Genomic DNA, 57,671 nt, shown 5'->3' on the forward strand with positions numbered 1-57,671 from the left:
TGGGGCTTTCCCCCTCACCTCTCCCCCCAAGCCCCCCCCCCCCCTCCCCTCCCTTCCCCCCCCCCCCCCCCCCCCCCCCTCCTCTCCCCCCCCCCCCCCCCCCCCCCCCCCGGGGCGTCCTAGCGGAAGACGCCGGTGTGGCCGAGGGAGTAGCGGCCGGGCTGCGGGTAGACGGCCAGGCCGTGCGGGCCGCCGCCGACCGGGATCCGGGCGAGCTGCTTGCCGGTGACCGTGTCGATCGCGTAGACCACGCCGTCGTAACGGCCCGACAGCCACAGCACCTTGCCGTCGGCGGAGACGCCGCCCATGTCGGGGCTGCCGCCGCCCGGCAGCACCCACTTCTTGGTGAGCCTGTTCTGCCGGAAGTCGAAGACCGAGATGCTGCCCTCACCGCGGTTGGAGACGTACATCTCGCGGGAGTCGCGGCTGATGTACAGGCCGTGGCAGCCCTTGCCGGTGGGCAGCAGCTTGGGGGTGTCGAACGCCTCGCCGCTGAACACCCAGATGCCGTGCGCCATCATGTCGGCGACGTAGAACGTCCTGCCGTCCGGGGAAATCTTGACGTCCTGCGGCATGGCGCCCTCGAAGGGCAGCTTCTGCTGGGCGACGACCTCCATCTTCTCGGTGTCGACCTTGATGAGTTCGCCGGAGAACTCGCAGCTGACGATGAAGTAGCGGCCGTCCGCGGAGAAGTCCGCGTGGTTGACGCCGAGGCAGGTCACCGGAACGCTCTTGACCCGGCTCATGGTGCGCGGGTCGCGGAAGACGAGCTCCCTGTCCATCGAGGCCATGACCACCGCGTACTTGCCGTTCGGCGTGAAGTACAGGTTGTACGGGTCGTGCACGTCGACGGGCGCGCCGACCTCGCCGGTGGCGGGGTTGATGGGGGTGAGGGTGTGGCCGCGGTTGTTGTTGACCCACAGGGTCCTCAGGTCCCAGGACGGGACCACGTGCTGGGGCTGGACCCCGACCGGGATGGTGTCGATGACCTTGTACGTCGCGGGGTCGATGACGGACACCGTGTTGGAGGCGGTGTTCGGCACGTAGACCCGCGACGGGAAGTCCTTGACCACCGGGGAGAGCTGGTTCGGCCGGTCGGCCGCGTACACGTCCTTCGGATCGAGGAGCGGCGGCATGCCGGCGAGGCCGGGCGGGACCGCCGGGACGGCCTTGACGGGCGGCTGGGCCGCGGCTTCGGAGCCGAGCGCCTCGGTGGGGCGCTTGCCGCCGGCCGATCCGCAGCCGGCCAGGGCGGCGAGGACCAGACCGGCCAGGAGCACGGTGGCCTTCCGGGGAAGGCGGGTGGTCGTCATGGGGTCAGCAGCTCCGTGGTGGTCACCGCGCGCAGTGTGCGGCGCGCGAGTTCTTCGAGGAGGGGCGGCATCGCGTCGACCGTGTCCGCGTAGCCGAAGTGCAGGCTCACCACCGATCCGCTGCGGATCGTCCCGGTGACGGTGCGGATGACGGCCGCCGCGCCGGGCGAGGTGAAGTCGAGGGAGTCCACGTCGTACGAGAGGACGTGCGGGTAGCCCGCCCGCCGGGCCAGCTTCGCGACGAGCGGGGTGGCGTGCTGCGTCCGCGAGGGGCGGAACCAGGTGCCGATGGAGCCGGTGAGGCGCTTCAGCCGCTGGGCGCAGCCGGTGATCTCGGCGTAGGCCTCGGTCTCGGCCATGTCGTTGACGGCGAGGTGGCGCTGGGTGTGGTTGCCGAGTTCGTGGCCGCCGTCCAGGACCCGGCGGGCCATGTCCGGGTACGCCTCGAGCCAGGTGCCGATGGCCAGGACGGTGACCCGCGCGCCCGCGCGTTCGGCCTCGGCGAGCACGGCCCGGGCGGTGGCGGGGTCCCCGCTGCCGTGGAAGGTGAGGGCGACCCGGGGGCGGTCGCGGGGGCCGTGCGCGATCTCCTCGGGCTGTCCGGGGAAACGGCGCGGGGCCGGGGCCGCGGCGGGGCCGGGCGGGTGTCCGGGGTCGGCGGGCGCGGGCTCTGCCTTCGGCGGGTGCGGGGCGGGGGCCGGGCCGCCCGGCGCTGCCCCGCAGCCGGTGACGAGGGCGGCGGTGGCGGCCGCCGCGCCGGCGCGGAGGGCGGATCGGCGGTCCGGGTAGCAGGGCACCCGCCCATTTAAGGGGGACATCCCGCCAAAGGTAACGATTGACCCAATTCGGGAGCCCGGTCGAAGTGAACCGGCATGGCGGCTCACCCATCCGGGATCAAGGGAATCACACGGAGCGGTGGATACTCATTCACCAATTACGAGGCAGGTGGCTGACCCCACCTAGGATTTAGGTGGAAACTCTTAGGATTTGCACACTTATGTCCAAGTTGGGTCTTTTGGCATTCGGCCCCCCGTCTGCCATAGTCGGAAGCACGGCTTCCCCATTGACCCGAGCGAAGTCGCCTCCGCCGAGGATCACACCCCCTTCGATCCTCGGCGCACCCATGAAGCCCCCATGCGCCGCACTACGGCGAACGGGGGCTTCAGGCGTTTCCGGACCGGTTCAGCGGTCGGCCACCCGCATCTCGAACCAGGTGATCTTGCCGCGGGGCAGGAGGTCGGCACCCCAGCGGTCGGAGAGCTTGTCGACGAGGAACAGGCCGCGGCCGGTGGTGTCCAGCTCGTGGACCGGCATCAGGCAGGGCAGCCCGCGCGAGGGGTCGCGCACCTCGACCCGGATCCAGCCGCGCCGCCGGTCCATCCGTAATCCGAAGGAGCGGGCGCCGGTGTGCCGCACCGCGTTCCCGACCAGCTCGGAGACGAGCAGCACGGTGTGCTCGGACACCTGCGGCGAGAAGCCCCAGAAGCGGATGACCACGTACTGGGCGAGCCGGCGGGCGGTGCCGGCCGACTCCGGCATGGACGGCAGCGTCACCTCCCCCTCGGCCGGATTCCCGTACAACTCCAGCGCCCTGAGGCCCTGTTCGTCCTCCATAGCCGCCGTCGGCCGCACGGCGGAAGCGCTGCTGCGCTGCCGCGGCTGTTCCACACCCTCCAGGCCCGCCATGAACCCATCATGGACGGCCGGTGCGCGCGTCCGGGCCGTTCCGCAGGAAAACACCCCCCTCGGCGACGGCGCCCAAGGGGGCGCCCCGGCATATGCGTTGGGCAATCGGACACCGGCACAGCCATCCTGATCTGCGGTGACACACCGCGCGGTGGCGATCACCCGGCGTGGAACACCGGCCCTCCTTAACCCTGCTTTAAGGCCTGGCTAATCCACCCCCACGGAGGACCGGCGAGAACCGGCCACACCTCAGAGGAACTTGGCCTTGCCCGGGCCCTCATCCACGAAGCTGCGCATGCCGCGCTCGCGGTCCTCGGTGGCGAACAGGCCCGCGAACCAGTTGCGTTCGATGGTCAGACCGGTGTCGATGTCCGCCTCCAGGCCCGCGTCCACGCACTCCTTGGCGGCGCGCAGCGCGATGGCCGGCCCCTGGGCGAGCTTCGCGGCCCAGGCGTGCGCCTGCTCGTACACCTCGGCGGCGGGCACGACGCGGTCCACGAGGCCGAGGGCCAGCGCTTCGTCGGCCTTGACCATGCGGCCGGTGAAGATGAGGTCCTTGGCCTTGGAGGGGCCGATGAGCCGGGACAGCCGCTGGGTGCCGCCGGCGCCCGGGATCAGGCCGAGCAGGATCTCGGGCTGGCCGAGCTTCGCGTTGTCGGCGGCGATGCGGTAGTCGGCGCACAGGGCCAGCTCGCAGCCGCCGCCCAGGGCGTAGCCGGTGACGGCCGCGACGACCGGCTTGGGGATCCGGGCCACGGCGGTGAAGGCGTCCTGGAGCGCGCGGGACCGGGCGACCATCGCCGCGTGGTCCATCGTCTGCATCTCCTTGATGTCCGCGCCCGCGGCGAACACCTTCTCACCGCCGTAGATGACGACGGCGCGGACGTCGGACCGGTCGGTGGCCTCCGCCGCCAGTTCGCGCAGCCGGTCCTGGGTGGCGATGTCCAGGGCGTTCATGGGCGGCCGGGCCAGGCGGATGGTGCCGACGCCTTCGGAGACTTCGAGAGAGAGGGTCATACGGGGAAGGTTAGCCCCGGTTAACAGAAGTGGCCCGATGCTGTGGGTCACAGCACCGGGCCGCTTCGGGGCCGGTCCGCTACGCGGCGGCGGGGACTACTTGATCCACTCCGCCCAGTCCATGTTCCAGCCGTTGAGGCCGTTGTCCGGGGCGATCTGCTTGTCCTTGGAGTTCTTCACGACGACCACGTCGCCGATCAGCGACTCGTTGAAGAACCAGGCGGCGGGCTGGTTGCCGTCGCCGGCGCCGCGGACGTCCTTCAGGCCGATGCAGCCGTGGCTGACGTTCTGCGAGCCGAAGGTGCTCGACGAGGCCCAGTAGTTGCCGTGGACGAAGGTGCCCGAGTTCGACAGGCGCATCGCGTGCGGGACGTCGGAGATGTCGTACTCGCCGCCGAAGCCGACGGTGGCGCCGTTCATGCGGGTCACCTTGTACTTCTCGCTGATGACCATCTGCCCGTTGTAGGTGGTCGTCGCCGGGGCGCCCGCGGTGATCGGGATGTTCTTGATGACCTGGCCGTCGCGGACGACCTGCATGGTGTGCTCGCTCGCGTCGACCGTGGAGACCTGCGAGCGGCCGATGGTGAAGGTGACCGTACGGGTCTGCTTGCCGTAGACGCCGGGGCGGCCCTCCACGCCGTCGAGGGCGATCTTCACGGTGACCTTGGTGCCCGCGGCCCAGTACTTCTCCGGGCGGAAGTCGAGGCGGTCGTTGCCGAACCAGTGGCCCTCGATCGGGACGGAGGGCTCGGCCGTGACGGTGATGGCCTTCTCGACGGCCTCGGTGTTGGTGATGCCTCGGGTGAAGTTGAACGACACCGGCATGCCCACGCCGACGGTCTGGCCGTCCTCCGGCGTGTAGTGGCCGACGAAGGTGTTCTTCGGGGTGAGCGTGGTGAACGTGGTGTCCTTGGCGGACTCCCGGCCCGACTCGTCCTTGGCGACGGCGTGCACCTTGTACTCGGTGGCCGCCGCCAGGTGGCGCACGGGCTCCCAGCTCGCCCCGTCGGCGGCGAGCTTGCCCTCCACCGCATTGCCCTTGGTGTCGGCGACCGTCACCGTCGTGAGCTTGCCGCCCGTGCTCGTGATCTTCAGGACGCCGCTGGTCTCGACTTCCTTGGAGCCGTCGTCCGGCTTGACGCTGACGACGGCCTTCGACGCCTCGTTGCCGGCCTTGCCTCCCCCGGCGGCGCCGCCGTTGCCGGCCCCCGAACCGCCGCCCGAGCCGCCGCCGCTGCACGCACTGGTGAACAGCAGTGCCGCTCCCAGCAGGAGGGCCGGCAGGCCGGTGCGGCGGGCGCGGCCGCGTATCGGCTGCAGGTTCACTTTCTCTTCTCCCCATGTCCCCCGCGCGCGGACGGTCGCGCGCATGCCGACAGGAAATCACATGCAGGTATCACGAAGAGAAACGGTCATGTCACCGTTCCGTCCCAAGAAGTGAGAGACGGCGGGTCGGGGGGCAGGCGGGCGGGGGCGTTTCCGGTACGGCGGGCGGAGGCGGGTCCGGTACGGCGGGCGGAGCCGGGTCCGGGTCAGGCGATGGCGGAGGCGGGTCCGGGTCAGGCGATGGCGGAGCCGGCCACCCAGTCGGCCCAGGACAGGTTCCAGCCGCCCAGCCCGTTGTTCGGGGCCACCGTCTTGTCCGTCGAGTTGACGACCTCCACCACGTCCCCGATCAGGGTCCGTTCGAAGAACCAGCCGGCGGGGGTGTCCGAGCCGCCACCCTTGTCGTCGCGGAGTCCGATGCAGCCGTGGCTGACGTTGGTGGACCCGAAGGTGTCGGGGCTGGCCCAGTAGTTGCCGTGCAGGAAGGTCCCGGAGGTGGTCAGCCGCATGGCGTGCGGGACGTCGGGGATGTCGTACTCGCCGCCGAAGCCGACGGTCTGGCCGTTCATGCGGGTGACGTCGAACATCTCCGTCACCACCATCTTCCCGTTGTAGGTGGTGTTCCCGGGCGCGCCGGCGGTGATCGGGACGGTGGAGAGGACCTGTCCGTCGCGGCGGACCACCATGGTGTGCGCGGCCGCGTCCACCGTGGAGACCTGGGCGCGGCCGACGGTGAACCTGACGGTCTTGTCCTGGATGCCGTACGCGCCGGGGGCGCCCTGGACGTCGCGCAGCCGCATCCTGACGGAGACCACGGTGCCCGGCTTCCAGTACTGCTTGGGCCGGAAGTCGAGGCGGTCGCGGCCGAACCAGTGGCCGGCGACCTCGACGGCCGGCTCGGCGGCGACGGTGATGGCCCGCTCCACCTCGGCCCGGTTCTCGATGGGCCGGCTGAAGTGGAACGAGACGATCATGCCGACGCCGACGGTGGAGCGGTTCTCGGGCTTGAAGTAGCCGATGAACCGCTCCCCGGGCACGTAGGTGGTGAACGTGGTGTGCCGGGCCTGGCGGCGGTCGTGGCCGTCGCGGGCGACCGCGTCGACGGTGTACTTGGCGGCGAGGGCGAGCTTCCCGGCCGCCGGGTCGGGGCTCCAGCTCAGGCCGTCGGGGGCGATGCTGCCGGGCACGCGCTCCTCCTGGGCGTCCTCCACCTTGGTGACCACGACCCGCTCCAGGCGCCCCTCGGGCACACGGACGGTCAGCGGGCCGTCGGCCGGGACCCCCTTGGCGTTGTCCTCGGGAGTGATCCGAATGGCTTCCTCGGGCGACCGGGGTTTGCCCGGCAGCTGGATCTCGACCGGTGAGCGGCCGTCCTCGGTGCATCCGGCCAGGCCGCCCAGCAGGCACGCCCATACCGTCACAGCGGCCCAGCCCGCTCCTGCCCGCCTCGTCACAAGTCTCACGAGCCGTCCAACGACCGGGCACCCCCGGGGGAAACGTGGCCGCGGGCCACGTTCCGGGGGGAACTGTCCGGGCAGAACAGTGAGAAGGACCAGACGGGGGCGGGACCGGGCCGGGACAGCCCGGACCGCACAGCCCTGCCCCCGCCGGTACCCAGGAGCCGTGGAGGCGGGCAGTGTCGAGCGCAGCCGAGCAAGAGGCGGTGGATGCCGCCGCCGTGGGGGCCGTCGAGACCCCGGGCGTTGTCGCGCAGGGCCGGGAGCCGGTGCGGCGGGCCGCGCCGCCCGAGGGGCCCCCGGTGTGGCCGGGGTCCTCGCACCCGCTGGGGGCGCGGTTCAGGGCCGGGCCGGACGGGACGGCGGGCACCAACTTCGCCCTGTGGGCGCAGGGAGCGGAGGCCGTGGAGGTCTGCCTGTTCGACGCGGACGGCACCGAGACCCGGTGCGCGCTGACCGAGCTGACGCACGAAATCTGGCACGGCTTCCTGCCGGGCGTGCGGCCCGGCCGGCGGTACGGGTTCCGGGTGCACGGCCGCTGGGACCCGTGGACGGGCGCCCGGTTCAATCCGGCGAAGCTGCTGCTGGACCCGTACGCGCGGGCCGTCGACGGCGACTTCGTGCTGCCGCCGGAGGTGTACGGGCACGTCCGGGACTGGCCGCAGCAGTACATCGCGGACACGGTGCGCGACGGCCGGGACTCGGCGCCGTTCGTGCCCAAGGGCGTGGTGGTCCACGATGACGACGACTGGGCGGACGACGTCCGGCCGAAGACCCCCTGGGCCGACTCGGTCATCTACGAGCTGCACGTGCGCGGGTTCACCATGCGCCACCCGGGGATCCCGGAGGAGCTGCGCGGCACGTACGCGGGCCTGGCCCACCCGGCGGCGATCGAGCACCTGACCCGGCTGGGGGTGACCGCGGTCGAGCTGCTGCCGGTGCACCAGTTCGCGCACGAGGACCACCTGCTGCGCCGGGGGCTGCGCAACTACTGGGGCTACAACTCGATCGGCTACTTCGCCCCGCACGCCGGGTACTCCTCGTCCGGTACGGCCGGGCAGCAGGTCGGCGAGTTCAAGCGGATGGTGAGGGCGCTGCACGCGGCGGGGATCGAGGTCATCCTCGACGTGGTCTACAACCACACGGCGGAGGCGGGCGAGCTGGGCCCGACCCTGTCGCTGCGCGGCATCGACAACCGGGGCTACTACCGGCTCCAGTCCGACCAGCGCCGCTACGCCGACTACACCGGCTGCGGGAACACCCTGCACGCGGGCCGCCCCCATGTCCTCCGCCTGATCACGGACTCCCTGCGCTACTGGGTCACGGAGATGGGCGTGGACGGCTTCCGCTTCGATCTGGCGGCGGCGCTGGCCCGGTCGATGCACGACGTGGACATGCTCTCGCCGTTCCTCGCGGTGATCGCCCAGGACCCGGTCCTGAGGAGGGTGAAGCTGATCGCGGAGCCGTGGGACGTCGGCTCGGGCGGCTACCAGGTGGGGGCGTTCCCACCGCTGTGGACGGAGTGGAACGACCGCTACCGGGATGCGGTGCGGGACTTCTGGCGGGGCGCGCTGCCGGACGTGCGGGACCTGGGGTACCGGCTGTCGGGGTCGAGCGACCTGTACGCGTGGGGCGGGCGACGGCCGTACGCCTCGGTGAACTTCGTGACCGCCCACGACGGCTTCACCCTGCGCGACCTGGTGTCGTACGAGCGCAAGCACAACGAGGCCAACGGCGAGGCGGGCCGGGACGGGACCAACGACAACCGCTCGTGGAACTGCGGTGCGGAGGGCGAGACGGACGACGCCCGGATCCGCCGGCTGCGGCGGCGGCAGCTGCGCAACCTGCTGACCACGCTGCTGCTGTCCACGGGGGTGCCGATGCTGGTGGCGGGCGACGAGTTCGGGCGGACGCAGGGCGGCAACAACAACGCGTACTGCCAGGACAACGAGACGGGCTGGGTGGACTGGTCGCTGCTGGACGACCCGGTCTGGCGGGAGCTGTGCACGCTGACCGCGCGGCTGGTGGCGCTGCGCCGGCGGCACCCGGTGCTGCGCCGGCGGGCGTTCTTCTCGGGCCGGCCGCAGGGCGCGGACGGGCTGCGGGACCTGGCCTGGTTCACCCCGGCGGGCGCCGAGATGACGGAGCGGGACTGGTACGCGCCGACCGCCGCCCTCGGCATGTACCTGTCCGGGCGGGACATCCCGGGGCGGGACGCCCGGGGGCGGCAGGTCGGCGACGACAGCTTCCTCGCGCTGCTGCACGCCGGGGACCGGCCGCTGTCGTGGGTGCTGCCGGGGCCGCCGTGGGCCCGGGAGTACGAGCTGCTGCTGGACACCGCGCGGGAGGACCAGGCCGGGCCGCCGGGCAGCCGGCACCGCGGCGGGCAGACGCTCACGGTGCCGGCGCGGTCGGTGCTGGTGCTGCGGGTGGCGGACTGAGGGGCCGCGGAACGGGGCGGGACCCTGCGCGCGGCGGGGCCGCGGCGCGACTCGGGCTCAGGCAGCGGGGGCCAACTGCTCGGCGGGGACCCGCAGGCGGGCCACCCGCAGCCAGCCGGCCGCGGCCTTGAGCGCGGAACCCGCCGCAAGCCCCCAGGCCGCCCCGGCGACGCCGAAGGCCGCGTGGCCGCCGAGCAGGAACGCCACCGACAGCAGGGAGAACACCACCTGGAGGGAGAGCGTGGCCTTCGGGGCGAGCACCCGCAGGCTGAGCAGGGCGCAGGTTCCCAGCCCCATGACCGCGTACTGCGCGCCGGTCGCCGGCAGCAGCGCGGCCGCCGCCGTCCAGGTGTCCCCGAGCAGCTGTCGGCCCGCCCCGTCGGGCAGCGCGTACAGCACGGCCGCCCAGCCGGCGCCGAGCACCGCGAGCGAGCCGCCCATCAGCAGGGTCAGCCGGACCACGCCGCGCTTGCCGGAGGCCCGGCCCACCACCGGCGGCCCGAACGCGTTCGCCGAGTTGAACAGCACGTTCAGCGGCCCGAACAGGGTGGTGGCGCCGCGCAGCGCGCCCACCGCGAGCGGCGTCGCGAAGACGCCGAGGCCCAGCACCGCGAGCTGGCTGGAGCCGTTGCCGACGGCGAACTCCACTGCGAACCGCTGCCCGAGGTGGCCCCGCCGCAAGTACGGGCGCAGGTCCGCCCGCGCCCCGCGCACGTACGGGCGGAGCAGCAGCAGGCCGAGCGCCAGCGCCGGGAGCGCGGACAGCCCCCACACCAGCACCAGCCGCCCCGGCGAGGCCCCTTCGGGCTGGGCGAGCAGAGCGCCGACGACGCACACCAGCCGCAGCGCGTCCGCGGCGAGCGCCCGCTCGGGGGTGCGCAGCGCGGAGAAGCAGTACCGCAGGCCGTCCTGGACGAGGACGAGGGGCAGGACCAGGCCGAGGGCGGGGAAGGCCCACCCGGCGGACCCGGGCAGCACCAGGCCGGCGGCGGCCAGGACCGCCCCGGCGGCGGCCGCGGCGGCCGCGGTGAACCCGACCGCCGAGCGGCACACCGCGCCGAGCCGGTCGCGGTCCTTCTCCAGGACCACGGTCTGGCCGACGTACGCCGTGTTCAGCCCGAGGAGCACGCTGAACGCCACGTACACCATGGAGAAGCCGGCGAAGCCGGCCGCCGAGGACAGCCGGGCCGCCAGCACCAGCACGAGGATGTTGGTGGCGCTGGAGGCGGCCTGGTCCAGGACGGAGGAGACGGCGGCGAGGCCCCGTCGGCTCACCTGTTGCCCATGCGGACGGTGCGCAGGGCCACGGTGTCGGTCCCGTCGCCCGGGATGTGCTGGTCGTGCCCGGCCGGCTGCCGGGTGAGCGGCTGCGGCTGCGGCTGCGGCTGCGGCCGGCGCGCGGGCGCCGGGGCCGGGGAGCCGCCCTTGGACTTGCCGCCGCGGCCGCGCTTCTCGTCCGGCAGCGGGGCGTGCACGACGGCGCCGAGGACGGTGCCGCCGGCGCCGGTGATCAGGTCGCGGATCCGGGTCAGGTCGCTGCGGTGCACGGCGCGCGGGTCGCAGACGACGAGGACGCCGTCGACGCGGTCGACGAGGGCGAGCGCGTCCGCGTACGACAGGACGGGCGGGGCGAGCACCACGACGGTGGAGTTGGGCGAGTCGGCTTCGGATATCAGCCGGGTGGCGCGCGGGGAGGTCAGGGCGCGGGCCACGTTGCGGACCCGGTCGCCGGGGATCAGGTCGAAGGCGCCGGACTCGCCGGCGTCCACGACGAGCTGGCGCCCGTCGGGCCAGTCGGAGTCGCCCTGCGCGGGGGCGCCCGGCGTCTGGCTCCAGCGCGGCCGGCCGCCCGCGTCGGTGGGCAGCTGGCTGGCCAGGACGGGGGTGCGCAGGTCGGCTTCGATGAGCAGGACGTCCTTGCCGGTCTCCGCGAAGGAGGCGGCCAGGTTCACGGCCACCGCGGCGGCGATCTCGCTGCTGCCGCGCGGGGCGACGACGAGCAGGCGGCGCCGGTCGGCGAAGCGGGAGTCGTAGGCGAGCCGGAAGGCGACCTGGCGGAACTCCTCCGCGAGGCGGGGGTCCTCCTCGCCGGCCGCGAGCAGTGGCCCGCCGGCGCTCTTGTCCCGCGGCAGGGAGCCCAGGACGGGGGCGCGCAGGGCCCGCGCCACATCGCCCTCGGAGCGCGGCGCCGGGTCGAAGACGAGCCGTACCCAGGCGGCGAGGAGGCCGAGCGCGAGGCCCACGGCCGCGCCGAGGGCGAGGGACATGGCGATGCCGGGCCCGTCGCCGTCGCTCGGCGGGGTGGCGGCGCTGGTGACCCGGCCGGGGGTCATGTCGAGGGCCTGGAGCTTGGCGATGTTGCTGTTGAGGGTGTTGACCTTGCTCTGCAGGTCGGTCTTGGAGGAGTACGCGGCGTCGCGCGCCGGGCCGGCCGGCATGCCGTTGATCTGCTTGACGAGCTCGTCGAGCTGCTTGGCGACGGGGTCGCGCTGCTCCTGGTAGCCCTTGACCATCTTGTCGCGGGTGACGTCGAGCGACTCCTGCCGCTTGAGCAGGTAGGCGTCGGTCATCGCGTTGGCGCGCTTCGCGGCCTCCTTCGGGGAGGAGGCGGTGTAGGTGAAGCGCAGCACCATGGTCTGCGGCGGGTTGGTCACCTGGAGGCCGCTGCGCAGCTCGGCGAAGTCCTTCGAGGACACGCCGAGCTTCTTGGCGGCCTCGTTGGCGATGGAGCTGGAGAGCGCGACCTGGCGCTCCGAGCCGATGTTGATCGCCTTGTCGGGGGCGAGGCTCGGGTTGAACGGGTCGTCGGTGGGCGCGCGCAGGACCACGTCCGCGGTCGCGACGTAGGTGTCGGCGGTGGAGATGCCGAGGTAGACACCGCCCAGCAGTCCGACGCCGATGCCCGCGCCGATGAGCCGTCGGTAGCGCAGGAGCTGGCGGAACTGGTCCCGGAGGAGGTCGGGTTCGTCCTCGGCCGGGACCGCTGCGGGGCGGTTCGTCTCGATCACGGCTGCGGACCCCCAAGTGCTTCGTCTATCAGTGCGTCGATGCGGGCCAGGCCCGCGTCACGGCTCAGGTGGGCCGCCACGTGGCGGGGCCCGGCCGCCCCCAGCGCGTCCGCGCCCTCGGGGTCCTCGGCCAGGCCCCGTACGGCCTTCAGCAGGGCCTCCGGGTCCTCCGGCGGTACGAGCACCCCTGCGCCCGAACGTTCCACTTCCTGGGCGGTGCCGCCCTCCGCCGCCACGGAGGCGACGACGGGCCGGCCGGCCTGGAAGTAGGAGGTCAGTTTGGACGGCACGCTCATGTCGAGCACGGCCGCATGCTGTGTGACGGCGAGTACGTCCGCCGCCGCGAGGATATCCGGGAACTCTCCGTCGGCGGCAGGGGGGATGATGTCCAGGTTCGGGACGTCGGCCGACAGGGCCTCCAGGGCGGGGCGCTGGCTGCCGTCGCCCATCAGGACGAAGCGGACGCTCGGGTCCAGCCGGGCGGCGCCGACGAGGACCTCCAGGCCCTGCTTGAGGCCCATGTTGCCGGAGTGCAGCACGACGGTCTGGTCGGGCGACCAGCCGAGGTGGTGGCGGGTCTCGCCGCGCGGCTTGGTCGGCTGGGGCACGTGGGACCAGTTGGGCACCAGGCGGATCCTCTTCGGTTCCACGCCCATGCCGACGACCCGGTCGACGAAGGTCTCGTGGATGACGCCGACGAGGGTGGCCCGCTTCAGGGCGTAGGCCTCCGCGCGCCCGGCGAGGGCGGCCGCCTTGTCGCCGCCGCTGATGCCGCTCTGCGCGGCGGCGGCGCCCATCAGGTCCTGGACGACCGGGACGAAGGGGACCTTCCACTTCGCGGCGAGGCGGGCGGCGAGCACGCCGCCGGCCAGGCTGGGCATCTGGGCCATGACCGCGTGCGGGCGGGGCATCCGGGGCGGGGCCGCGGCACCGTGAAGGAGAATCGATCCTTCGAACAGGGCGCGCTTCACTGCGGTCTGGACGGCGGGCACGGTGTGCGCACGCCGGTGCACGGTGACACCCGCGCGCCGTTCCGTGCGCCGCAGCGCGCCCTTGTACTCCGGTTCGAGCGACCACGACGGGTAGTGCGGCATGCCGGCGAGGACGTGCGCCTCGTGGCCGAGACCCGCCCAGTGCTCCGCGATCTGGGTGGCGTACGGACCGATTCCCGCGTGCTCGGGAGCGTAATTGGTGGAAACCAGCAGCAGGCGCCGGTGACCGGATGTGGACACGTGAGGTCCCCTTCTCCCCAGGATGATGCGCACGTCACCCTATTCGTTCACCGGCACGCCGCGGAACGTGCACGCTATTGTCTGCTAATCCACCACACCGGGGGGTGTGGTTGCTGGGGGTAACTCATGACGGAGCGGGACATGTCCGAACGTGGCGCCGGCGCGCGCAGACCGTATCGAGTCGGCTACGCGCCGGGCGCGTACGACCTCTTCCACATCGGACACCTCAACATCCTTCGGCACGCCCGGAGTCAGTGCGACTACCTGGTGGCCGGCGTGGTCTCCGACGAGATGGCCGAGCTGGCCAAGGGGCGCCGCCCGATGATCCCGCTGGTGGAGCGGCTGGAGATCGTCCGCAGTGTGAAGTACGTGGACGCCGCGTTCGTCGAGACGGTTCCGGACAAGGTGGAGACCTGGAAGCAGGTCCGCTTCGACGTGCTCTTCAAGGGCGACGACTGGCGGGGCACCGCCAAGGGCGACAAGCTGGAGCGGGACTTCGCGGCCGTCGGCGTCGACGTCGTGTACTTCCCCTACACGGTGCACACGTCCAGCACCCAGCTGCGCCGGGCCCTGGACGCGCTCGCCGAACCGCCCGCGGAGCCCGTCACCGCGGAACGGCGCTGAGCTCCCGGAACCACTTCGCGAGGAACGCCAGCAGGAACAGCGCCGCGACGGCGCCCAGCCCGGCGTACGCCCAGCGGAACAGCGCTCCGCCGCCGAGCAGCAGGAAGACCAGGCAGAACACCCCGTAGTCCACGGGCAGCAACGCCACCGCGCGCAGCGTCGAGGGTGCGGCGGCGGGGCTGCCGGGGGCCGGCTTGGGCTTGAGCTTCTCGGTCAGCAGGCCGCCGAAGAAGGTGACGATCGCGGCGAACTGGAAGCCCAGGGGCACCAGCAGCCAGCCCGCGCCGCCCGTCCCGTACGCATCGGGGAAGCGGTGGAAGGCGATCAGCACGCAGGTGTGCAGCGCGGTGAGCTTGGCGCAGTCAACGACGTGGTCGAGCCATTCGCCGGCCGCGCTGCCCCCGCCCCGCAGCCGGGCCAGCTGCCCGTCGGCGGAGTCGAAGGCGAAGCCGACGGCAAGGGCCGCCCACACGGCGATCCCCAGCCCCCACGAGGGCGCGGCCAGGGCCACGGCGGCCACGGCGGCGAAGCTGAAGGCGGCGCTGACCAGCGTCACCTGGTTCGGAGTCAGTCCGAGGACGTAGGAGGAGGCCGCCAGGTACCGCCCCGCGGGCCGGTTGGCGTACCGCGAGTAGAGCGAGACTCCCTTCGCCGACTTCTGCGCCCCGCGCAGCTCCCGCAGCGCGGCTCCGAAACGTGACATGCATACCCCTGATCCCGGCGGCGGCACACGCGCACGGGCAAGGCACGTGTGTACGAAGGCCACATCATCGCAGGGCGACGGCGGGCTCCCGGTCCGCCGGCTGCCGGCGGACGTCCGGAAGCAGCAGGACGCCGAGGTTCGCGGCGGCGCTCAGCACGGCGGCGGCCAGCAGCGGCACGGCCGTCCCCGTCACCCCCGCCAGCGGGGCGGCCACCGCCAGGCCCAGCGGGCGGGCGGCGAACGAGATGAGGGTGTCGAGGGAGCCGACCCGGCCCAGCGCCTCCAGCGGGATACGGCGCTGCAACTCGGTCTCCCACAGGGGGCTGAGCATCCCCAGCCCGAACATGGCGACGCAGTAGGCGGCCGCCGTCGCCGCCAACGGCAGCCGCAGCCCGAGGGCGGCGAGCGGCAGGGCCTGCAGGGCGGCCCCGACGGCCACGCCGTGCAGCGGGTTGCGGATCGGGAGCCGGCCGGCCGCCCAGACCCCGGCGAGCATCCCGGCCGTGCCCGCCTGGGCGATGACGACCCAGGTGCCGGCCCCGCCCAGGCTCTCCACGGCGATCAGCGGCCCGAGGGTGAGCAGCAGTCCGGCCGCGAGGTGCCAGACCCCGTGGGCGAGGACATTGACCAGGAACCAGGGGTGGCGCCGGGCCTCGGCCCAGCCGTCCCGCAGTTCGGCGGCGAAACCGGCCCGGGCGGCGGGGGCGGCGGGGGCGGGGTGCAGTCTGCCGAGGGTGAGCGCGGAGGCGGCGAAGAGGGCGGCGGTGAGGAGGGAGGACCAGCCGGCTCCGAGGGCCAGCATCATGGAGCCGGCCGCGGCGGGTCCGGCGATCTGGACGAGCCCGCTGGCCACCGCCAGCCGGGAGTTGACCCGCAGCCGGTCCGGGGCCGGGACGACGGCGGCGACGAGGGTGCGGGCCGAGGGGTTGCCGAAGGCGACGCCGGCGCCGGTGACCGCGGCGAGCACGGCGAGCCAGCCGATCCGGACGGGGCCGGCCAGCAGCAGGAGCCCGGTGGCCGCCTGGGCGCCGGCGCGCAGCAGGTCGGCGGCGAGCACGACCCGCCGGGCCGGGTGGCGGTCGGCGACGACGCCGGCGACGGGCAGCAGGAGCAGCATCGGCAGCAGTTCGCTCGCGAGCACGATGCCGAGGTCGCCGGCCGAACCGGTGGGCACGACGGCCAGGGTGAGGGTGGTGGGGATGAGGGCGGTGGCGAGGGCCGCGGCGGTGCGGCCGGCGAGGAGCCGCCTGATCGGCGAGGTCATGACGGTGAGACTATTTCGCCAGCGAATCATTCGTCAACGAAATAAGTGCCCCGGGGTGCGATACTTCCGGCATGGACGCAGTGGACCCAGAGGACTCAGTCGACCGCCACATCGCCCGCTGGAGCGGCAAGGTGCCCTTCGACGTGCCCACCGAGGGGGTCATCACCCGGATCCAACTGCTGGCCAAGCACGTCAAGTACGGCAAGGAGCGGGCGCTGGCCGAGACCGGCCTGCAGGAGTTCGAGTTCGAGACCATGCACCGGCTCGCCTCCCGCGGCGAGCCCTGGCGGGCCCCCTCCGCCGAACTCGCCGCCGAACTGCTGCTCTCCCCCGCCGGGATGACCGGCCGCCTCGACAGCCTGGAGAGGTCCGGGCTGATCCGCCGGGTGCGCGCCACGGGCGACCGCCGCCGGGTCGACGTCGAACTGACCGACGCCGGCCACCGGCGGTGGCGCGAGGCCATGCGCTGGCGGGGCATCGCCGAGGCGGAGATGATCGAGCCCCTCGACGACGCGGAGCGCGCCGCCCTCTCGGCCCTCCTCAAGCGGATGCTGCTGCACGTCGAGGCGAAGTAGCCGGACCTCCGCCACGTCGAGGCGAAGGAGCCGGACCCTCCGCGCGGCCCGGATCCCCGGCGCTCAGCGCAGGGTGGTGGACTTGTCCGTCCGGTACGTCGCCACGAGCGCCAGGCACAGCGCCGCGATCGCCACTCGGCCCGAGGCCTGGAGCAGCGGCCCGCGCAGCAGGATGAACGAGTACCCGGCGACCAGCGGGACGACCACCGAGATCAGGCTGCCCGGAGGCGCCCGGCGGGTGGCCCGCTTGGCGTACCGCCGGTCCACGCGCGCGGCCGCGTACCCCATGCCCAGCAGCCCCGCACCCATGCCGAGGGGGCCGAAGTCGATCCACAGCTCCGCCCAGATCGGGGAGGAGAGGTTGGTGTTGACCGTGCCCATCCACTGGCCGACCATCACGCCGGTGTCCCGCGGCTTCCCGGGCCAGACCGAGCGCGGCACCGCGAAGAACACCGATCCCGCGAGCTGGTTGCCGTAGAAGTGGCCGGGCCCGGACTCGGAGAAGGTGATCGTGTTCGCGAACATGCCGATCTGGTCGTAGTCCTTGAGGGCCAGCGGCTCCAGGAACGAGGTCGTCTCGACCGGCCTGTAGTTCTTCTCGTCGTACCGGAAGCGGTCCGCGAAGGGGAAGAGGAGCAGGGCCACGACGACCGCCATCGACAGGGCGACCCGGTACATCGCGGCGCTCACCGGGAAGACGGTGAAGAGCAGCGCGAACATGACGGTCAGGAACCAGTAGCGCGGGTTCGAGATCGGGTTGTTGACGACCAGGTTCAGCGCGCACAGCCCCGCCCAGGTCACGATGACCGAGACCTTGCGGCGGGCGTACTTCGAGGTGATCAGCCAGCGCGTGTACAGCAGCAGGGCGAGCAGCGCCGGCACGGTGCCGAAGCCGCGCAGGAACGCCTGGCCGGCCTGGCCGTCGCCGTTGGAGACGCCCGCCTCCTCGATACCCGCGATGATCTCCTGGCGGCTGGAGAAGAACACCGCCGGCCCGCCGAGCTTGAGGACGAAGACGCCGCTGCACAGGAAGGCCAGCACGGTCAGCAGTTGGAGGCGGCGCCGGTGCGCCATGGCCGGGCGGCGCTCCTTGCGGGAGCCGCCCGCCCGCCCCGCGGGCCGGTGGCGGGCGAGCAGCACGCCGACGTCGAACGCGGTACAGCCGAGCAGGACCAGGCCGATGGCCAGGGTGAGGTCGGAGCGGGGGCCGACCACCGGGGTCGGCACCCGGCCCAGGACCGCCTGGGCGAGCGGGGCCACCCCCATGGCCATGTACACGAAGAGCCAGAAGGAGCCCTGGAGCAGCTTGCGGCGGCTGGTCAGCACCATCGCCGAGAGGCGGGCGCCCGCGTACATGGTGAGCAGGAGCTGGAGCCAGAAGGCCGCGTCGCGCTGGCCGTCGCCGGACTGGCTGGCGACGAACAGCGGCAGGAAGACGGTGAAGCCGAGGATGAGCGGGACCGACAGCGCGCGGGAGAGCAGCGTGCGGGGGCTGGCGACCCGGCCCCAGCGGTTCGCGTCCGCCTCCTCGAAGGGGGTGCGGGCCTCCGGCCGGAACGCCGCGAGGAGGGGGTTGCGTATCTCCGTTGCCACTGCTGCCCCCACCCCATGTGCCTGGTCCGCGCGCAGTCTAGTCTGAGCGGGCCGCGCCGGGGAGGCGCGTCCGGGGTGGAACGACGAGGGGCGACCGTTGCGTGATCTTCCTGCCTTCACGCTGGCCGGGTACGACAAGGGGCGCGGGCTGCTGACCCAGGCGCTCTGGTTCGCCGTGATGAACACGGTGTTCATGGCGTGGTTCTGCCCCGCCCGGCTGCGGGTGGCCCTGCTGCGCGCGTTCGGCGCGCGGATCGGCGAGGGCGTCCTGATACGCCACCGGGTGCGGGTGCTGTGGCCGTGGAAGCTCACCGTCGGCGACCACACGTGGATCGGCGAGGGGGCCTGGCTGCTCAACCTGGAGCCGGTCGACATCGGGGCGCACGTGTGCATCTCGCAGGAGGCCATGCTGTGCACGGGCTCCCACGACCACCGCGCCGCGGACTTCCGCTACCGCAACGCGCCGATCACCGTCGAGGACGGCGCGTGGGTGGCGGCACGGGCGACCGTGCTGGCCGGGGTCACGGTGGGCCGCTGCGCGGTGGCGGGCGCCGGATCGGTGGTCCACAAGGACCTTCCCGCGCTCACCCTGCAGACCCCGGACGGGCAGCGCCGCCCGGTGGAGGAGCCGAAGTGAGAGTCCTGCACGCCGTCACCCTGCACTCCCCCTCGCACGCCTTCGGCGGGCCGGTGCGGGTCGCGCTCAACCTCGCCGGGGGGCTGCGGGCGCGCGGCCACGAGGCCCGCCTGGTGGCCCTGGGCGAGGGCTTCGGCGACCCCTGGCCCACCTCGGTCGAGGGCGTCCCCGCGCGGCTGTTCCCGGCCCGCCGGCTGCTTCCCCTCGGCTTCAGCGGCATCACCTCGCCGGCCCTGCTGGCGTCGGCCGGGCGCCTCGTACGGGACGCCGACGTGGTCCACGTCCACCTGGCCCGGGACCTGGTCACCTTGCCCGTGGCCCTGGCGGCGCTGCGCGCCGGGCGGCCCCTCGTCCTCCAGACCCACGGCATGGTGGACCCCAGCGGCAGACTGCTCGCCAAGGTCCTCGACGCGCTGGCCGTACGCCGGCTGCTGCGCGGAGCGGACGCGGTGCTGTACCTCACCCCGTACGAGCGCAACGGCCTCGACGCCGTCGTGGGCGGGCCGCTGCCGGGCGCGGTCCGGCTGGTCAACGGCACCCCGGCGCAGGAGGCCCGCCCGGCCCCGAGCGGCCCGCCGCGCATCCTGTACTCGGCCCGACTCCAGGCCCGCAAGCGGCCGGTGGACTTCGTCGACGCGGCCCCGGCCGTCCTGGCCGCGCACCCGGACGCCGAGTTCGTGGTCGCGGGGCCCGACGAAGGCGAGCGGGCCGCCGTCCTCGCCCGCATCGCGGAACTCGGTCTGACGGACCGGTTCACCGTGCCGGGGGCGCTGTCCGGCGCCGAGGTGCAGGCGGAGCTGCGGCGGGCCCACGTGTACGTGCTGCCGTCGGTGGACGAGCCGTTCCCGATGTCGGTTCTGGAGGCCCTCGCGGTGGGCGTACCGACGGTGGTGACCCACTCCAACGGGCTGGCCGAGGACGTCGCGGCGGCGGGCGCCGGCCTCGCGGTCGAGCCGGGGGCGGCGGGCGTGGCCGCGGCGGTCCTGTCCCTGCTGGACCCGGCGGCGAACGCGGCCGCCTCCCGGGCGGCGCGGGCCCTGGCCGCGGAGTCCTTCTCGATGGACGCGGTCCTCGACACCCTGCTGCCCGTCTACGAGGCGGCCCGTCGCCGCTGATACCACGGCCGCTGATGTTCCGTTGGCTGTCAGTGGCCCGCCCTAGCCTGGGCCCATGGGGATCTACGTGGTGGACGTGGAAGCGGCCGAATGGGCGGGCGGGGAGGTCTACGGGCCCCTCGGCGCCGCTCTCGACGAGGAGTTGGCGCGGCGGGGGCTGGGCACGTTCACCCCGGCGGCCGCCGCACCGCAGCCGGAGCCGGCCGGGCTGCTGGGCCGGTTCGGCCGGCGGAACCGGCCGGGGTGGCCGGAGGGCCCGCCCGAGCGGTTCGAGGAGAAGGTGAACCGGCCGTACGACGGCCTGGAGGCGCTGTGCCGGGCACAGCCCGCCGCATGGCGGTGCGAGGAGGCCCTGCTGGGCTGGGACGTGCTGGTGCCGGTCGACTTCCACGGCGTCATCGAACTGCCGGTCTCGGCGGAGCTGGGCGGCGACGGGGCCCGGGTGCGCAGTGCGCACCGCACCGCCGAGGCGGGCCGGCGGCTGGCCGGGGTGCTGGGGCTGCCGGACAGCGTGCCGCGGGACGGCGGGAACCTCGCGCTGACGAACTGGTTCGCCGGCCCGGAGGTGCAGCAGGCCGCCGCCGACGGCGGCGCCGGCCCCTGGCTGGACGACCTGGACGCCGCCTACTTCACCGCGCTGTACCTGGGGGCGGCGGAGCACGCGCTGCGCCGCGGCTGCGCCATCGCCTACTCCTGACAGCCGGGTTCCCGCGCCCGAGAATAAGCGGATGATCATCGATGACGACGGGGACGCGGCGACCCGGCAGGCGTGGACGGCGCTCGGCGGTGCGCCCGAACTGAGCGGGCGGGTGGGGTACCGGGGCTCCGGGGCACTGGGCGCGTCCCGGCTGCCGGTGCCCGAACTGGCGCGGGCGACCGTGGGGGTGTGCTCGCTGGCCGCCGCCGAGCTGGCGGCCGTACGGGCGGGAAGGGCGGTGGCGGACCTGCCCGGCCTGGTGGTCGACGAGGGGGCCGTGTCGACCGCCTTCACCAGCGAGCGGCACCTGCGGGTCGACGGGCGGGCCCCGGTGTCCTTCGCGCCGCTGTCCGGGTTCTGGCGCACCGCCGACGGATGGCTGCGCACGCACGCCAACTATCCGCACCACCGGGGCGCGCTGGAACGCGCCCTCGGTGCCGGGTCCGGGTCCGGGTCCGACGGGCTGACGCCGGAGCGGCTGCGGGCGGAGCTCGCCGGGCGGGAGGCCGTCGAGGTGCAGGAGGCCGTGTACGCGGCGGGCGGGCTGGCGGTGGCCGTGGCGCACGGGTTCGGGGCGCCGCAGCCGCTGGTGGAGGTGCGGGAGACCGGCGGGCGCGGGCGGGGGCTCGGGGCGGGCCGGCTGCCCGCCTCGGGGGTGCGGGTGCTCGACCTGACCCGGGTGATCGCCGGGCCGGTGGCCACCCGCACGCTCGGGCTGCTCGGCGCCGACGTGCTGCGGATCGACCCGCCCAGGCTGCCCGAGGCGGACGACGCCCACGCCGACACCGGCTTCGGGAAGCGCTCGGCGTGCCTGGACCTCGCCGACCGGGCGGACCGGGAGGCCTTCGGGGAACTGCTGGCGGGGGCCGACGTGGTGGTCACGGGGTACCGGCCGGGTGCCCTCGACCGGTACGGCCTGTCCGCCGGGGAGCTGGTGGCGCGGCGGCCGGGGCTGGTGGTGGCCCAGGTGTGCGCCTGGGGCCGGCACGGCCCGTGGGCGGGGCGGCGGGGCTTCGACTCGCTGGTCCAGGCGGGGTACGGGATCGCCGCGGCGGAGGCCGGCCCCGACGGGGCGCCGGGGGTGCTGCCCGCCCAGGCGCTGGACCACGGGACGGGGTACCTGCTGGCCGCCGGGGTGCTGCGCGCGCTGGCGGACGGCGGCGGGCGGGTGCTGCGGTTCTCGCTGGCCGGGACGGCCTCCTGGCTGGTCCGGGAGGTGCCGCGGCAGCCGGCGCCGGGCCTGGACGGGTCCGCGGGTGCCGGCGAGGGGGCCGGAGCGGCCTACGGGCCCGGGGCGTACGGGCCCGGGGCGTACGGGCCCGGGGCGTACGGGCCCGGGGCGTACGGGCCCGGGGCGTACGGGCCCGGGGCGTACGGGCCCGGGCCGTGGCTGCGGGAGACCGCGTCGGCGTACGGCACGCTGCGGTACGCGGCGCCGCCGCTGGCCGCGGGTCCGGGCGACTGGCCCGCGGGCCCCTCGCGCTGGGGCGCCGACCCGGCCCGCTGGCTGCCGGCCGGCGGCCTGCCGTAGCCGGGGCCCTCAAAGCGGGGCCGCGCGCATACGGCCGCGCCCCCGCCGGCCCGGTGGTCCGGGCCCGCGGGGGCGCTGGTGGTGGCGCGGGTTACGCCGGGATCCAGGCGTAGCAGCCGGTGGAGGTGAACTCCGCCGCGCCCGCCGGGATCGTGGCCGTGATCTTGTCGCCCGGCTTCGGGGCGGTCTCGGGGCCGGAGGCCAGCACCGCGCCGTCCTTGCCCTTGACCTGCCAGGTGCAGGCGGCGCCCTGGGTGGTCAGCGCCCGGTAGGTGCCCTGTGCGGGCGCCGGGCGGGTGCCGTCCGGGAAGCCCTTCTCGGCGGCGGCCAGGATCGGCTTCTGCTCCGGGCACAGGTGGGTGATGGCGTTCGTCGCGTCGGGGATCTCGCCGGCGATGACGGCCCCGGTCGCCGCGTCCTTGTCGCGCTTGGCCGTGCGCTCCACCCGCTGGCAGGACTCCTGCCCGGTCTGGAGGAAGGCCGCCGGGTCCATCTTCTCGGGCACCCGGCCGCTGAGGTACTTCTTCTCCTTGTCCGTGAAGCTGCCCGTCTTCGGGGTGAGCTTCGCGTCCGGGAGGACGGGGCCCGTCGGCTTCGCCCCGGGCGACGGGGGCGCGTCGGTGGCGTCCGCCGGGTCCGGGACCGACGAGGCGGCCGGCGGCTTGGGCTTGGCCGCCTCGTCGGACCTGCCGCCGCCGGAGCTGCAGGCGGTCAGGGTCAGGGCTGCGGCCAGCAGAACAGCAGCCGCTGCGGAGCGTCGGTACATCAGGAGGGCTCCTGTACTTGCCGGTGGTTCGGGGGAGGCGGAGCGAGCGCGGGGCCCGGCGTGGATGGCCGGGCCCCGCGCTCCCTCATGCGGTTATTTCGGGCCGAAGGTGAGGATCAGCTGCGGAGCGGCGTCCGCAGCGGTCGCCTCCTTGGACCACAGCCACAGCGGGTCGGTGCCCGTGCCGGTCAGCGCCACGCTGTAGCTGGTGCCGAGCGCCGCGGTGACGGCGGCGGTGTCCAGCTGGGCGCTGTGCAGGGCCGAGCCGTCGGGGATGGCGGCGAAGGTGCCCAGCGGGGTGGCGCCCACGGCGGGCTTGGTGGTGTACGAGGTGGTGTCACCGCTCCAGGTGCCGGTGACCGGGACGACGGAGACGGTGTCGGCGGTGCCGGCGCCGCTCTGGGTCGAGGTCTTGACCTGGAGGACGGCGGACTTCAGGACCTGCCCGGCCGGCGCGGCCGGCACGTTGAAGCGCAGGTAGGTCTGGTACAGCGGGTTGCCGCGGACGGCCAGCGAGGTGGCGGCGCCGTTGGCGGCGCTCGGGGCGCCCTGGTTGACGTAGGTGTCCTCGGTCGCGGTGACCTTGGAGACCGTGTCGGAGGGGGCCTTCGCCAGGTCGAAGTGGTTCTTGACCTGGGCTGCCGTGAGTACCTTCGGGTAGACGGCCGTCTCGTCGATCTGGCCGGCGAAGAAGTTGCTCGTGGGGCGGTTCGGCCAGCCGGACAGGTTGTCGCCGGCGACGTGCCAGTAGCCCGCGTAGGAGGCGGAGTCCGTGACGTTCAGGGTGCCCTTGTTCTGGCCGTCGACGTACAGCGCCATGCCCGACGGGCCCTGGGTGGCGACGACGTGGTGCCACTTGTTGTCGTTGTACGTGTCGGACAGACCGGTGGCGATGGTCCGCGCCGAGCCGCTGTACACGCCGAACACGAGGCGTCCGGCGTTGGTCAGGTAGATGTGCTTGTCGGCCGAGCCGCTGTTGCGCGTGGTGTTGTTGCCGAAGCCGACGAGCTTGCCGCCGCGCGTGGTGTTCGTCTTGAACCAGGTCTCGATGGTGTAGCTGCTGCCGACCGTCTGGCGGTGGTCGCTGTACACCTGCTGGCTGGTGCCGTTGAAGCCCATGGCCGTGCCGGCGCCGCTGATGGCGCCGGGTGCCTGGCGCAGGGCCGGGGCGCCCACCTGGACGCCGCTGGTGTTGCCGCCGTCCGAGGAGTCGGCCGTGTACGGGCTGACGGTGTCGTCGTAGCGCCAGTACAGCTGGGCGCCGTCGGCGCGGACCTGGGCCGGGTAGGCCAGCTGGCTGTTCGGGACGGTCACGGAGGCGGTGGCCGACAGGGCGCTGGTGTTGCCGGCCGCGTCGGTGGCGGTGACCCGGTAGGTGTAGGACTGGCCGGCCTTGACGGTGGTGTCGGTCCAGGAGGCCTGCGGCCGCTCGAACTCGAGGGACTCGGCGGTCATGGTGTGGACCGGAGTGCTGGAGCCGTTGCGGTAGATGCGGTACGTCAGCTTGCTGTCGTCCGCGTCGTAGCTGGTGCGCCAGCGGACCTGGACCTCGCCGGGCTTGACGCTGCCGGCGCTGGCCACCGGGGTGGTCGGCGCGCCGCGGTCGCCGGTGGAGGCGAAGCGGGTCAGGCTCTGCTGCTCGACGCCGTTGACGGTGGTGAACTCACCGCCGATCCACATGTACTTCGTGTCGCCCTTCTCCGCGACGGCCATGACGCGCGGGCCGATGCCCTCCCCGATGCCGTCGTTGGTGTCGGGGAACCAGCCGAGCTTGCGCGGACCGCGGACGAAGCCGTCCACGGGGGCGGGGGCGGTGCCGGTGTGGTCCGTCGGCTGGGCCAGCAGGTGGTGGCGCTTGCCGTCGGGGAACTCCAGCTCGGTGGAGCAGTCGTGCGCGTGGGAGGAGCTGTAGAGCACGCCGTCGTACGGCAGGACCCACTGGGTGGCGCCGAGGCAGCGGTCGCGCCACTTCTCCCCGAAGTCGCTCAGGCGCAGGCCGATGCGGCCGTCGAAGACGCCGCCGCCGGAGCCCTCGTTGGCCGTGTAGAAGCCGTTCCCGTCGGTGGCGATCGACTTGACGACCGAGTTCGACGGGATGTTGTCGTAGGTCTTGGCGACCTTGCCGGAGATGGCGTCCACCACGGCCAGGGCGTGCGTGTTGGAGCCGTTCACCGCGAAGAAGTCGCCGCCGAGCAGCACGTTCTTGCCGTCCGGGGTGACCGCGACGGCGCGGCCCGGCTCGTCGGCGTTGGCGGTGAAGGGCTTGACCGCGCCGGAGGCGGCGTCGACCGCGGCGAACCGCTCGCGGGTCTGGCCCTCGACGGTGTTGAAGTCGCCGGCCGCGTACAGGGTGTCGTCGGAGGCGGCGAGGGCCCGCACGGTGGCGGGGAAGCCCGGGTGGAAGGAGGCCTTGGGGCTGCAGCTCTCGATGTCGATCGCGGCGAGGCTGGAGACCGGGGTGCCGTTGACGGCACCGAAGTAGCCGCCTGCGTAGAGGGTCTTGTTGTCCTTCGAGACGGCCAGGGCGCGCACCGTCGCCGTGCCTTCGCTGACCGTGAAGGCCAGCTTGCAGGAGGTGGGGTTGCCCGTCGCGGCGTCGAGGGCGACGAAGTTCACCGCCTCCTGCTCGGCGCCGGAGCCGCCGGCCGGCGGGCGGACCGCCGAGAAGGTGCCGCCGGCGAAGACGGTGCCGTTCGCCTGGGCCATCGCGAAGACGACGCCGTTGGGCTGCCAGGTCGGCAGGCTGTCCGCGGTGAAGGCCACCGGCGGGGTGATGGCGGACGCCTGGGGCATCAGCACCAGGCCTATCCCCGTTCCGGCACCGGCCAGTGACAGGACGAGGGCGGCAGTCAGCCCTCTGGATCTACGCATGAACCCCCCAGGGCAATCGCCCGGTGTATGGCTGGAACTATCCGAACAGCCGTATGTACGGACGCAGACCAGGGCTCACGCGGGGCCCGGCCACCTCACTTGACCCTCTGCGTACCACATCGGAACACAGGGTTCAGCAGCGAGGGCGCACAGCGGACATACGGAAGTCTTGCCCCGGCGCGAGCCGCAGACGCTGCGCCAATGGCCGGGACACGGCAAATCGTAGGGGAAATATAAGGCCTCAGCGGTCGATCCGGATGGTTGCTCCCGCCAGCTGGTCCTCGACCTGGCGGATGTCCGCGTCGACCATGATCCGCGCCAGTTCGTCCACCAGGACCGTCGGCTTCCAGCCAAGCAGTTCCTGCGCCTTGGAGGCGTCCCCGATGAGGGCGTCGACCTCGCTGGGGCGCTCGTACTTGGCGTCGTAGCGCACGTGCTCGTTCCAGTCGAGGCCCGCGTGGGCGAAGGAGGACTCCAGGAACTGGCGGACGGTCGCGGGGACGCCGGTGGCGACGACGTAGTCGGTGGGCTCGTCCTGCTGGAGCATCCGCCACATGGCCTCCACGTACTCGGGGGCGTAGCCCCAGTCGCGGACGGCGTCGAGGTTGCCGAGGTACAGGTGCTCCTGGAGGCCGGCCTTGATGCGGGCGACGGCCCGGGTGATCTTTCGGGTCACGAAGGTCTCGCCGCGGCGCGGGGACTCGTGGTTGAAGAGGATCCCGTTGACCGCGAACATGTCGTACGCCTCGCGGTAGTTCACCGTCGTCCAGTAGGCGAAGACCTTGGCGGCGCCGTACGGGCTGCGCGGGTGGAACGGGGTCTTCTCGTTCTGCGGCGGCGGGGTGGCACCGAACATCTCCGAGGACGAGGCCTGGTATATGCGGGTGTCGACGCCGCTCGCGCGGATCGCCTCCAGCAGCCGCAGCGCGCCGAGGCCGGTCACGTCGCCGGTGTAGAGGGGGGCGTCGAAGGAGACGCGCACGTGCGACTGGGCGCCGAGGTTGTAGACCTCGTCGGGCTTGATCTCCCGGAGCAGGTTCACGAGCGCGACGCCGTCGGAGAGGTCGGCGTGGTGCAGGAAGAAGGACCGGTCGGCGGTGTGCGGGTCCTGGTAGATGTGGTCGATCCGCTCGGTGTTGAAGCTGGAGGACCGCCGCACGAGCCCGTGCACCGTGTAGCCCTTGGAAAGCAGAAGCTCGGAGAGGTAGGAGCCGTCCTGCCCGGTGACGCCGGTGATCAGTGCGGTCTTGCCCATGTGGGGTCCCCCTGGGGATCGTTTCGGTCTGGAGTGGTGAGGCTGCGCCTCGGGGATCGGCTTCGGGCCGGGGCTGGATGCGTACCGTACACGGGGCGGTCCCGGCGGCTTCGCGCGGTGTGGACGGACGGCCGTCAGGGCGGGCGGAGGGCCGGTCCGGACCGCCCCGCAGCCCGCGGGCGCGGACTGGCATCATCGGCGGTATGACAAGTTCGCTGCCGCTCCTGCCCCCGAACGCCCGCGTCTTCGTCGCGGGCCACCGCGGCCTCGTGGGCTCCGCGGTCGCCCGCCGCCTGACCGCCGACGGCCACGAGGTGCTCACCCGTGGCCGCGCCGACCTCGACCTGCGCGACGCCGCCGCGACCGGGGCGTACCTGAAGGACGTCCGCCCCGACGCGGTCGTGCTCGCCGCCGCCAAGGTCGGCGGCATCATGGCCAACAGCACGTACCCGGTGCAGTTCCTGGAGGACAACCTCAGGATCCAGCTCAGCGTCATCGGCGGCGCGCATGCCGCCGGGGTCGGCCGGCTGCTGTTCCTGGGCTCGTCCTGCATCTACCCCAAGCTGGCCCCGCAGCCCATCACCGAGGACGCGCTGCTGACCGGCCCGCTGGAGCCGACCAACGAGGCGTACGCCCTCGCGAAGATCGCGGGCATCGTCCAGGTCCAGTCGTACCGCAAGCAGTACGGGGCCTCGTTCGTCTCGGCGATGCCCACGAACCTCTACGGCCCGGGCGACAACTTCGACCTGGAGTCCTCGCACGTGCTGCCCGCCCTCATCCGGCGCTTCCACGAGGCCGCCGCCGAGGGGCGCGAGGAGGTCACCCTGTGGGGCAGCGGCACCCCGCGCCGCGAGTTCCTGCACGTGGACGACCTGGCGGCCGCCTGTGCGCTGCTGCTGGAGCGCTACGACGGGGACGAGCCGGTCAACATCGGCTGCGGTGAGGACCTGACCATCAAGGCGCTGGCCGAGACGGTCGCCGACGTGACCGGCTTCACGGGCCGGCTGGCGTGGGACACCTCCAAGCCGGACGGGACCCCGCGCAAGCTCCTGGACGTCAGCCGCCTGACCTCGCTGGGCTGGAAGCCGGAGATCGGGCTGCGGGACGGCATCGCCGCCACCTACCGGTGGTGGCTCGAGCAGGGCGGGGCCGTCGGCGGTACGCGAAGCTGAGCGCACGGGTGCTGCGGCTCCTCAGTACGCTCCGCGGCCGTCGACCACGGCGCGGAGCGTACGGCCCATCACGTCGACGTCACTGGTGAAGGACCAGTTGTCGACGTACTGGAGGTCGAGCTGGATCGTCTCGTCCCAGGACAGGTCGGACCGGCCGCTGATCTGCCACAGCCCGGTCATGCCGGGCCGCACGGTGAGCCGGCGCAGCTCGACCTCGTCGTAGCGGGCCACCTCCTCCGGCAGCGGCGGGCGCGGCCCGACCAGTGACATCTGCCCGGTCAGCACGTTGAACAGCTGGGGCAGTTCGTCCAGGGAGGTGCGGCGCAGCAGCCGGCCGACCCGGGTGACCCGGGGGTCGCGCCGGATCTTGAACATGAGGCCGTCGTTCTCGTTGGCCCCGGCCAGTTCGGCCTTGAGCCGGTCGGCGTCCACGACCATGGTGCGGAACTTCCACATGGTGAACGGGACGCCGTCGCGGCCGATGCGCTGCTGGCGGTAGAACGCCGGGCCCCGGGAGCCGAGGCGGATCGCCAGGACGATGGCGAGGAAGACCGGGGAGAGCAGCAGCAGCCCGAGGGCGGCGCCGGCCCGGTCCAGGACGGACTTGAGCAGGGGCTGGACGCCCCGGCTGACGGGCGGTGCGACCCGCAGCACGGCGAGTCCGCCGGCGGAGAGGGTCTCCAGGCGCTTGACGGAGACCTCCACCAGGCCGGGGAAGACGGCCAGTTCCAGTCCGGCGTCGTGCAGGGCCCACGCGATGCGGCGCAGCCGCTCCCCCGCGATCCGCGCCCCGGGGGCGACGAGCACGAGGTCGGCGTGATGGCTGCGGACGGCGCCGAGGACGGCAGAGGCGTCGGCGGTCGGGCCCTCGGAGGTCCGGGCGTCGAGCCGGCCCGCGACGGGCACGCCGCTGTCGACCGGGCCGCTGCCGACCGGGACCACGCCGACGACGACGTAGGGGTGGTCGGTGCGCGCGGCGAGGTGGGAGATGACGGAGTCCGCCGCGGCCGGCTCCCCTATCACGAGGACCCTGCTGACGGCCTGTGCCTCGCGGCGGGCCGCCGAGAGGTGGCGGTAGGTCAGCTTGTGGCAGGCCACGGTGATGAGGAGGGCCGGCAGCAGGGCGCCGAGTGCGGCGAGCCGCGGCGTGCTCTCCCCGGTCACCACGCGGGCGACGGCCAGGACACCGATGAGAATCAGCCAGTCGTGTACGACCGGCAGGACACCGCGGGACTCGCCGAGCGCGCGGGCGGCGTAACGGCGGCGCACCGCCTGCACCCCGCCCCACGCCAGAGCGGCCCCGGCGGCGCAGTACAGCGGCCGGGCCTGCTGCGCGGCGTTGAAGACGAGGCCCACGGGCACGCCTGCGCCGAGGAGGTCGGCCGAGACTGCGGCGGGCAGGTACCAGCGCGCCCTGTCTCCGATCCGCCTCACTGGCGCAGCAGCAAGCTCGGTTGCCGCTCCGGCCACTCTTTGCGCAGGAAAATGAACATGCCTCATGGGCCCCCCTGGCACGTGGTCTATGACTCTCGCGCGTGTCCGCGGCTTCCCCAGGCCATGGACATCAGGCGCACCGGGAAACAGTACGACAAACACTCTTAGGACAAGTAGCGAACCCTGGAACGGGGACTCTTGTTGCGCAAGCGTTAGCAAGCGGTACCAGTTGTTCCAGATTATTGGCGCATTGCCGACGCATGCGAAGGTGAAGGGTCCGGATACCGGATACGTCTACTCGGTCAACGAACCGTTTCCGGCCAACCTTTTGACGCGGCCCTGACATTGCGACGTGCAGGTGGCACTCTTCGATCCGTTCATCGCACCGCCCTGCTCTGCCCGGCGGCCCACCCAGCCGTCCGGACCCCCCTTGCAGAAGGAGTCTGCGTTGAGTCCCACCCCCCACAGGCGTGTCACCGCGGCCGGCGCGCTCGTCGCCGCTGCCGCGCTGCTCGCCGTCGGCATCCAGGCCGGCACCGCGTCCGCCGAGGCCACCGCCTCCCAGGGCAGCACCTCCGCGAAGTCCGACCCGGGGGCCGCCCCGCTCCAGCTCAGCCCCTCCGAGCGTGCGACGCTCATCGCCGACGCCAACGCGACCACCGTGCAGGCGGCGAAGGCGCTCGGCCTCGGCGGGCAGGAGAAGCTGATCGTCCGCGATGTCGTCAAGGACGCCGACGGCACCACGCACACCACCTACGAGCGCACCTACGCCGGACTCCCCGTGCTCGGCGGCGACCTGACGGTGCATGCCAAGGGCGGCGTCACCAAGAGCGTCACCAAGGCCACCCACCACGAGATCAAGGTCGCCGACACCGACGCGGCGGTCACCCCCGCCGCCGCCGAGGGCCAGGCCGTCTCCGCGGCCAAGGAGGCGGGCTCCACGGAGGCCAAGCCGGCCAAGAACGCCCGCAAGGTGATCTGGGCGGCCGAGGGCGCGCCCGTCCTCGCGTACGAGACCGTCGTCGGCGGCCTCCAGGACGACGGCACCCCCAACGAGCTGCACGTGGTCACCAACGCCAAGACCGGCGCGAAGATCACCGAGTGGCAGGCCATCGAGACCGGCACCGGCAACACCATGTACAGCGGCCAGGTCAACCTCGGCACCGCGCAGTCGGGCAGCAGCTACACGCTGACCGACACGAACCGCGGCAGCCACAAGACGTACAACCTCAACCGGGGCACCTCCGGCACCGGCACCCTCTTCTCCGGACCGGACGACGTCTGGGGCAACAGCCAGCCCTCCAACCTGGAGACGGCCGGCGCCGACGCGCACTACGGCGCCGCGGTCACCTGGGACTACTTCAAGAACGTGCACGGCCGCAACGGCCTGCGCAACGACGGCGTCGCCCCGTACAGCCGCGTCCACTACGGCAACAACTACGTCAACGCGTTCTGGAGCGACTCCTGCTTCTGCATGACGTACGGCGACGGCGAGGGCAACGCCAAGCCCCTCACCTCCACCGACGTGGCCGCGCACGAGATGACCCACGGCCTGACCTCGGTCACCGGCAACATGACCTACAGCGGTGAGCCCGGCGGCCTGAACGAGGCCACCTCCGACATCATGGCGGCCGCCGTCGAGTTCTACGCCAACAACCCGACCGACGTGGGCGACTACCTCGTCGGCGAGAAGATCGACATCAACGGCGACGGCACCCCGCTGCGCTACATGGACAAGCCGAGCAAGGACGGCGCGTCCAAGGACGCCTGGTACTCGGGCCTCGGCGGCATCGACGTGCACTACTCCTCCGGCCCGGCCAACCACTGGTACTACCTGGCCTCCGAGGGCTCCGGCGCCAAGGTCGTCAACGGCGTGAGCTACGACTCGCCGACCTCCGACGGCCTCCCGGTCACGCCCATCGGCCGCGACGCCGCGTCGAAAATCTGGTTCCGCGCGCTGACCGTCGGCTACTTCAAGTCGAACACCAACTACGCGGCCGCCCGCACGGCGACCCTCCAGGCCGCCGCCGACCTCTACGGCGCCGGCTCGGCCACGTACAACAACACGGCCAACACGTGGGCGGCCGTCAACGTCGGCTCCCGCATCAGCGACGGCGTGACGGTCACCCAGATCCCGAACCAGACCACCATGGTCAACACCGCGGTCAGCCTCCAGGTCCAGGCGACCAGCACCAACCCGGGCCCGCTGAGCTACGCGGCGACCGGCCTGCCGGCGGGCCTGTCGATCAACTCCTCGACGGGTCTGATCTCGGGTACGGCGACCACCGCGGGCACGTCGAACACGACGGTGACGGTGACCGACTCCGCCGGCCGGACCGGCACGGCCTCCTTCACCTGGACCGTCGGCACCGTCCAGCAGAACGTCTTCGAGAACACGAACGACTACCAGATCGCGGACAACTCGACCGTCGAGTCCCCGATCACGGTGACCCGCACGGGCAACGCGCCGAGCACCCTCAAGGTGGACGTGAACATCGTCCACACCTACGTCGGTGACCTGCGCGTCGACCTGGTCGCCCCCGACGGCACCGTGTACAACCTGCGCAACCGCAGCGGCGGCAGCGCGGACAACATCGTCCAGAGCTTCACCGTGAACGCCTCCTCCGAGGTCGCGGGCGGTGTCTGGAAGCTCCGCGTGGCGGACCTCGCCAGCCTCGACACCGGTTACATCAACAGCTGGAAGCTGACCTTCTGACCCCTCGGGGCAGGGTGGGGCACGACGGCTGACACAGCACGGGGCCGTCCGGGAGAGACCCTCCCGGACGGCCCTGTTCCATGCGGCGGGACCGGCCCCGCGGGCGCCGGCTCCCGGTCAGGGGATGCTGTGGAGGATGCCGCCGAACATGTCCGGCGCCTGAACGCGGCGCCCCTCCTGCTGCGGCCGGGGCCGGTCCTTCTTCGGGAGCACGAACGCCTTCTGCCTGCCGCCCACGAGGGCGCGCTCGGGGTGGCCGTCGCCGCCGAAGCGGTCGTCGTCGATGCGGTCGTCGTCGAAGCGCTCGTCGCCGAACGGGTCGCGCCTGTCGTCCCTGTCCACGTGGACCGGCGTGAAGACCACCGAGCGGACCTCCACGTCGAAGACGACGTCCTTCGGCTCCAGCACCCGCTCCGGGCGGCCGTTGCAGCCGTCCTCGGAGAAGAGGGTGGCCCGGGACTTGGTGCCGTTGCGCACGGCGATGGCCGGGTCGCGGGGCGAGGTGCCGGTCAGCTCGTAGCAGGTGTCGTTGTCGGCCGGGCGGATGTGCCGGCGCTCGCCGCCGTTCCCGTTCTCGACGATGTAGTCCAGCCGGCCGAGGTTGGGCCGGTCGTCGAAGTCGTCGGCCAGCGACGGTCCGGCCAGCGGCACGGCGAGGGCGAGGGCTCCGAGGAACGCTACGGCAGCGGTGCGAAGGCGCATGGGAAGGCAGTCCGTTCTGTGGGGGCTGGATGCCAGTCCGGTGGCATCCAGCGGGCAGCGTAGGAGCGGAGCCCGCTGCTGAATCGGTTCGGCATGCCCGGCGGGCGCACAGTTTCACCCGCCCGGCACGCCCTGCAACCCCCATCCGGCAGGCGCCGCCGCCCCTCGGCGGGCGGTGCGCTCGCCGCCCCGCCGCGCCTGCGGAACCCCCTCCCGCGCCCCGCCCGCCGACGACGGATCCGGCTCGTCCGACGTCCCGGCCCCGTACCCGGCCCCGTACCCGGACCCGTGCCGGTGCCCGTGCCGGTGCCCGGCGGGGCGGGCGGCCGGTGGAGCCGCCGCCCGCCCCCTGCCGAGGGGCCCCGCGGGCCCCGCTACCGCAGCAGTACGCCGCCCTGCGGGCCGCCCTCGCCGCCCGCGTCGGTGTCCGCGGGCGCGGCGACCAGCCCCAGTTCGGCCGGCGAGGCCAGCATCGGGTGCGTGGGGAGGATCCGCACGGTGTAGCCGAAGGGCCCGGTGCGGTCGAGGGCGAGCGGGCCCTCGTACACCCAGCGTCCCTCCAGGTCCGGCCCGGCGGCCGGCTTGAGGGGGAAGGACCGCCCGTCGCGGATCACGTCCTGCGGGTCCACCCGGCCGGCGACGGCCTGCACTTCCACGTCCTCGGGTACGAGCGTGTCCAGCGCGACCAGGACGCGCAGGGTGAGGGTGGCCCCCAGCTCGGCGGTGCCGTTCACGGGAGCCGCGGCGAGCGCCTCCACGTGCTCGACGGAGACCTTGGGCCAGGCGGCCCGGACCCGACCCTTCCACCAGGCGAGGTCGCGTGCCGCCGCGGCGTCCAGGGCCCGGTGGGCGCGCGCTGCCGGCGTGTACAGCCGTTCCACGTACTCGCGGACCATGCGCCCGGCAAGGACCTTGGGCCCGAGTGAGACGAGGGTGCGGCGGACCATCTCGATCCACCGCACCGGCAGTCCGCTGCGGTCCGCGCGGTCGTAGAAGCGGGGCGCGACCCGCTCCTCGACCAGTTCGTAGAGGCCGGCCGCCTCCAGGTCGTCACGCCGCTCCTCGTCGACGCCGAGGCCGTCGGCGGTGGGGATGGCCCAGCCGAAGTCGGGTTCGAACCACTCGTCCCACCAGCCGTCCCGCACGGACAGGTTCAGGCAGCCGTTGAGCGCGGCCTTCATCCCACTGGTGCCGCACGCCTCCAGCGGGCGGAGCGGGTTGTTCAGCCAGATGTCGCAGCCCGGGTAGAGCTTCTGCGCCATGGCCATGCCGTAATCGGGCAGGAACACGATCCGGTGGCGCACCCGCGGGTCGTCGGAGAACCGGACCAGCTCCTGCACCAGCCGCTTGCCGCCGTCGTCGGCGGGGTGTGCCTTGCCGGCGACGACGATCTGCACCGGCCGCTCGGGGTGCAGCAGCAGCCGGCGCAGCCGCTCGGGGTCGCGCAGCATCAGCGTGAGCCGCTTGTACGAGGGGACGCGCCGGGCGAAGCCGATGGTGAGGACGTCCGGGTCGAGTACGGAGTCCACCCAGCCGAGTTCGGCGTCGGCGGCCCCGCGCTGGCGCCAGGACGCCCGCAGCCGTTCGCGGACCTCCAGCACCAGCTGCTCGCGCAGGCCCCGCCGCAGGTCCCAGATGTCCTGGTCGGCGATGTCGGCAACGGCGTCCCAGCGCTGGGAGCCGCCCACCGAGAGGGCGTCCTCGGTGCGGCCGGCGCCGATCTGGCGGGCCCCGAGCCGGACCACCTCGGGGGCGACCCAGGTCGGGGCGTGCACCCCGTTGGTCACGGAGGCGATGGGCACGTCGGCCGGGTCGAAGCCGGGCCACAGCCCGGCGAACATGCCGCGGCTGACGGCCCCGTGCAGGGTGGAGACCCCGTTGGCGCGCTGGGCCAGGCGCAGCCCCATCACCGCCATGTTGAACACCCCGGGGTCGCCGCCGGGGTAGGACTCGGCCCCCAGGTCCAGGATCCGCTCGACGGGTACGCCGTCCAGCTCGCCCCCGGGGCCGAAGTGGCGGGCGACCAGGGCGCGGTCGAAACGGTCGATGCCGGCGGGCACGGGGGTGTGGGTGGTGAACACGGTTCCGGCCCGGACCGCTTCCAGGGCGGCGTCGAAGCCGAGGCCCAGCTCGCCGTCGAGTTCCCTCATGCGTTCGAGGCCGAGGAAGCCGGCGTGTCCCTCGTTCGTGTGGAACACCTCGGGGGCCGGGTGGCCGGTGAGCGCGCAGTACGTCCGCACCGCGCGCACGCCGCCGATGCCGAGGAGCATCTCCTGGAGCAGCCGGTGGTCGCTGCCGCCGCCGTAGAGCCGGTCGGTCACCTCGCGGGCTCCGCAGTCGTTGTCCTCGACGTCCGAGTCGAGGAGCAGCAGCGGGACCCGGCCGACGCGGGCCTGCCAGATGTGCGCGTGCAGGGTGCGGCCGCCGGGCAGGGAGAGGGTGACGCGGGCCGGGGCCCCGTCGGCGTCCCGCAGCAGGGACAGGGGCAGTTCGTTGGGGTCGAGGACGGGGTAGTGCTCCTGCTGCCAGCCGTCCCGGGACAGGGACTGGCGGAAGTAGCCGTGCCGGTAGAGGAGTCCCACGCCGATGAGGGGGACGCCGAGGTCGCTGGCGGCCTTGAGGTGGTCCCCGGCGAGGATGCCGAGGCCGCCCGAGTACTGGGGCAGGGCGGCGGTGATCCCGAACTCGGGCGAGAAGTAGGCGATGGCGGCGGGGAGGTCGGCCCCGTCGTCGTGGGTCTGGTACCACCTGGCGCCGTGGACGTAGTCGTCGAGGTCGGCGGCGGCGACGGCGAGCCGGCGCAGGAACCGGCGGTCGCCGGCCAGTTCCCGGAGGCGGGCGGCGGATGCGGAGCCGAGCAGGCGGACGGGATCGCCGCCTGCGGCCTGCCAGCCCTCGGGGTCGACGGATTGGAAGAGTTCGCGGGTCTCCGTGTGCCACGACCAGCGCAGGTTGCGCGCGAGGCCGGCGAGCGGCAGCAGCGGTTCGGGGAGTACGGGGCGTACGGTGAATCGACGGATTGCCTTCACGCGTTCCACCTTCGCAGGCAAGTGCGGACCGGAGCGGCCGCACCACGCTGTGCGACCGCGCAACACCCCCGGAAGGCTATCCCCGCCCCGCCGGACCCTGCCACGGCGCCTCGGCGGCGTCCCCCGTACGCCCGCGGCGCCCCCGCGGAGTGCCGCTGCGGAACGCCCCGGCGGAAAGCGGCCGCGGAGCACCCCCGCGGAACGCCGCCGCCCCGGCCACCGCGCGCGGCTGCGCGGGGGAGGCCGCGCCGACCGCGCGGGCGGGCAGGCCGGCGACGGTGGTGGTGGCGCCGGGGGCGAGCTTGCCGGTGGTGCGGGTGCCGGCGAGCCGCTTCGGCACGGCCGGGGTGACGGTGACCGTGTTGGAGGAGGTACCGCCCGCGCGGACGTTGACGTTCGAGGTGGCCGGGCGGGGCCGGCCGGACGGCCACACGCTGAGGTGGGTGTCCTCGGTGGCGCCGGTGACGGTGACGTTGAGGACGGCGGCGGCCATGCCGCCGGAGTGGACGTGGTCCGGGACGGACAGGCCGACGGGCAGCACGACGGGGCGGGCGCCCCGCCCTGCAGCGGGTTGCCGGTGGTGCGGGTGTCCAGCAGGCGGAACGGCTCCGTGGCGACGCAGCCCGACGGCGCGTAGTCGACCTTGACGGTCCGGGAGACCGTGGACGTCGCGCCCTTGGAGTCCCCGACGGTCACCGTCACCTTGTAGTCGCCGGGCCGGGCGTAGGTGTGCCGGAAGCCGGTCAGTTCGGAGTGCTGCCCGGTGGTGCCGTCGCCGAAGCCCACGTCCACGCGCTTCACCGGCCAGGGCGCAGCTCATCTGGGTGGACCGGTTGCTGTTCGACACGGCCTGGACCTCGACCGGGGTCCCGGCCGGCGCCCACGGCTTGTCCACCGGCATCCACACCTGGCTCAGGCCGTCCTGGACCTCGACGGCCCCGCGGTCCAGGTACCCGCCCTCGGTGTTGGGCGTGCCCGGGTCGTCGCCGGTCGGGTACCCGCGGTAGTCGGTGGGCAGCACGCCCGGAGCCATCGGGTCGGCGGAGTCGACGATCAGGGAGCCCGCCACCTCGAACGCGTCCTCGCGCTTCGCGGCCTGGAGGTCGTTCGCCCCCTGGCCGGTCGCGGCCTGGAACGCCTCGGGGGTCGCATGGCCGGTTCCGGCCCGGTCGTACAGCGCGGGAACCTTGCCGACGTACAGGTTGTGGCCGACGCGGGTTCCTTCGACCGCGCTCTGCGAGACGGCGGTCCCGTGGCGCGGCTGCACCGTCCCGTACCCGCCGCCCGAACCCTCCTGGCGGAGAACGTTGTTGAAGATCCCGGCACCCGCCGAAGTGCCGCTGACCGCCACCGTGGCGGAGCAGTAGCCGTACACGGTGTTGTTGGTGACCACCGTGCCGGGCGCGTCCACCACCGTGACCGCCGAGTGCGAGCCGTCGCTGATCCGGTTGCTTCGGCGTATCGGCGGCCGCGACGCCGGGTACCCCGAGGACGGTGACGAGGCCCGCGGTCAGCAGGGCCGCCACACGAGTGGGACGCACCAGGAAGGCTTCGGGGCGGTGCGGCGCTGCACGACGGCTACGCGGCCCGTTCCCCCCGGCCGGCAGTCGGGCGCACGCGGATCCACGGAGATGCTCCATGATCGCTCGCCAAGTCCGCACTGTCACTTCGGATACATCGCACGGCCACCCGAAACGGCCGGTCGGGCTTGGTGTCGGCGCCGTTCGCGGCGGCCTGCGCACAACGGCGGGAATGCACCGCACGCGTGTGCCTTTCCGGCCGTTGTACTCCTGCCCGGTTAAGGGCGGTTCGGCACGTTCACCCGTTGCACCGGACACATTCGAGTGACCCGTGTGACGCGGGCGGCTGACGGTACATCCGGTAGTCCAGACCGACTTGACGGAGCCTCGGCGGAAGCTCCGCCTCTTCTTGGTCGGTGCTGCGCCACTACGTACGAGTAGTTAACCAAGCACGCGGATTGGGTCGGGCGAGAGTGGGAAGGGCTCCCCGCGTAGTTGCACGGCACACCTCGCCCACCCCTCTCCCGCCACCCGAGTGAACGCGGACAGGAGCGGCCATGCCCGCAGCCCAGCCGTCCTCCGAGCGGCTAGAAACAGAGCCAACAGAGCGTGCACTACCCGTCGGCCTCCCGGCCGGCCCGTCGTCACCGAGCCCTGCGAACTGCCCCCAGGTGATCCCATCATGATCGGTCGTATTCCCGTGCTGGACGTCCTGCCCGCCACCGACTGCGGGACCAGACCCGCCAAAGCCGTGGTGGACGAGGTCTTCGAGGTCTCCGCCACCGTGTTCCGCGAGGGCCACGACGCGGTCGCCGCACATGTCCTCCTCCGCGACCCGAACGGGCGGGTGCGGCCCGCCGTGCCGATGCGCGAGCTCGCGCCCGGCACCGACCGGTGGGGCGCCCGGGTGGCCGCCGACACCGAGGGCAGGTGGACCTACACCGTGGAGGCGTGGAGCGACCCGCTGGCCTCCTGGCGGGCCCGCGCGGAGGTGAAGATCCCTGCCGGCATCGACCCGGGACTCACCCTGCTGGAGGGTGCCGATCTCTACGAGCGGGCCGCCGCCAAGATCCTCAAGCGGGACGGCCGCGAGCACGTGCTGGCCGCCGCCGCCGCGATGCGCGACGAGGACCGCCCCGTCGCCGAGCGGTACGCCGCCTCCCGCGAGCCCCGGGCACAGGCCGCGCTGGCCCGGCGCCCGTACCGGGAGCTGGTGACCGCCGCGAAGGGCCGGCCGCTGCTGGTGGAGCGCAAGCGGGCCCTGTTCGGCTCCTGGTACGAGATGTTCCCCCGGTCCGAGGGGGCCGTGGTCGAGCCGGGCGCCAAGCCGGTGAGCGGCACGTTCCGGACGGCCGCCGAACGGCTGCCCGCCATCGCCGCGATGGGCTTCGACGTGGTGTACCTGCCGCCGGTCCACCCCATCGGGACCACCTTCCGCAAGGGCCCGAACAACACGCTGTCCGCGGCGAGTTGGGACCCGGGTGTGCCGTGGGCCATCGGCTCCCCGGAGGGCGGCCACGACGCCGTCCACCCGGACCTGGGGACGCTGGAGGACTTCGACGCGTTCGTCGCGCGGGCCCGCGGGCTGAACCTGGAGATCGCGCTGGACTTCGCCCTCCAGTGCTCCCCCGACCACCCGTGGGTGGAGAAGCACCCGGAGTGGTTCAGCCACCGCCCCGACGGGACGATCGCGTACGCCGAGAACCCGCCGAAGAAGTACCAGGACATCTTCCCGATCCACTTCGACACCGACATGGCCGGCATCGTCGAGGAGACGGTGCGGATCCTGCGCCACTGGATGGACCACGGCGTCCGGATCTTCCGGGTCGACAACCCGCACACCAAGCCGGTCGTGTTCTGGCAGAAGGTGATCGCGGACATCAACAAGACCGATCCCGACGTGATCTTCCTGGCGGAGGCCTTCACCCGCCCCGCCATGATGCGGACGCTCGCCGCGATCGGCTTCCAGCAGTCCTACACGTACTTCACCTGGCGCAACACCAAGGCGGAGCTGACCGAGTACCTCACCGAGCTGTCCGGCACCCGGTCCGCGTCCGTCATGCGGCCGAACTTCTTCGTGAACACCCCGGACATCCTGCACGCCTACCTGCAGAAGGGCGGCCGCCCCGCCTTCGAGGTGCGTGCCGTGCTCGCCGCCACCCTCTCCCCCGCCTGGGGCGTCTACGCCGGGTACGAGCTGTGCGAGAACACCCCGGTCCGGGAGGGCAGCGAGGAGTACCTGAACTCCGAGAAGTACGAGCTGCGCCCGCGCGACTGGGCCGCCGCCGAGCGCGAGGGCCGTTCCATCGCCCCGCTGATCACCACGCTCAACCGGCTTCGCCGCCGCAACCCCGCGCTCCAGCAGCTGCGCGACATCCACTTCCACTCGACCGACAACGACCAGGTGATCGCCTATTCGAAGCGTGCGGGCGCCAATTCCGTACTGGTGGTCGTCAACCTCGATCCGCACCACACCCAGGAGGCGACGGTCTCGTTGGACATGCCGGTACTCGGCCTCGACTGGCACGGGTCCCTCGCGGTGCGCGACGAGCTCACCGGCGAGACCTATCACTGGGGCAGGGCGAACTACGTGCGCCTAGAGCCGGGTCGCACGCCCGCGCACGTTCTCATCGCTCTGCGACCGTCCCCGCCCACCGGAGGGTCACCCACCACATGATGATCAACGATCCCGTCCCCGACACCTTCGAGGACACCCCCGCCCAGGACCGCGACCCCGACTGGTTCAAGCGGGCGGTCTTCTACGAGGTCCTCGTACGCTCCTTCCACGACAGCAACGGCGACGGGGTGGGCGACCTGAAGGGGCTCACCGCCAAACTGGACTACCTCCAGTGGCTCGGCGTCGACTGCCTGTGGCTGCCGCCGTTCTTCGCCTCGCCGCTGCGCGACGGCGGCTACGACGTCTCCGACTACACCTCCGTCCTGCCCGAGTTCGGCGACCTCGCCGACTTCGTGGAGTTCGTGGACGCCGCGCACCAGCGCGGCATGCGGGTGATCATCGACTTCGTCATGAACCACACGAGCGACCAGCACGAGTGGTTCCAGCAGTCCCGCAAGGACCCGGACGGGCCGTACGGCGACTACTACATGTGGGCCGACAACGACAAGCTGTACCAGGACGCCCGCATCATCTTCGTCGACACCGAGACCTCGAACTGGACGTACGACCCGGTACGCAAGCAGTACTACTGGCACCGCTTCTTCTCGCACCAGCCGGACCTCAACTACGAGAATCCGGCGGTGCAGGAGGAGATCATGTCGGCGCTGCGGTTCTGGCTGGACCTCGGCATCGACGGCTTCCGCCTCGACGCCGTGCCGTACCTGTTCGCCGAGGACGGCACCAACTGCGAGAACCTCCCGGCCACCCACCGGTTCCTCAAGCGGGTCCGGGCGGAGATCGACGCGCACTACCCGGACACGGTGCTGCTCGCCGAGGCCAACCAGTGGCCCGAGGACGTCGTCGACTACTTCGGGGACTACGCCGCCGGCGGGGACGAATGCCACATGGCGTTCCATTTCCCGGTGATGCCCCGGATCTTCATGGCGGTGCGAAGAGAATCCCGCTACCCGGTCTCCGAGATCCTGGCCAAGACCCCGCAGATCCCCGAGCGCTGCCAGTGGGGCATCTTCCTGCGCAACCACGACGAGCTCACCCTCGAAATGGTCACGGACGAAGAGCGCGACTACATGTACGCCGAGTACGCCAAGGACCCGCGCATGCGGGCCAACATCGGCATCCGGCGCCGGCTCGCCCCGCTCCTCGACAACGACCGCAACCAGATGGAGCTGTTCACCGCCCTGCTGCTGTCCCTGCCCGGCTCGCCCGTCCTCTACTACGGGGACGAGATCGGGATGGGCGACAACATCTGGCTGGGCGACCGCGACGGCGTGCGCACGCCGATGCAGTGGACCCCGGACCGCAACGCCGGGTTCTCCTCCTGCGATCCGGGCCGGCTGAACCTGCCGGTCATCATGGACCCGGTCTACGGATACCGGGTCACCAACGTCGAGGCCGCGATGTCCTCGCCCTCCTCGCTGCTGTACTGGACCCGCAGGCTCATCGAGGTCCGCAAGGCGAACCCGGCCTTCGGCCTCGGCTCGTACACCGAACTGCCGTCGACCAACCCGGCGGTGCTCGCCTTCCTCCGCGAGTACGGCGACGACCTGGTGCTGTGCGTGCACAACTTCTCGCGCTTCGCCCAGCCCACCGAGCTCGACCTGCGGTCGTTCAACGGGCGCGTGCCGGTGGAACTCACCGGTGACGTGCGCTTCCCGCCGATCGGCGAGTGGCCGTACCTGCTCACCCTCGCCGGGCACGGCTTCTACTGGTTCCGCCTGCGGCGCGAGTAGGGCCTTCGCAGGATGTCCGGCCCGGCCGGCCTCCCCGCACCCGGGGAGGCCGGCGGCCCGGAACGCCACGGGGGCGGGCACCGCACGGGTCCTGTGCCCGCCCCCGTACGCACCACCTGCGCGACGCACCACCGCGCCACCCACCGCACCACGCACCACGCACCACGCACCACGCTGACCCGACACCACCCACCACCGGACAGCAACCCTCGCCATCCGGGACACTCTGCGCATTTCTGTGACGGCCCGGGGAAAGGACGACGCCATGTCGGAGGCTGCATCCGCCCGGAGCCGCCAGAGCAGTCCGGCCGCCGTCCCGCTCGGACCGCTGGAGCCGATGCTGCGCTCGTGGCTGCCGCGGCAGCGCTGGTTCGCCGGCAAGGGGCGCGCCATCACCCGGCTCCGCCTGGTCAGCGCCGTCGAGCTGCTGCCGGCCGGGGTCACCCCCGGCCTGCTGCACCTGCTCATCGGCGTGGACTGCGCCGACGGGGCCGCGGACTGCTACCAGCTGCTGCTCGGGGTGCGCCCCGCGCCGCTGCCGCCCGCGCTCGCGCCCGCCCTGATCGGAAACGCCGAGCAGGGCCCGTACGCCGGCCACGCCGTGTACGAGGGCCTGGGCGACCCGCGGCTCGCCACGCTGCTGCTGGAGCGGCTGCGCACCCCGGGCAGCCACGGCCCGCTCCGCTTCGACCGGGACCCGGACGCCCTCATCCCCGCCGAGGCCGCACCCCGGCCGGTGTCCGGGGAGCAGACCAACTCCTCGCTGGTCTACGGGGATTCACACATCCTGAAGGTGTTCCGCCGGGTCGGCCCCGGCGTCAACCCGGACCTGGAGCTGCCCAGAGCGCTGGCCGCCGCCGGCTGCACCCGCGTCCCGGCACCCGTCGCCTGGTACGAGGCCGACCTGCCCGGCGGCCCGCGCGACGGCCGGGGCCGCTCCGAGCCGCTGACCCTGGGTGTGCTCCAGCCGTACCTGCGCGGCTCCGACGACGGCTGGCAGCTGGCGCTGCGCCGGCTCGGCGCGGGAGCCGACTTCACCGCCGAGGCGCACGCCCTGGGCCGGGCCACCGCCGAGGTGCACAGCGCGCTGGCCGCCGCCCTGCCCACCCTGGCCCTCGGCCCGGGGCAGACGTCCCGGCTCGCCGCCGGGATGACGGCCCGGCTGGCGGCCGCGGCCCGCGAGGTGCCGGCGCTGCGGCCCTACGAGCCCGGGCTGCGCGGGGCGTTCGACGCCCTGGCCGCCTCCTCCCGCGGCAGCGGGGTGCCCGCCCAGCGGATCCACGGAGACCTCCACCTGGGCCAGACCCTGCGCACCGCCGACGGCAGCTGGGCCCTGATCGACTTCGAGGGCGAGCCGGCCCGGCCGCTGGCCGACCGCCGCCGCCCCGAACCCGCCGTGCGCGACATCGCCGGGATACTGCGGTCGTTCGACTACGCGGCCCGCTCGCACCGGCCGTTCGCCCCCGCCTGGGCGGACGCCTGCCGGGCCGCCTTCTGCGAGGGCTACGCCCGCACCACCGGCCGCGACCCGCGCGAGGACCCCGTCCTGCTGCGCGCGTACGAGACCGACAAGGCGGTGTACGAGGCCCGCTACGAGTCCCGGCACCGCCCCGACTGGCTGCACGTCCCCATGGCGGCCATCCGCCGCCTGGCCGAACGGGAGCGCCCGGCCCGCCGCGTGCCGCCGCCCCCGCAGCAGCCCGGCTCCACCGCCGCCCCCCACCCCCACCCGAAGCCCCCGAGGAGGCCGCTCGCGTGAGCGCCGCACGACAGCCGTCACCGACCGTCCGCAACGCAGTCCCGCCCGCCGCCGCGGGCGGACCCGCGGCCGCGGCCGCACCCGCGTCCGAAGCCGGGTCCGGCCGCAGGGCCCGTACGCCCCGGGCCCGCCGGGCGGACACCGCAGCCCCACCACCGCCGCACGGGGTGCGGCCGGCGCCCGCACTCGGCGCGGAGGAGCGGGCCCGCCTGCTCGAAGGCCGGCACCACGACCCCCATGCCGTCCTCGGCGCCCGCGCCCTGCGGGGCGGGGTGGCCGTCCGCGTGCTGCGCCCGTACGCGAAAACGGTCACCCTCGTCGCCAAGGGGCTGCGGGCCGAGCTGCACTCCGACGGCGACGGCCTGTTCTCGGGGCTGCTGCCGCTGGCCGAGGTACCGGACTACCGGCTGCTGGTGGCGTACGACGGCGACGAGATCGAAGTGCACGACCCGTACCGGTTCCTGCCCGCGCTCGGCGAGCTCGACCTGCACCTGATCGGCGAGGGCCGGCACGAGGAGCTGTGGACGGCGCTCGGCGCCCGGCCGATGGTCCACCAGGGCGTCGCCGGCACCCGGTTCACGGTGTGGGCGCCGAACGCGCAGGGGGTGCGGGTCACCGGGGACTTCTCCTACTGGGACCCGGTCGCCCACCCGATGCGCTCGCTCGGCGCGTCCGGGGTGTGGGAGCTGTTCCTGCCGGGGGTGGGCGAGGGCACGCTCTACAAGTACGACATCGCCCGGCCCGACGGCGGCCACACCCTGCGCGCCGACCCGATGGCCCGGCGGACGGAGGCCCCGCCCGCCACCGCCTCGGTCGTGACCGACTCCCGGTACGAGTGGGGCGACGACCGGTGGATGGCCGCGCGCGGCGCCCGACCGGCCCACCAGGCCCCGTTCTCGGTGTACGAGGTGCACCTGCCGTCCTGGCGTCCCGGGCTCTCGTACCGGCAGCTGGCCGAGCAGCTCCCGCCGTACGTCAAGGAGCTCGGTTTCACGCACGTGGAGCTGATGCCGGTCGCGGAGCACCCCTTCGGCGGCTCCTGGGGCTACCAGGTCACCGGCTACTACGCGCCCACCGCGCGGATGGGCACCCCGGACGAGTTCCGGATGCTCGTGGACGCACTGCACCGGGCGGGCATCGGGGTGATCCTCGACTGGGTGCCGGCGCACTTCCCGCGCGACGGCTGGGCGCTCGCGGAGTTCGACGGGCGGCCGCTGTACGAGCACCAGGACCCGCGGCGGGCGGCGCACCCCGACTGGGGGACGCTGGAGTTCGACTACGGGCGCAAGGAGGTCCGCAACTTCCTCGTCGCCAACGCCGTCTACTGGTGCCAGGAGTTCCACATCGACGGGCTGCGGGTCGACGCGGTGGCCTCGATGCTCTACCTGGACTACTCGCGCGGCGAGGGCCAGTGGGCGCCCAACGAGCACGGCGGCCGGGAGAACCTGGACGCGGTGGCGATGCTCCAGGAGATGAACGCGACCGTGTACCGGCGCTGCCCGGGCGTGGTGACGATCGCGGAGGAGTCCACCGCCTGGGACGGGGTCACCCGGCCCACGGACGCGGGCGGGCTCGGCTTCGGCCTGAAGTGGAACATGGGCTGGATGCACGACACCCTGCGGTACGTGCAGAAGGAGCCGGTGCACCGCAAGTACCACCACCACGACTTGACCTTCGGGATGGTGTACGCGTACAGCGAGAACTACGTGCTGCCGATCTCGCACGACGAGGTGGTGCACGGCAAGCGCTCGCTGGTGTCGAAGATGCCCGGCGACTGGTGGCAGCAGCGGGCCGGGCACCGGGCGTACCTGGGCTTCATGTGGGCCCACCCGGGCAAGCAACTGCTGTTCATGGGGCAGGAGTTCGCGCAGGGCGCGGAGTGGTCGGAGGCGCACGGGCCGGACTGGTGGCTGCTGGACCCCTCCTATCCGGCGGCCGCCGACCACCAGGGGGTGCGCACCCTGGTCCGCGACCTGAACCGGGCCTACGCGGCGGCGCCCGCCCTGTGGGAGCGGGACACCGTGCCCGAGGGCTTCGCGTGGGTGGAGGCGGACGCGGCGGATGACAACGTCTTCGCCTTCCTGCGGTACGCGCACGACGGCTCGCAGCTGCTGTGCGTGTCGAACTTCTCGCCGGTGGTGCGGCACGACTACCGGATCGGCGTACCGGAGGAGGTGCCCGTGTGGCGGGAGGTCGTCAACACGGACCTGGAGGCCTACGGCGGCAGCGGCGTCCGCCACCCGGCGCCGCTGCGGCCCCTGCGCGAGCCGGCGCAGGGCCGGCCGGCGAGCCTGCGCCTGACCCTCCCGCCGCTGGCGACGGTCTGGTTCAGGCCGTAGCCGCCGGCACGCCGCCTGCTCCGGCACGCCTTCGAGCTCCTGGAGCAGGCGGCCGGAGCGGGGCGGGCGGGGCCCTCGCCACCCCCGTACACGAGGGCCCCGGTATGGATCACGTACGGGGGCGGGGTCCGGTTCAGGGCGGGTGCGGGGGACCGGTGAAGATCGCGTAGAGAGGCGCCGCGGCGGCCGGACGGAACCGTACGCTGGCCATGGCCCCGAGAGCGCGTCCGATTACCGGACAGTCGCCGGAAATCCGGACCAATGCCCCGAACTCCATAGGATATTCCTACGAGGTGTGGGCTTGTTTGAACAGTCTGTAGTCGCCACCCCCCGGGCACTCCTACGGTGTGCCCTGTGCACTCCAGCCCACCCTTCAACGCCCCCGCCGCGCGCCGCCTCCGCGCGGCCCTGGGCATGGCACCCGGCCACGTCGCCTACGGCCTGCGGGCCCAGTACGGACTGATCGTCGAACCCGAGACCGTGATGGCCTGGGAGCGCGGCGAGAAGACGCCGACCGCCGCCGAGCTGACGGCCCTCGCCGGCGTGCTGTGGTGCGCGCCCGGCGAACTGCTCGCCGAACCGGTCACCCTGCGGGAGCACCGGCTGGCCCGGGGCATGCCCGCGGACGAACTGGCCCGCCGGATCGGCCTGGACACGGGCGCCTACCAGAAGATGGAGGACTCCGGGCGCTGGAAGGGCAACGAACGCCAGTCCGTGGCCCTGGCCCAGATCCTCGGCCTGACCCTGGCCCAGTTCGTGGCGGCCGCCGGCAAGCAGGAGGAGCTGGCGGAGCTGCTGCGCAGCGCCGTGACCACCCGCTGGCAGGCGTACGTGAAGCCGCTCGCCAAGCTCCTGCCGGTGCCCCGGCAGCGCCTGGAGCCGGTGGTCGAGCGGCTGCACGCGGACTACCAGGCCACCATGGTCGCCACCCTCGGCTGGGGCGGGGCCGCGGGCGGCGCCGGGACGGGCGACGCGGGCCGCGAGTTCCTCGCGGGCATCGTCGACCGCTTCTGGTCCTACGCCTCCGCCCCGGACCACCCGCCGACCGGCTAAGCGGCGCGGGGGCGTGCCCCACTCCCCACTTCCCCGAGGCCGCTTAGCGCCGCGGCCGGCCGGTGGGCGCGTACGCTCGCGGGGCGGCGGAGGGGGCGTCAGAAGACGGACTCGGCCTCGTACATGCGGTCCGCCGGGACCCGCTTCAGTTCGGTGACGGCCGAGGCGAGCGGGGCCATCACGATGTCGGTGCCGCGCAGGGCGGTCATGTTGCCGAAGTCGCCGCGGTGCACGGCCTCCACCGCGTGCCAGCCGAAGCGGGTGGCCAGGACCCGGTCGTACGCGGTGGGGACGCCGCCGCGCTGGACGTGGCCGAGGATGACCGGGCGGGCCTCCTTGCCCAGGCGGTGCTCCAGCTCGATGGCGAGCCGGTTGCCGATGCCGGCGAAGCGCTCGTGGCCGTACTGGTCGATCGCGCCCCGCTCGTACGGCATGGAGCCCTCGGCCGGGTGCGCGCCCTCGGCGACGCAGATGACGGCGAACTTCTTTCCGCGGGAGAAGCGTTCCTCCACCATCTTCACCAGGTCGTCCACCTCGAACGGGCGCTCCGGCAGGCAGATTCCGTGCGCGCCGCCGGCCATGCCCGACTCCAGGGCGATCCAGCCGGCGTGCCGGCCCATGACCTCGACGACCATCACGCGCTGGTGCGACTCGGCGGTGGTCTTGAGGCGGTCTATGGCCTCGGTGGCCACCGTGACGGCGGTGTCGAAGCCGAAGGTGCGGTCGGTGGCGGAGATGTCGTTGTCGATGGTCTTCGGCACGCCCACGACCGGCATCCCGGCGTCCGCCAGCATCCGGGCGGCGGTCAGCGTGCCCTCGCCGCCGATCGGGATGAGCGCGTCGAGGCCGTACCGCTCCGCCAGCTCGTTGGCGTTCTCGGCGGCCTCGTGCAGGCGGGCGCGCTCCATGCGGGCCGAGCCGAGGATGGTGCCGCCGCGGGCGAGGATGCCGCTGACCGCGTTGATGTCGAGGGGGCGGTAGTGGCCGTCCAGGAGGCCCTTGAAGCCGTCCTCGAAGCCGATGACCTCGTCGCCGTGCCCGACCAGGGCGCGGTGCACGACCGACCGGATGACGGCGTTCAGGCCGGGGCAGTCGCCACCTGCGGTGAGAACTCCGATACGCATCGTCCTGTGTCTCCTGCTCCTGGTCATATCGTGAGGCTTGTCCGATTGTTCCACGGGCCGGGGAGGCCGCGCGTCCCGTACCGCTCCCCCGTCAGGCCGTTCGGCCCTGCCCTCCGGGCCCATTGCCCGGGGGGCGCCCTAACCACCGGCGGAGGTATTGTCAAGAGGTCAAGCCCACTCTATCGGGGATATTTTCGCACCAGGGACGGAGAGCACGCGTGACGCGCAGCGTGTACGTGACCGGCATCGACCGGGGTGACGGCCGCCAGGTCGTCGAGCTGGGGATCATGGAGCTGCTGAGCCGCCAGACGGCGCGGGTCGGTGTCTACCGGCCGCTGCTGCACGACGCGCCGGACCGCCTCTTCGAGCTGCTGCGGGCCCGCTACCGGATCGAGCAGGACGCCTCGACGGCGTACGGCATGGAGTACCGCGAGGCGTCCGCGATCCTCGCGGAGAAGGGGACGGACGAGCTCGTCTCCCGGCTCGTCGACCGCTACCACGAGGCGGCCCGCGACTACGACGTCATGCTCGTCCTCGGCACGGACTACGCCGAGACGAACCTCCCCGACGAGCTGGCCCTCAACGCCCGCCTCGCCAACGAGCTGGGCGCGGTGGTCGTTCCCGTCGTGGGCGGCACCAAGCGGGCCGCGGACGAGGTGCGCGCCGAGGCCCGTAACGCCTACCGCGCGTACGAGAGCCTGGGCTGCCACGTCGTCGCGATGGTCGTCAACCGGGTGGCCGCCGCGGACCGGGACTCCATAGCCGAGCGGCTGGCCGCCCGCCTGCCGGTGCCCTGCTACGTGCTGCCGGACGACAAGTCCCTGGCCGCCCCGACCGTCGCCCAGATCACCCGGGCGCTCGGCGGAGAGGTGCTCCTCGGCGACGGCGCGGGGCTCGCCCGTGACGCCGTCGACTTCGTCTTCGGCGGCGCCATGCTGCCCAACTTCCTGAACGCGCTGACCCCCGGCTGCCTGGTCGTCACCCCCGGAGACCGGGCCGACCTGGTCGTCGGCGCGCTCGCCGCGCACGCCTCCGGCACCCCGCCGATCGCCGGCGTGCTGCTGACCCTGAACGAGCGCCCGGGGGAGGACATCCTCGCGCTGGCCTCGAAGCTGGCGCCGGGCACGCCCGTGGTGTCGGTGGCCGGCAACAGCTTCCCGACCGCCGCCGAGCTGTTCTCGCTCCAGAGCCGGCTGAACTCCGCGACCCCGCGCAAGCTGGAGACCGCGCTCGGCCTGTTCGAACGGCACGTGGACACCGCCGAGCTGCGCGGGCTGCTGGCGCTCGCCCGCTCCGAGCGGGTGACCCCGATGATGTTCGAGCACGAGCTGCTGGAGCGGGCCCGCGCCGACCGCCGCCGCGTGGTGCTGCCCGAGGGCACCGAGGAGCGCGTGCTGCGCGCCGCGGACGTGGTGCTGCGCCGCGGGGTCTGCGACCTGACCCTGCTCGGCGACGAGCAGGCGATCCTGAAGAAGGCCGCCGACCTGGGCGTCGACGTCTCCGGCGCGCAGCTCATCGACCCGGCGACCTCCCCGCTGCGGGAGCGGTTCGCCGAGTACTACGCGAAGGTCCGCGCCCACCGGGGCATGACGGTCGATCTGGCGGGCGACGTGGTGACCGACGTCAACTACTTCGGCACCCTGATGGTGCAGGAGGGCCTCGCCGACGGCATGGTCTCCGGCTCGGTGCACTCCACCGCGGCCACCATCCGCCCCGCCTTCGAGATCATCAAGACGAAGCCCGACGCCTCGATCGTCTCCTCCGTCTTCTTCATGTGCCTGGCCGACCAGGTCCTCGTGTACGGCGACTGCGCGGTCAACCCGGACCCCGACGCCGCGCAGCTCGCCGACATCGCCGTCCAGTCGGCGGCGACCGCGGCGGCCTTCGGGGTGGAGCCGCGGATCGCGATGCTCTCGTACTCGACCGGCACCTCGGGCAGCGGCGCGGACGTCGACAAGGTGCGCAAGGCCACCGGGATCGTCCGCGCGCAGCGCCCCGACCTGGCCGTCGAGGGCCCGATCCAGTACGACGCCGCCGTGGAGCCCTCGGTCGCCGCGACGAAGCTGCCCGGATCCGAGGTGGCCGGCCACGCGACCGTGCTCGTCTTCCCCGACCTCAACACGGGCAACAACACGTACAAGGCCGTGCAGCGGTCGGCGGGCGCCATCGCGGTCGGCCCGGTGCTCCAGGGGCTGCGCAAGCCGGTCAACGACCTGTCGCGCGGCGCGCTGGTGCAGGACATCGTCACCACGGTGGCCATCACCGCGATCCAGGCGCAGGACGCGCCCCTCACCGCCTGACCTCCCCTCACCCCCAAGGAAAGACCTCCATCGTGACCACCGCATCACGCGTCCTCGTCCTCAACTCCGGCTCCTCGTCGGTGAAGTACCAGCTGCTCGACATGGCGGACTCCTCCCGCCTGGCCGTCGGCCTAGTGGAACGCATCGGCGAGCAGACCTCCCGGCTCGTCCACGAGCCGCTGGCCGGCCCGGGGGCCGCGGGCGGCAAGCGGGAGCGGGTGGGCGCGATCGCCGACCACGAGGCGGCCCTGGCGGCGGTCGCGGCGGAGCTCGCCGCCGACGGGATGGGCCTGGACTCCCCCGAACTGGCCGCCGTCGGGCACCGGGTGGTGCACGGCGGGACGCGGTTCACCGCCCCGACGGTCATCGACGACGAGGTGCTGGCGGAGATCCGCAGCCTGATCCCGCTGGCGCCGCTGCACAACCCGGCGAACGTGACCGGCATCGAGGTGGCGCGCGCGCTGCGCGCGGACCTCCCGCAGGTGGCGGTCTTCGACACGGCCTTCCACGCGACGATGCCGGAGCACGTCGCCCGGTACGCGATCGACGCGGCGACGGCGGAGAAGTACGCGATCCGGCGGTACGGGTTCCACGGCACCTCGCACGCGTACGTCTCCCGGGCCACGGCCGCGCTGCTGGGCCGGCCGGCGGAGGACGTGAACGTGATCGTGCTGCACCTGGGCAACGGGGCCTCGGCCTCGGCGGTCCGGGGCGGGGTGTGCGTGGAGACGTCGATGGGCCTGACCCCGCTGGAGGGCCTGGTCATGGGCACCCGTTCGGGCGACCTGGATCCGGCGGTGGTCTTCCACCTGGCGCGGGTGGGCGGACTCTCGGTGGACGAGATCGATTCGCTCCTGAACAAGAAGAGCGGTCTGCTGGGCCTGTGCGGCGACAACGACATGCGCGAGGTACTGCGGCGTGCGGGCGAGGGCGACGAATCGGCGCGGCTCGCCTTCGATGCGTACGTGCACCGGCTGAAGAAGTACATCGGCGCCTACTCGGCGGTGCTGGGCCGGGTGGACGCGGTGGCGTTCACGGCCGGCGTGGGCGAGAACGCCCACCAGGTGCGCGAGGCCGCGGTCGACGGCCTGGCGGAGCTGGGGCTCGTGCTGGACCCGGCGGCGAACGCCGTGCGCTCGGCGGAGCCGCGGCTCGTCTCCCCGGGCCACGCCCGGGTGGCCGTGGCGGTGGTCCCGACGGACGAGGAGCTGGAAATCGCCACCCAGGCGTATGCGCTGGTTACCCAGTAGTCACTTGGACTTTCCGCCAGACGGAATATTCCGCTGCGAAACAAACCGATAGGATCCGTCCATGCGCCGTTCCAAAATCGTCTGCACGCTGGGCCCCGCCGTCGACTCGTATGAGCAGCTGAAAGCGCTCATCGAGGCAGGCATGAACGTGGCCCGATTCAATTTCAGCCACGGTTCCCAGGCAGAACACCAGGAGCGGTACGACCGCGTCCGGCAGGTCTCCGCGGACACCGGGCGCGCGGTCGGCGTCCTCGCCGACCTCCAGGGTCCGAAGATCCGTCTGGAGACCTTCGCCGAGGGCCCCGTCGAGCTGGTGCGCGGTGACGAGTTCACCATCACCACCGAGGACGTCCCGGGCGACAAGTCCATCTGCGGCACCACGTACAAGGGCCTGCCGGGCGACGTGGCCAAGGGCGACCAGGTCCTGATCAACGACGGCAACGTCGAGCTGCGGGTGACCGAGGTCGAGGGTCCGCGGGTCAAGACCATCGTCATCGAGGGCGGGGTCATCTCCGACCACAAGGGCATCAACCTGCCGGGTGCCGCCGTGAACGTCCCCGCCTTGTCGGAGAAGGACGTAGACGACCTGCGCTTCGCCCTCCGCATGGGCTGCGACATGGTGGCCCTGTCCTTCGTCCGCGACGCCAACGACGTCAAGGACGTCCACCGGGTCATGGACGAGGAGGGCCGCCGGGTCCCCGTCATCGCCAAGGTCGAGAAGCCGCAGGCCGTCGAGAACATGGAGGCCGTGGTCGCCGCCTTCGACGCGGTCATGGTGGCCCGCGGCGACCTGGCCGTCGAGTACCCGCTCGAGAAGGTCCCGATGGTCCAGAAGCGGCTCATCGAGATGTGCCGCCGCAATGCCAAGCCGGTGATCGTCGCCACCCAGATGATGGAGTCGATGATCACCAACTCCCGTCCGACCCGCGCGGAGGCCTCCGACGTCGCCAACGCGATCCTCGACGGCGCCGACGCGGTCATGCTGTCGGCCGAGTCCTCGGTCGGCGCGTACCCGATCGAGGCCGTCAGGACGATGTCGAAGATTGTCGCGGCGGCCGAGGAGGAGCTCCTGTCCAAGGGCCTGCAGCCGCTGGTCCCGGGCAAGAAGCCGCGCACCCAGGGCGGTTCGGTCGCCCGCGCGGCGTGCGAGATCGCGGACTTCCTCGACGGCAAGGCCCTGGTCGCCTTCACCCAGTCCGGCGACACCGCCCGCCGGCTCTCGCGCTACCGCGCCGTCCAGCCGATCGTGGCCTTCACCACCGACGTCAACACCCGCAACCAGCTCACCCTGAGCTGGGGCGTGGAGTCCCACGTCGTCCCGCACGTGGACAACACCGACGCCATGGTCGACCTGGTCGACTCCGAGATGGTCAAGCTCGGCCGCTACAACGCCGGCGACACGATGATCATCACGGCCGGCTCCCCGCCCGGCGTCCCCGGCACCACCAACATGGTCCGGGTCCACCACCTGGGCGGCCCCGACCTCGGCTGACACCGACCCGCCCGGCTCTGCCGGACCCTGCCGCACAGACACCGAGGGCGGCACCCCGCATCCCTTCCGGGAGCGAGGTGCCGCCCTCGGCGTTTTCCACTCCCTGCGACTACTGGCCAGTAGTTTCGACCGGAACCTCACTACCACCCGTAACCCGATCATGAAACTCTCGACGTGCCTTGGGGGAAGGCAAAAGGGACGCACATCTGACCGTGCACATCACAGTGACCGCGGAGCTGATGGACATCTATGCCTGACAACCCGTTCGCGGCGGTGGAGGCCCCGGGGTTCTCCGTCACCTACATCCTCGGCGTGGACGACGACCCCGAATCGGTCGAGGACGTGGACGCCATCGTCACCGCACCCGATGGTTCGCAGCGGACGGCGAGCCTGATGACCCATGACAGGGTCGGAGAGGTGATGCGCCGACGTCTACGGACGGGGGAGAGCGCCCATGGCCTCTACATCCGGATCCCGGACCTGGTCATCATGCGCGAGGGCGGTCTGGCGGCAGCCACCAAGGCCCTGGTCGATCTCTTCGAGGTCTACGGCCTGGACAGCGACATCCTGCCCTACTGCGAACCTGACGGCGACATCGACGGATAGAGCGACGGACCCCCGGGGTGGACGAATCCAGCCGGGGGTCCGTTGTGTCATGCCGGTACGACGCGCTATCCCTCCGGCGGGCCCATGTAGTTCTTCAGGCCGGGCACGGTCAGGGTGCCGCCGAACTGGCCGGCCTGGACGACCTTGACGTCCGTGAAGAACGCGAAGGGGACGTTCAGGGGCGGCGGGCTGTTCGGGGAGAACTCGATCGGGATGATCCCGAACAGGTTGCCCTTGAGGTTCTCCGTGTACATCGTCACCTCGCCGCCGCGGATCTTGGACGTGGAGCCCGGGCGGGACTTCAGGTGGGCGATGGTCCCGCCCTTGCCGACGGTCTGGTAGAGGTCCTTGATGTCCAGCGAGTCCGCGGTGAACTTCAGGACCTTCTTGGTCTTCCCGCTCGCGGTCTTCACCTCGACGATCCCCTTGTAGTCCAGGCCGTAGAGGGTCAGCAGCGAACTGTCCAGGTACCAGGGCTCGTCCGGCAGGAGCGGGATCCCCGGCTCCAGCTCGGCTTCGGCCAGGGCCTTGGCGTCGTAGGTCGGGCACGGGAAGGGCTGCTTCCCGTCCGCATCCTTCGTCTCCTTGTCCTGGTCGGAGTCGCCCTTCTCGGACTTGTCCTTGTCCTTGCCGGTCTCGTCCTTGGGCTTCGCCGCGGTGTCCTTGACGTCCTGGGGCAGCTCGCGGACGTCGACACCGGCCTTCTTCGCGGCCTCGCGGATCGCGTCGGCCGAGGGGTTCGGGGCCGGGGCGGACGGGGCCGGGGGCGCGGGCGTCGTCGGGGTGGCCGACGGTTGCGCGGGCTGGAGCGGCCTGCCGAGCGAGTCGAAGAAGTCCTTGACCTTGTCGCCGACGCCCAGCGGGTCCAGCGGGTTCGGGGTCTTCGAGGCGGACGGAGTGGGGGCGGCCGGGGTGGTGGGGGCCGCCGTCGTGGACCGAGTGGCGTCTGCCTGCTTGCTCGCGGACGGCTTCGGCGCCGGCGGGGTGACACCGGGCTTGGGCGCGGCGGACGCGGACGGCGAGGCGCTCGCGCCCGGCGAGGGCGAGGCCGACGGGCTGGGGGACGCCGACTCCGCGGGTTCGTCGGACCGGGTCACGCACGGCCCGGGCGCGAAGGGGATCTCCTTGTCGTCGGCCATGGCCAGCTTGGGCGCCATGCCCATCCCGACGAAGACGGCGGTCGGCATGGCCGCCAGGGCCATCGTCTTGCCGACCGGTATCTGGATCTTGTTCAGCAGCGACTTCCGGGGGGCGGCGTGCCGCGGCCCCTTTCTTTCACGGGACTCCGCGCTCGGGGCCACGCCCGGCTGCGTCTCGTCACCCCGCACTGTTCCTCCCGCCATCGGCGTGGGCAGTCGTCTCGCTCGCGTATGCCGTTTCCGTCTCGCGGGGGGCCGGGATGCCCTGCAGGCCACCCGCCATCGCCTCCGCCTTGCTCGTGTCACCGGCCGGGGCCGCGTCGGTCTCGTCCACCGGGCTGCCGGGCGCCCACGCCAGCGCGAGGCCGCCGCCGATGAGAGCGAAGGTGAAACCGATGAAGAAGCCGCCGAGGTTGGACACCGGCAGGGACACCAGTGCCAGCAGGATCGAGGCGACCCCGGCGAACACGCGGATGCCCTGCTGGAACCAGAGGGCCAGCCCCAGGGTGATGAGCAGGACGCCGATGATCAGCGAGCCGGAGCCGGCCGTCGTCGCCATTGCGAGGGTGACGTTGCCCAGCCGGAGGTCCGCGTACGGGAAGTACGCGATCGGGAAGCCGCCGATGAACGTGAACAGGCCGGCCCAGAAGGGACGGCGACCCCGCCATGCGTAGAAGTGGTAGTACACCACGGTGAGCCAAGCGTCATCCGAGCGGCGAACGTAGACCGGGGCCTGGGGGTTCATGGGCTACAGCTCCCTGGAAACGGTGGTACGGAGAACTCTGTGGAGCCCGGACGGGCGTGCGGTCCGCCCGCCCGTCCGGTCATGCACCAGAACGGATCACTTGACTTCGGAGTCCTGGTAGCAGGGCTGGTCGCCGCCCATGAGGCGCAGCTTCAGGTTGGGCAGCTTGAAGGTGCCCGCCGTGGTGGCCCACGCCTTCTGCTTCACGTCCGTGAGGATCGCCTTCTCGGCGCGCTGCGAGAACGCGTACTTGTTGCTGACCGTGCCGGGCTGCGGCTTGGTCTTGTGGCTCTCGTCGCCCACGGCGACACCGATGTCGAGGTTCGTGAACTCGGCATTGGTGTCGAGCTCCGCGACGTCCAGGTAGATGTTCGTCGCCTCGGCCGGCGTGCCCTTGTGGCCCGTCCGCAGCTGGAGCGTGATGGCGCCCAGCGGGGTCGGCGTGACCAGCGACTGGCACATGTTGGTGATCTTGGCCTTGCTGAACCCGGAGATGGTGACCGGGTGGTGCTCCGGCTCACCGGTCTTCAGGTTGTTGCCCTTGGCGATGCCGCCGTACTGGATCAGGTCGTCACCTTCGAGCCTGTCGGCCCTGACCTTGAAGTCCTGACCGGAGACGCTGAACGACGCCGCGAGGGCACCCTGCGCCAGACCCACACCGACCGCGGCGGTGGCCGCGATGCTCGGCACCATGACGAGCGCGAAGCGCTTCCATCTGGTCCCGCCACGAACCTGAGAACTCATGTTGTTCCTCCTTCTCGGACGTACATCTCCGGTCCGGGCAGAGCCCGTCCTGGGATGGGAGAAGTGCTACGTCCTCGGGAAGGAGCGCAGGCGGCCGTGCCGCGGCCGTGCCGCGTCCGATACACCGGCGTTCACCCCCGAGCGACAACCACTGGGTCACGCGTTCACGCGACCAGGAGGACAGGCTCCGCCGGTGCGGCGAAGACCCCCCTGTCCTGCGGCAGGTGCCACTGTCACCGGCCGGCCCGGTGGGGACCCTCCACCGCGGCTCCGGCTGGCGGCTCTGCGGGAAGGACCGAGCGTCGCCGATCGTGGTCCATTCCAGGCCGGGGCACAAGGGGGTTCGTTACTGGCGGGTAACGGCCTGATAACCGGTGGCCGACCCGCAGCCATCGGGAAGCAACACAGGGTGCCACCCAAGGCCATGGCAGAGCGGGAGGAAGAGGAACACACCGGACAGTTCACGGGGTTCCACTTACTGCGAGTAACAGCGGCCGCCATTGCCAAGTTTTGGCAAAATGCGGCCGTTGTTTATCTACGTGTCAACAAATCGCCGGCACGGTCCGCCGCCCGGCGGACCGTGCCGGCGTACCGCCTAGAACAGGGCCCGCGAGAGCGCCGTTCGCGCCGCCGTGACCCGGGGATCGTCCGCCCCGATGACCTCGAACAGCTCCAGCAGCCGTACCCGTACGGCGTCCCGGTCATCCCCCGCGGTCACCCGCACGGTGTCGACCAGGCGCCCGAAGGCGTCCTGCACGTGGCCGCCGGCCATGTCCAGGTCCGCGGCGTCGATCTGGGCCTGCGGGTCCTTCGGGTTCTCGGCCGCCTTGGCGCGCACGGCCGACGGGTTCATGCCCTTGACCCGGGCGAGCAGCTCGGCCTGCGCCAGGCCCAGCTTCGCCTCGGTGTTGGCCGGGTCCTCCGCGAGGACGTTCTTGTACGCCTGCACCGCGCCGGCCAGGTCGCCCGCGTCGAGCGCGGTCACGGCCGCCTCCAGCAGCGCGTCGTGCGGTCCGGCCGGGGCCTCGGCGGCCGCCGCGCCAGCCGGGGCGCCGCCCTCGGCGTTCG

41 protein-coding genes and 1 pseudogene (1 of these 42 running past the window's edge) are annotated in these 57,671 nt (G+C 72.7%); 18 read left to right on the plus strand and 24 right to left on the minus strand.

The genetic code is table 11. From position 1 onward, the window contains the following. Positions 1 to 119 precede the first annotated feature (119 nt). The 6 genes from AC068A_RS13610 to AC068A_RS13635 all read right to left on the minus strand — a co-directional run bounded on the left by AC068A_RS13610 (position 120) and on the right by AC068A_RS13635 (position 6,763). Positions 120 to 1,313, minus strand: a complete 1,194-nt coding sequence (locus AC068A_RS13610) for a YncE family protein (protein WP_478584501.1) — start codon at positions 1,311 to 1,313, stop codon at positions 120 to 122. Then, positions 1,310 to 2,131 (minus strand): polysaccharide deacetylase family protein, encoded by an 822-nt coding sequence (locus AC068A_RS13615; RefSeq protein WP_478584503.1) that lies wholly within the window; start codon positions 2,129 to 2,131, stop codon positions 1,310 to 1,312. Before AC068A_RS13615 ends, AC068A_RS13610 begins: the two co-directional genes overlap by 4 nt. A 364-nt stretch (positions 2,132 to 2,495) precedes the next feature. Next, positions 2,496 to 2,999, minus strand: coding sequence for an ATP-binding protein (locus AC068A_RS13620; RefSeq protein WP_478584505.1), 504 nt, complete (start codon positions 2,997 to 2,999; stop codon positions 2,496 to 2,498). Between the two features lie 249 nt (positions 3,000 to 3,248). After that, a complete protein-coding gene (locus tag AC068A_RS13625; RefSeq protein WP_478584507.1) occupies positions 3,249 to 4,016 on the minus strand; it encodes an enoyl-CoA hydratase/isomerase family protein in 768 nt (255 codons plus the stop codon). A 96-nt stretch (positions 4,017 to 4,112) separates the two neighbouring features. After that, a complete protein-coding gene (locus AC068A_RS13630; RefSeq protein WP_478584509.1) occupies positions 4,113 to 5,387 on the minus strand; it encodes a L,D-transpeptidase in 1,275 nt (424 codons plus the stop codon). Between the two features lie 188 nt (positions 5,388 to 5,575). Further along, positions 5,576 to 6,763, minus strand: coding sequence for a L,D-transpeptidase (locus AC068A_RS13635; RefSeq protein WP_478584511.1), 1,188 nt, complete (start codon positions 6,761 to 6,763; stop codon positions 5,576 to 5,578). 215 nt (positions 6,764 to 6,978) lie between these two features. On the opposite strand from AC068A_RS13635, the gene glgX reads away from it, so the two are divergent. Further along, on the plus strand, positions 6,979 to 9,240 hold the full coding sequence (gene glgX / locus AC068A_RS13640) for a glycogen debranching protein GlgX (protein WP_478584513.1): 2,262 nt from the start codon (positions 6,979 to 6,981) through the stop codon (positions 9,238 to 9,240). Positions 9,241 to 9,297: 57 nt separating this feature from the next. On the opposite strand, the gene AC068A_RS13645 is transcribed toward glgX, so the two are convergent. Genes AC068A_RS13645 through AC068A_RS13655 form a run of 3 tightly spaced genes read right to left on the minus strand, consistent with a single transcriptional unit; the run spans position 9,298 to position 13,450 of the window. Further along, positions 9,298 to 10,515: an MATE family efflux transporter gene (locus AC068A_RS13645; protein ID WP_478584515.1), complete on the minus strand. Its 1,218-nt coding sequence runs from the start codon at positions 10,513 to 10,515 to the stop codon at positions 9,298 to 9,300. Further along, complete coding sequence (locus AC068A_RS13650) at positions 10,512 to 12,248, minus strand: lipopolysaccharide biosynthesis protein (RefSeq protein WP_478584517.1); 1,737 nt, start codon at positions 12,246 to 12,248, stop codon at positions 10,512 to 10,514. The genes AC068A_RS13645 and AC068A_RS13650 overlap by 4 nt, the downstream gene beginning before the upstream one ends. Next, entirely contained in the window at positions 12,245 to 13,450 is a 1,206-nt protein-coding gene (locus tag AC068A_RS13655) for a glycosyltransferase (RefSeq protein ID WP_478584721.1), read from the minus strand. The genes AC068A_RS13650 and AC068A_RS13655 overlap by 4 nt, the downstream gene beginning before the upstream one ends. A 171-nt stretch (positions 13,451 to 13,621) precedes the next feature. Here AC068A_RS13655 and AC068A_RS13660 point away from each other — a divergent pair, with 171 nt between their 5' ends. Next, a complete protein-coding gene (locus AC068A_RS13660; RefSeq protein ID WP_478584519.1) occupies positions 13,622 to 14,104 on the plus strand; it encodes an FAD synthase family protein in 483 nt (160 codons plus the stop codon). Here the strand turns inward: AC068A_RS13660 and AC068A_RS13665 are convergent. Further along, complete coding sequence (locus AC068A_RS13665; protein ID WP_478584521.1) at positions 14,085 to 14,807, minus strand: CDP-alcohol phosphatidyltransferase family protein; 723 nt, start codon at positions 14,805 to 14,807, stop codon at positions 14,085 to 14,087. The genes AC068A_RS13660 and AC068A_RS13665 overlap by 20 nt on opposite strands. A 64-nt stretch (positions 14,808 to 14,871) precedes the next feature. After that, positions 14,872 to 16,071, minus strand: a complete 1,200-nt coding sequence (locus AC068A_RS13670; RefSeq protein ID WP_478584523.1) for an MFS transporter — start codon at positions 16,069 to 16,071, stop codon at positions 14,872 to 14,874. Positions 16,072 to 16,142: 71 nt separating this feature from the next. Between AC068A_RS13670 and AC068A_RS13675 the strand changes: the two genes are divergently transcribed. Beyond that, positions 16,143 to 16,646: a MarR family winged helix-turn-helix transcriptional regulator gene (locus AC068A_RS13675; RefSeq protein WP_478584525.1), complete on the plus strand. Its 504-nt coding sequence runs from the start codon at positions 16,143 to 16,145 to the stop codon at positions 16,644 to 16,646. Between the two features lie 63 nt (positions 16,647 to 16,709). On the opposite strand, the gene AC068A_RS13680 is transcribed toward AC068A_RS13675, so the two are convergent. After that, complete coding sequence (locus AC068A_RS13680) at positions 16,710 to 18,239, minus strand: hypothetical protein (RefSeq protein ID WP_478584527.1); 1,530 nt, start codon at positions 18,237 to 18,239, stop codon at positions 16,710 to 16,712. 97 nt (positions 18,240 to 18,336) lie between these two features. On the opposite strand from AC068A_RS13680, the gene AC068A_RS13685 reads away from it, so the two are divergent. Genes AC068A_RS13685 through AC068A_RS13700 form a run of 4 tightly spaced genes read left to right on the plus strand, consistent with a single transcriptional unit; the run spans position 18,337 to position 22,219 of the window. Then, entirely contained in the window at positions 18,337 to 18,876 is a 540-nt protein-coding gene (locus AC068A_RS13685) for a WcaF family extracellular polysaccharide biosynthesis acetyltransferase (protein WP_478584529.1), read from the plus strand. Next, the gene (locus AC068A_RS13690) at positions 18,873 to 19,991 is read left to right on the plus strand and encodes a glycosyltransferase (RefSeq protein WP_478584531.1); all 1,119 of its coding nucleotides are present in this window, start codon (positions 18,873 to 18,875) and stop codon (positions 19,989 to 19,991) included. Before AC068A_RS13685 ends, AC068A_RS13690 begins: the two co-directional genes overlap by 4 nt. Positions 19,992 to 20,046: 55 nt before the next feature. Continuing rightward, positions 20,047 to 20,688, plus strand: coding sequence for a hypothetical protein (locus AC068A_RS13695; protein WP_478584533.1), 642 nt, complete (start codon positions 20,047 to 20,049; stop codon positions 20,686 to 20,688). 31 nt (positions 20,689 to 20,719) lie between these two features. Next, positions 20,720 to 22,219, plus strand: coding sequence for a CoA transferase (locus AC068A_RS13700; RefSeq protein ID WP_478584535.1), 1,500 nt, complete (start codon positions 20,720 to 20,722; stop codon positions 22,217 to 22,219). Positions 22,220 to 22,310: 91 nt separating this feature from the next. Here AC068A_RS13700 and AC068A_RS13705 read toward each other — a convergent pair whose 3' ends face one another. The 3 genes from AC068A_RS13705 to gmd all read right to left on the minus strand — a co-directional run bounded on the left by AC068A_RS13705 (position 22,311) and on the right by gmd (position 27,111). After that, positions 22,311 to 22,985 (minus strand): hypothetical protein, encoded by a 675-nt coding sequence (locus AC068A_RS13705; RefSeq protein ID WP_478584536.1) that lies wholly within the window; start codon positions 22,983 to 22,985, stop codon positions 22,311 to 22,313. 93 nt (positions 22,986 to 23,078) lie between these two features. After that, a complete protein-coding gene (locus tag AC068A_RS13710; RefSeq protein ID WP_478584537.1) occupies positions 23,079 to 25,856 on the minus strand; it encodes a LamG-like jellyroll fold domain-containing protein in 2,778 nt (925 codons plus the stop codon). A 241-nt stretch (positions 25,857 to 26,097) separates the two neighbouring features. Further along, positions 26,098 to 27,111, minus strand: a complete 1,014-nt coding sequence (gene gmd, locus AC068A_RS13715) for a GDP-mannose 4,6-dehydratase (RefSeq protein WP_478584539.1) — start codon at positions 27,109 to 27,111, stop codon at positions 26,098 to 26,100. A gap of 203 nt (positions 27,112 to 27,314) precedes the next feature. On the opposite strand from gmd, the gene AC068A_RS13720 reads away from it, so the two are divergent. Next, positions 27,315 to 28,283, plus strand: a complete 969-nt coding sequence (locus AC068A_RS13720) for a GDP-L-fucose synthase family protein (RefSeq protein ID WP_478584540.1) — start codon at positions 27,315 to 27,317, stop codon at positions 28,281 to 28,283. 21 nt (positions 28,284 to 28,304) lie between these two features. Here AC068A_RS13720 and AC068A_RS13725 read toward each other — a convergent pair whose 3' ends face one another. Beyond that, positions 28,305 to 29,783, minus strand: coding sequence for a sugar transferase (locus tag AC068A_RS13725; RefSeq protein WP_478584541.1), 1,479 nt, complete (start codon positions 29,781 to 29,783; stop codon positions 28,305 to 28,307). Between the two features lie 382 nt (positions 29,784 to 30,165). On the opposite strand from AC068A_RS13725, the gene AC068A_RS13730 reads away from it, so the two are divergent. Continuing rightward, positions 30,166 to 32,433, plus strand: coding sequence for a M4 family metallopeptidase (locus AC068A_RS13730; RefSeq protein ID WP_478584543.1), 2,268 nt, complete (start codon positions 30,166 to 30,168; stop codon positions 32,431 to 32,433). A gap of 117 nt (positions 32,434 to 32,550) precedes the next feature. Here AC068A_RS13730 and AC068A_RS13735 read toward each other — a convergent pair whose 3' ends face one another. The 3 genes and pseudogenes from AC068A_RS13735 to AC068A_RS13745 form a co-directional block, all read right to left on the minus strand. Then, complete coding sequence (locus tag AC068A_RS13735) at positions 32,551 to 33,135, minus strand: hypothetical protein (protein WP_478584545.1); 585 nt, start codon at positions 33,133 to 33,135, stop codon at positions 32,551 to 32,553. A 374-nt stretch (positions 33,136 to 33,509) separates the two neighbouring features. After that, positions 33,510 to 36,164 carry an alpha-glucan family phosphorylase gene (gene glgP / locus AC068A_RS13740; protein ID WP_478584723.1) on the minus strand — a complete coding sequence of 885 codons (2,655 nt, stop codon included), beginning with the start codon at positions 36,162 to 36,164 and terminating at the stop codon, positions 33,510 to 33,512. A 702-nt stretch (positions 36,165 to 36,866) separates the two neighbouring features. Then, a pseudogene (locus tag AC068A_RS13745) lies at positions 36,867 to 36,965 on the minus strand (hypothetical protein); the annotation flags it as partial. 1,401 nt (positions 36,966 to 38,366) lie between these two features. Here AC068A_RS13745 and AC068A_RS13750 point away from each other — a divergent pair. From AC068A_RS13750 to AC068A_RS13770, 5 genes are all read left to right on the plus strand, one after another. Then, positions 38,367 to 40,361 carry an alpha-1,4-glucan--maltose-1-phosphate maltosyltransferase gene (locus AC068A_RS13750; protein ID WP_478584547.1) on the plus strand — a complete coding sequence of 665 codons (1,995 nt, stop codon included), beginning with the start codon at positions 38,367 to 38,369 and terminating at the stop codon, positions 40,359 to 40,361. Next, complete coding sequence (gene treS, locus AC068A_RS13755; protein WP_478584549.1) at positions 40,358 to 42,052, plus strand: maltose alpha-D-glucosyltransferase; 1,695 nt, start codon at positions 40,358 to 40,360, stop codon at positions 42,050 to 42,052. Before AC068A_RS13750 ends, treS begins: the two co-directional genes overlap by 4 nt. 265 nt (positions 42,053 to 42,317) lie before the next feature. Beyond that, positions 42,318 to 43,811, plus strand: coding sequence for a maltokinase N-terminal cap-like domain-containing protein (locus tag AC068A_RS13760; RefSeq protein ID WP_478584551.1), 1,494 nt, complete (start codon positions 42,318 to 42,320; stop codon positions 43,809 to 43,811). Next, the gene (gene glgB / locus AC068A_RS13765) at positions 43,808 to 46,150 is read left to right on the plus strand and encodes a 1,4-alpha-glucan branching enzyme (RefSeq protein WP_478584552.1); all 2,343 of its coding nucleotides are present in this window, start codon (positions 43,808 to 43,810) and stop codon (positions 46,148 to 46,150) included. The genes AC068A_RS13760 and glgB overlap by 4 nt, the downstream gene beginning before the upstream one ends. A 345-nt stretch (positions 46,151 to 46,495) precedes the next feature. Then, the gene (locus tag AC068A_RS13770; RefSeq protein ID WP_478584554.1) at positions 46,496 to 47,203 is read left to right on the plus strand and encodes a helix-turn-helix domain-containing protein; all 708 of its coding nucleotides are present in this window, start codon (positions 46,496 to 46,498) and stop codon (positions 47,201 to 47,203) included. 98 nt (positions 47,204 to 47,301) lie between these two features. On the opposite strand, the gene AC068A_RS13775 is transcribed toward AC068A_RS13770, so the two are convergent. Beyond that, positions 47,302 to 48,327, minus strand: coding sequence for an ATP-dependent 6-phosphofructokinase (locus AC068A_RS13775; protein WP_478584555.1), 1,026 nt, complete (start codon positions 48,325 to 48,327; stop codon positions 47,302 to 47,304). A 218-nt stretch (positions 48,328 to 48,545) separates the two neighbouring features. Between AC068A_RS13775 and pta the strand changes: the two genes are divergently transcribed. From pta to AC068A_RS13795, 4 genes are all read left to right on the plus strand, one after another. After that, positions 48,546 to 50,627 carry a phosphate acetyltransferase gene (gene pta / locus AC068A_RS13780; RefSeq protein ID WP_478584557.1) on the plus strand — a complete coding sequence of 694 codons (2,082 nt, stop codon included), beginning with the start codon at positions 48,546 to 48,548 and terminating at the stop codon, positions 50,625 to 50,627. Positions 50,628 to 50,659: 32 nt separating this feature from the next. Next, complete coding sequence (locus AC068A_RS13785) at positions 50,660 to 51,877, plus strand: acetate kinase (protein ID WP_478584558.1); 1,218 nt, start codon at positions 50,660 to 50,662, stop codon at positions 51,875 to 51,877. 61 nt (positions 51,878 to 51,938) lie between these two features. Beyond that, positions 51,939 to 53,369 (plus strand): pyruvate kinase, encoded by a 1,431-nt coding sequence (gene pyk, locus AC068A_RS13790; protein WP_478584560.1) that lies wholly within the window; start codon positions 51,939 to 51,941, stop codon positions 53,367 to 53,369. A gap of 249 nt (positions 53,370 to 53,618) precedes the next feature. After that, complete coding sequence (locus AC068A_RS13795) at positions 53,619 to 53,975, plus strand: hypothetical protein (protein ID WP_478584561.1); 357 nt, start codon at positions 53,619 to 53,621, stop codon at positions 53,973 to 53,975. A gap of 65 nt (positions 53,976 to 54,040) precedes the next feature. Here the strand turns inward: AC068A_RS13795 and AC068A_RS13800 are convergent, their stop codons facing one another. The 4 genes from AC068A_RS13800 to AC068A_RS13815 form a co-directional block, all read right to left on the minus strand. Next, positions 54,041 to 55,303: a hypothetical protein gene (locus AC068A_RS13800; protein WP_478584563.1), complete on the minus strand. Its 1,263-nt coding sequence runs from the start codon at positions 55,301 to 55,303 to the stop codon at positions 54,041 to 54,043. Continuing rightward, positions 55,293 to 55,859, minus strand: a complete 567-nt coding sequence (locus AC068A_RS13805; RefSeq protein WP_478584564.1) for a DUF6114 domain-containing protein — start codon at positions 55,857 to 55,859, stop codon at positions 55,293 to 55,295. The genes AC068A_RS13800 and AC068A_RS13805 overlap by 11 nt, the downstream gene beginning before the upstream one ends. A 96-nt stretch (positions 55,860 to 55,955) precedes the next feature. After that, positions 55,956 to 56,603: a DUF6230 family protein gene (locus tag AC068A_RS13810; protein ID WP_478584565.1), complete on the minus strand. Its 648-nt coding sequence runs from the start codon at positions 56,601 to 56,603 to the stop codon at positions 55,956 to 55,958. 595 nt (positions 56,604 to 57,198) lie between these two features. Next, positions 57,199 to 57,671, minus strand: partial view of a tetratricopeptide repeat protein gene (locus AC068A_RS13815; RefSeq protein ID WP_478584567.1) — the end only. 529 nt of this gene lie beyond the right edge of the window; only the last 473 of its 1,002 coding nucleotides appear in the window; the start codon falls outside the window, past its right edge; the stop codon is at positions 57,199 to 57,201.

This window comes from Streptomyces sp. NPDC043854 (assembly GCF_056436005.1).

What these genes read in the sequence shown, in the direction of transcription:
- AC068A_RS13705 (WP_478584536.1), bottom strand. Translation starts at nt 22,985, where the DNA reads ATGTACCGACGCTCCGCAGCGGCTGCTGTTCTGCTGGCCGCAGCCCTG.
- AC068A_RS13760 (WP_478584551.1), top strand. Translation starts at nt 42,318, where the DNA reads ATGTCGGAGGCTGCATCCGCCCGGAGCCGCCAGAGCAGTCCGGCCGCC.
- AC068A_RS13805 (WP_478584564.1), bottom strand. Translation starts at nt 55,859, where the DNA reads ATGAACCCCCAGGCCCCGGTCTACGTTCGCCGCTCGGATGACGCTTGG.
- AC068A_RS13710 (WP_478584537.1), bottom strand. Translation starts at nt 25,856, where the DNA reads ATGCGTAGATCCAGAGGGCTGACTGCCGCCCTCGTCCTGTCACTGGCC.
- AC068A_RS13720 (WP_478584540.1), top strand. Translation starts at nt 27,315, where the DNA reads ATGACAAGTTCGCTGCCGCTCCTGCCCCCGAACGCCCGCGTCTTCGTC.
- AC068A_RS13795 (WP_478584561.1), top strand. Translation starts at nt 53,619, where the DNA reads ATGCCTGACAACCCGTTCGCGGCGGTGGAGGCCCCGGGGTTCTCCGTC.
- gmd (WP_478584539.1), bottom strand. Translation starts at nt 27,111, where the DNA reads ATGGGCAAGACCGCACTGATCACCGGCGTCACCGGGCAGGACGGCTCC.
- AC068A_RS13670 (WP_478584523.1), bottom strand. Translation starts at nt 16,071, where the DNA reads ATGACCTCGCCGATCAGGCGGCTCCTCGCCGGCCGCACCGCCGCGGCC.
- AC068A_RS13735 (WP_478584545.1), bottom strand. Translation starts at nt 33,135, where the DNA reads ATGCGCCTTCGCACCGCTGCCGTAGCGTTCCTCGGAGCCCTCGCCCTC.
- pyk (WP_478584560.1), top strand. Translation starts at nt 51,939, where the DNA reads ATGCGCCGTTCCAAAATCGTCTGCACGCTGGGCCCCGCCGTCGACTCG.
- AC068A_RS13665 (WP_478584521.1), bottom strand. Translation starts at nt 14,807, where the DNA reads ATGTCACGTTTCGGAGCCGCGCTGCGGGAGCTGCGCGGGGCGCAGAAG.
- AC068A_RS13725 (WP_478584541.1), bottom strand. Translation starts at nt 29,783, where the DNA reads ATGAGGCATGTTCATTTTCCTGCGCAAAGAGTGGCCGGAGCGGCAACC.
- AC068A_RS13750 (WP_478584547.1), top strand. Translation starts at nt 38,367, where the DNA reads ATGATCGGTCGTATTCCCGTGCTGGACGTCCTGCCCGCCACCGACTGC.
- AC068A_RS13660 (WP_478584519.1), top strand. Translation starts at nt 13,622, where the DNA reads ATGTCCGAACGTGGCGCCGGCGCGCGCAGACCGTATCGAGTCGGCTAC.
- AC068A_RS13620 (WP_478584505.1), bottom strand. Translation starts at nt 2,999, where the DNA reads ATGGCGGGCCTGGAGGGTGTGGAACAGCCGCGGCAGCGCAGCAGCGCT.
- AC068A_RS13675 (WP_478584525.1), top strand. Translation starts at nt 16,143, where the DNA reads ATGGACGCAGTGGACCCAGAGGACTCAGTCGACCGCCACATCGCCCGC.
- AC068A_RS13625 (WP_478584507.1), bottom strand. Translation starts at nt 4,016, where the DNA reads ATGACCCTCTCTCTCGAAGTCTCCGAAGGCGTCGGCACCATCCGCCTG.
- AC068A_RS13610 (WP_478584501.1), bottom strand. Translation starts at nt 1,313, where the DNA reads ATGACGACCACCCGCCTTCCCCGGAAGGCCACCGTGCTCCTGGCCGGT.
- AC068A_RS13700 (WP_478584535.1), top strand. Translation starts at nt 20,720, where the DNA reads ATGATCATCGATGACGACGGGGACGCGGCGACCCGGCAGGCGTGGACG.
- AC068A_RS13810 (WP_478584565.1), bottom strand. Translation starts at nt 56,603, where the DNA reads ATGAGTTCTCAGGTTCGTGGCGGGACCAGATGGAAGCGCTTCGCGCTC.
- AC068A_RS13630 (WP_478584509.1), bottom strand. Translation starts at nt 5,387, where the DNA reads ATGCGCGCGACCGTCCGCGCGCGGGGGACATGGGGAGAAGAGAAAGTG.
- treS (WP_478584549.1), top strand. Translation starts at nt 40,358, where the DNA reads ATGATGATCAACGATCCCGTCCCCGACACCTTCGAGGACACCCCCGCC.
- AC068A_RS13775 (WP_478584555.1), bottom strand. Translation starts at nt 48,327, where the DNA reads ATGCGTATCGGAGTTCTCACCGCAGGTGGCGACTGCCCCGGCCTGAAC.
- AC068A_RS13615 (WP_478584503.1), bottom strand. Translation starts at nt 2,131, where the DNA reads ATGTCCCCCTTAAATGGGCGGGTGCCCTGCTACCCGGACCGCCGATCC.
- AC068A_RS13695 (WP_478584533.1), top strand. Translation starts at nt 20,047, where the DNA reads ATGGGGATCTACGTGGTGGACGTGGAAGCGGCCGAATGGGCGGGCGGG.